We start from the raw sequence: 52,790 nt of genomic DNA on the forward strand, positions 1-52,790 counted from the left end.
CGGCGATACGCCGTTTGAGGTGTTGCAGGCTTATTTTTCTCAACCTGTGGTGTAAACAACGCGGTTATTTTCTACAGGGAAGGCTACCTGAAAATTATTTTTCAGGTAGCCTTGGTGTTGGTTTGCGGAAACGGCATTACTTGCCCGGCTCAGGCGGCAAACTGCGCCACCAGCGCCACAGCATCCGCCCGGCTTTGGGCAGCAGGGCGCGCTGTTTGGCCGGAGGCAGCACGGCGGCCTGCCACAGCAGCATGGCCAGCGGCAGGCGGTCGGCCAGCTTGAGCCAGCGTTGCCAGTCGGTGCCGCGGCCTTGCTGCTGCCGCTTGCGCTGTTTCAGCTGCTCGGCGCGGATTTTCAGGCGGGCGAGCTCGGCTTGTAGGGCGAGCAGTTCGCGCTGCTGCCGTTTGCTTATCGGGCTGCTCATTCGGCTTGCTCCGTGTTATCGGTTTGCGGCGCGGCGTTGGGATGATTGGGGGAACGGCCGCGCAGGGTGTCGATGTCGCGGCGCATATCGGCCAGGGTGGAGGCTACCTGAAAACCGGCCTGCCGCCAGCCGGATGCGGCGCGTGCCAAGGCAACCCAGGCAATCAGCAGCAGCAGCACGGGCAGGCCGAAAAACACCCAAGCCTTGGCCTGCGCCGGCAGCACAGCGTCCAGCCCGAACAGCAGGCTGATCAGCGCGGAGAGCAGCATCACGCCGCCCACAGCCACCGCCGCAAACATACGCACCAAGCCTGCAGCTTGGTCGGAAAGGTCGATGCCGAGGATTTGCAGGCGCAGCAGCAGCAAATCCACGCCCTGGTTCATCAGGAAGCGGAAGTGGTCGATATTCTGTTTCAGGCTCATGGCGGGCTCCTCGGCTCGTTGGCGGGCAAAACGCCCGCCTGCGTTCGGGTGGGCAGGGCGGGCGGCGTGTATCAATTCGGCTGTTTAGCGGCGGTTGAGCAGCACGCCCACCACCAAGCCGGCCAGCGCGGCGAAGCCCATGGCGTAATACGGTTTTTCCTGCACCAGCTCGTCGGCCTGGCGGGCGGTTTGTTTCACTTTGTCCACGGCCACTTCTTCAAATTCGCCCAGCTTGCGTTGGGCGGCCTGCAGCTTGCGTTGCAGCTTGCCGCGCAGCTCTTGGGCTTCTTCGCTGCCGTATTCGACGCCGGTGTTGTACAGCTCTTCCACATTGTCCAGTACGTCGCGCACTTCCTTCATCAGTTCTTCTTTCTGCTGCTCGAAATCTTTTCTCATGTCGGTCTCCTAGTCGGGAATGGGGACGGCGTCGGGGTGAGCCGTCTGCGCCAGTATATGGGGCGGCGGCGGATAGGGCAAGCGGGCGGGGGTTTGGGCGGCGCGGAAAGCCGGCTCCCTTATATAGCGGATTTTGTAACTTTCGCTACGGTGTCGGCTCGCCTTGCCGTACTGGTTATACTGCCTGCGGCTCGCCGCTTGGTATCGGAAGGCACAAAATCCGCTATAGAGGCTTCGGTTTGCTTTGCAATAACCTGTTTTGGGTATGGAAATGCCGTTTTCAGGTAGCCTTCCGATGCGGCAGCCCGGTTTGAGGCTACCTGAAAACGAGGTCTTGGCGCTGCCGATACCGGGTTGCTGCAAAGCCAAAGCGCAGCTTCAACGAGGTGAAAACCCATCGGCAAAGTCTGCTAAAATCCGCCCGTTCCCATTTCCCCGTTCAGGACTTCCCCATGACCGACCGCAACCAACAGCTCTTCACCCGCGCCAAAGCCGTGATTCCCGGCGGCGTGAATTCGCCCGTGCGCGCCTTCGGCAGCGTCGGCGGTGTGCCGCGCTTCATCAAAAAGGCCGAGGGCGCGTTTGTGTGGGACGAAAACGGCACGCGCTATATCGACTACGTCGGCTCGTGGGGCCCGGCCATCGTGGGGCATGCGCACCCGGAAGTGCTGGAAGCGGTGCGCGAGGCGGCGCTGGGCGGGCTCTCGTTTGGCGCGCCCACCGAGGCGGAAATCGTGATCGCCGAAGAGATCTGCCGGCTGGTGCCCAGCGTGGGGCGGTTGCGGCTGGTGAGTTCCGGCACGGAAGCCACCATGTCGGCCATCCGCCTGGCGCGCGGCTACACCGGGCGCGACCAAATCATCAAGTTTGAAGGCTGCTACCACGGCCATTCCGACAGCCTTTTGGTGAAAGCCGGCAGCGGCCTGCTCACCTTCGGCCACCCCTCCTCCGCCGGCGTACCCGCCGATTTCACCAAGCACACGCTGGTATTGGAATACAACAACGTGGCGCAGCTGGAAGAAGCCTTCGCCCAAGCAGGCGGCCAGATTGCCTGCGTGATTGTGGAGCCCTTTGCCGGTAATATGAACCTGGTGCGCCCCACGCCCGAATTCCTGCGCGCCCTGCGCGAGCTCACCGCCCAACACGGCGCGGTGCTGATTTACGACGAAGTGATGACCGGCTTCCGAGTGGCGCTGGGCGGCGCGCAGTCGCTGCACGGCATCACGCCGGATTTGACCACCATGGGCAAGGTGATCGGCGGCGGCATGCCGCTGGCGGCCTTCGGCGGACGGCGCGACATCATGGACTGCATTTCCCCTTTGGGCGCGGTGTATCAGGCCGGCACGCTTTCGGGCAACCCGGTGGCGGTGGCGGCGGGCTTAAAAACCTTGGAAATCATCCAGCGCCCGGGCTTCTACGAAAACCTCACCGCGCGCACCGAACAATTGGTGCGCGGGCTGAAACAGGCGGCGGCGAAGGCGGGCGTTGCGTTTAACGCCGACAGCGTGGGCGGCATGTTCGGCCTGTATTTTTCAGGTAGCCTGCCGCAGAACTATGCGGATATGGCGGCTTCCGATATCGGTGCGTTTAAAACTTTCTTCCACGGCATGCTGGATAAAGGCGTGGCCTTCGGACCTTCGGCCTATGAGGCGGCCTTTGTGTCGGCGGCGCACGGCGAAGAGCTGGTGGGCGAGACCGTGCGGATAGCCGGGGAAGTGTTCCGGCAGATGGCGGGCTAGGCCAGAGGCTACCTGAAAAATGTTTGGCACGTATTTCGGCTTCGTAGAAACGCGCGAAACACATTTTCAGGTAGCCTTCAGAACATCCGCAGCGAAGCCGTTATAATGCGGCATCTTTTTCTACCGATCCAATCCCATACGAGCCAAATCATGCAACACCCCGTTCCAATCAAAAAAGCCGTCTTCCCCGTGGCCGGGATGGGCACGCGCTTCTTGCCCGCCACCAAGGCCAGCCCCAAAGAAATGCTGCCGATTGTGGATAAGCCGCTGATTCAATATGCGGTGGAAGAAGCCGTGGCCGCCGGCTGCACCGAGCTGGTGTTTATCACCGGCCGCAACAAGCGCAGCATCGAAGACCATTTCGACAAGGCCTACGAGCTGGAAACCGAGCTGGAGCACCGCCACAAAAACGCGCTGCTTGCCCATGTGCGCGACATCCTGCCGCCCGAAGTCACCTGCCTGTATATCCGCCAAGCCGAGGCGCTGGGCCTGGGGCACGCCGTGCTGTGCGCCCGCGCGGCGGTGGGCAACGAGCCTTTCGCCGTGATCCTGGCCGATGATTTAATCGACGCGCCGCAGGGCGCCATCGCGCAGATGGTGGACGTGTATGCCCACACCGGCAACAGCGTGCTGGGCGTGGAAACGGTGGCGCCTGCGCAAACCGGCTCCTACGGCATTGTGGAAGTGTCGCCGTGGCAGCAGTATCAGCGCATCCGCAGCATTGTGGAGAAGCCGAAGCCGGAAGAAGCGCCGTCGAACCTGGCCGTGGTGGGGCGCTACATCCTCACGCCGCGCATTTTCCAGCTGCTGCAAACCATCGGCCGCGGCGCGGGCGGCGAAATCCAGCTCACCGACGGCATCGCCAAGCTGCTGGAGCACGAGCCGGTGTTGGCGCACGCCTTTGCCGGCAAGCGCTACGACTGCGGCAGCAAGCTGGGTTATCTGGAAGCCACCGTGGCTTACGGCCTGAAACACCCGGAAACGGCCGAAGCCTTCCGTGCGCTGCTGCAACAGTACGGCCGGCCGGAATAACGTGGAGAGGCCGCGCGGCCGTTAAAGGCTACCTGAAAATCAGGCTACCTGAAAACCTTTGCGGGTTTTTCAGGTAGCCTGATTTTGCGTGTGGCTTCAACGGATTTTGGTATAATCGCCCCGTTTGTTTGGCGCACCGCCCCCTTGTGCGGCTGCCTTGTTTGAATTTCTGTTTGCAAAGAACACCATAATGGCCGCTTCCCCTGCTTCGCTGCGTTTGAAGACTGTCAATTTCCTCGGCATAGCCGTGTTGCTCGGCATGTCCGGCTATTTCATCTATTGGGGGCTGGGCTACATCCAGCATCACCATACCGTGTTGTTTGTGTTGGCGGCGCTGTTCGGCATCTTCATGGCCTTCAATATCGGCGGCAACGATGTGGCCAATTCCTTCGGCACCTCGGTGGGCGCGGGCACGCTGAGCATCCCGCAGGCGCTGGCGGTGGCGGCGGTGTTTGAAGTGAGCGGGGCGATGCTGGCCGGCGGCGGTGTGACCGCCACTATCCGCAACGGCATCGTGGATTTGGGCGGCATGTCGCTGGAACCCTTGCAGTTTGTCTACATCATGATGGCGGCGCTGGCGGCGGCTTCGCTGTGGCTGCTGTTTGCTTCGCAGAAAGGCCTGCCGGTATCCACCACGCATTCCATCATCGGCGGTATCGTGGGCTCGGCATTGGTTTTGGGTTTCTACAACAGCGGTTTGGGCGGCTTGAATCTGGTGCGCTGGGACAAAATCGGCGAAATCGCCATTTCCTGGGTGCTTTCACCGTTGCTGGGCGGGGTCACTTCCTATCTGATTTTCAAAAACATCAAGACCTATATCCTGGGCTACAACGTGGCCTCCAGCCGCCATGTGCAGCGCCTGCGCAAAGAGAAGCTGGAATATAAGAAAGAACACAAAACACGCTTCGAGCAGATGAGCGAGCTGCAACAGATGGCCTACACCGCCACCATCGTGCGCGATGCCCAGCTTTACAACGAAGGCCATTACCAGCCCGAAGAGCTGGCATCCGACTATTACCGCGGCCTGCATGAAATCGACCGCCGCAAAGACGAAATCAACGCCTTCCGCGCCTTGCGCCTGTGGGTGCCGCTGGTGGGTGCGGTGGGCGGCATGGTGATGGCGGCCATGCTGTTGTTTAAAGGCCTGAAACATCTGAACTTGGGCTTGAGCACGCTGGATAACCTGCTGATCGTCGGCATGGTGGGCGCGGTGTTGTGGATGGGCACGTTTGCCTACGCCCGCACCCTGAAAACCGGCAACAACCTCGACCGTGCCACCTTCATCATGTTCAGCTGGCTGCAAGTGTTCACCGCCTGCTGCTTCGCCTTCAGCCACGGCTCCAACGATATCGCCAACGCCATCGGCCCCTTCGCCGCCATCATGGACGTGCTGCGCAGCGGCGGCATCGGCAACGAGGGAGAAATTCCGCCGATTACCATGCTCACCTTCGGCGTGGCGCTGGTGGTGGGGCTGTGGTTTATCGGGCGGGAGGTGATTGCCACGGTGGGCGAAAACCTGGCCAAGATGCATCCCTCCTCCGGCTTTGTGGCCGAGCTCTCCGCGGCCACCGTGGTGATGTTGGCTTCGGCGCTGGGCCTGCCCGTATCGAGCACGCACATCCTGGTGGGTGCGGTGTTGGGCATCGGGCTGGTAAACCGCAATGCCAACTGGCGCCTGATGAAGCCCATTGCACTGGCCTGGGTGATTACCGTGCCCGCGGCCGGGCTGCTGGCGGCGGTTTGCTTTACGGTGCTGAATGCGGTGTTTTGATTGGGCTACCTGAAAAATACGGTCGAGCAAACGCGGGTAACACCAAATTTTGGCGTAAGGAAAATAGGATTCCCATCTCGCTAAATTTGGTTGAGTCTTGGTGCTGCAGAACTCATCTGCAGGAGCCTTGTTTGATTGCACCCAGTAGCCGTTTTGCCCGCGCCGTTGCCGCAAAAAGAGTATTTTTGCAATAAGGGCTTGCGTTCGTCTCGCAAACTATCCTAAAATCCGCTGTTTTCTTATTGACCAAATTTCCCGAAGGAAGAAGGAATAATCATATGGTAGTGATCCGTTTTTCGCGCGGCGGCTCCAAGCATTCCCCGTTTTTCAACATCGTGGTAGCCGATTCGCGCAACCGCCGCGACGGCCGTTTCATTGAGCGCGTGGGCTTCTACAACCCTGTTGCCAATAAAAAACAGGAACGCGTTCGCCTGAACACCGAGCGTTTGAACTACTGGGTAAGCCAAGGCGCCCAAGTGAGCGATGCCGTTGCCCGCCTGGTGAAAGAACAGCAGAAAGCCGCCTAATCGCGGAATACCAGCCATGAGCCGCAGCCAAGAAAAGTGGATAGCCATGGGCTATGTGAAAGGCGCGTTTGGCGTGAAAGGCTGGGTGAAAGTGGCCGCTGGCACCGAATACGCCGACAGCCTGCTGGATTATCCGGTGTGGCGTTTGAGTAAAGACGGCGTTTCCCGCAGCTACACGTTGGAAAACGGCCAAGTGGCCGGCGATGAATTACAGGTAAAGTTTGCCGAAATCGGCAACCGTGATGCCGCACAGTTGTTGCGCGGATACACCATCGAAATCAAGCGTAGCGATTTCGAGCCTGCCGAAGAAGGCGAATATTACTGGGCCGACTTGGTCGGCTTGGCTGTGCACAACCGGCAAAACGAATTCATCGGTATCGTGAGCAACCTGATGGAAACCGGTGCGCACGATATCTTGGTGGTGGATGGCGAATATGGCCGCAAGCTGATTCCCTTTGTTGATCATTACATCGACAACGTGGATTTAGAACAAGGCGGCATCGTGGCCGACTGGGGCTTGGATTACTGATGTACATCCAAGCCGTTACCCTGTTTGGCGAGATGTTTCGCAGCATTACCGAGCATGGTGTAACCGGCCGGGCGCTGCAGCGTGGTTTGTGGCAGTTTGATGCGGTGAACCCGCGCCAGTTTGCCGACAACAAACTGGGCTATATCGACGACAGGCCTTTCGGCGGCGGCCCCGGTATGATTATGATGGCTGAACCTTTGCAGGCAGCCATCAACACCGCCAAAGCACGGCAAAACGGCAGGGTCATCTATTTGAGTCCGCAAGGCACGCCGCTCACACATGGCAAAGCAGCCGAGCTGGCCAAGCTGGACGGCCTGATCTTGGTGTGCGGCCGCTATGAAGGCATAGACGAACGGCTGCTAAGCAGCAGTATCGACGAAGAAATCAGTATCGGCGATTTTGTCGTGTCCGGCGGGGAACTGCCGGCCATGATGCTGATGGACGCGGTGTTGCGGCTGATACCCGGCGTGCTGGGTGATGCCGATTCGGCCGGGCAGGATTCCTTTGCCAACGGCCTGCTCGACTGCCCGCACTACACCCGCCCGATAGAATTTCAGGGCATGACCGTGCCCGCTGTGTTGCGCAGCGGCAACCATGCGCTGATTGCGGAATGGCGCCTCGAACAGGCGTTGCGCCGCACCCTCTTGCGCCGGCCCGACCTTTTGGCCGAGCGCGAATTAACCCCAGAGGAATCTAGGCTCCTGCGGAAAATCCGGCAGGAGGAACGAGATATCCCATCATAACAAGGACTTTGCAATGAACTTGATTCAACAGCTCGAACAGGAAGAAATCGCCCGTTTGAACAAATCCATCCCCGAATTCGCTCCCGGCGACACCGTGTCTGTTTCCGTGCGCGTAACCGAGGGCAACCGCACCCGTTTGCAGGCCTATGAAGGCGTGGTGATTTCCCGCCGCAACCGTGGCTTGAACAGCAACTTCATCGTGCGCAAAATCTCCAGCGGTGAAGGCGTGGAGCGTACTTTCCAGCTCTATTCCCCCAACGTTGAGAAAATCGAAGTGAAACGCCGCGGCCACGTTCGCCGCGCCAAGCTGTACTATCTGCGCGGCCTCACCGGCAAAGCTGCCCGCATCAAAGAAAAGCTGTCTTCCCGCAAACAGGAAGATTAATCAACTTGCCATACGAAAACCTGCCCATTGCGGCAGGTTTTTTGTTTGATGGGCAAGTGCACCGTTTTATTTTTATTTGTCGCTCTTCGCCCTGCCGCAGATATTTTCAGGTAGCCTCACTACTGACCATGAGGCTACCTGAAAACATTCGGCCCAACCCGCAGAGGTATGGCCGTGCCGGCCGAAGTTAAAAGCTTTTCTGCGAATCCAGCAGAATGGTTACCGGGCCGTCGTTGCACAGGCTCACCAGCATATGAGTGCGGAAGCGCCCTTCGGCCACGTTCACGCCGTGGCCGCGCAGAAGTTCGGCCACTTGCCGATACAGCGCTTCGGCCTGCTCGGGGCGGGCGGCTTGGGTGAAGGAGGGGCGGCGGCCATTGCGGGCGTCGCCGTAGAGGGTGAACTGCGACACCAGCAGCACTTCGCCGCCGGTGTCTTTCACCGACAGGTTGAGCTTGCCGGCTTCGTCTTCGAAAATGCGCAGGTGGGCGATTTTGTCGGCGATGTAGCGAGCATCGGTTGCGCTGTCTTCGCCGCCCACGCCGAGCAGCACGCACAGGCCGTGGGCGATTTGGCTGAACGGGGCCTCGGGCGATTCGGCGGGGGCGATGTGGGCATGGCTGACTTTTTGGATAACGGCACGCATGATTTCAGGTAGCCTCCTTGGGGGTGCGGGAATACGGTTGGGGATAACAAGTTGAACAAAAGGCTACCTGAAAACGGATGCCGCACTATTTTCAGGTAGCCTTTCTTGAGTTTGCGGGCGGGGTTAAGCTTGGCCTGCTTCTTCGCCCGAGCCGGCGGCTTCAGGGGAAACTGCGGTTGCCATGGTTTCTCCTTCGGCCTCGTCGGCTTCTTCTTCGGCCACGCGCTCAAGGCTGACCAAGGTCTCGCCTTCGTCTAAGTTAATCAGTTTCACGCCGGCGGCGGCGCGGCCGGTTTCGCGGATTTGTTCGACTTTGGTGCGGATGAGTACGCCGCCGCTGGTGATGAGCATCAAGTCGTCGCTTTCGCTCACCAGGGTGGCGGCCACCAGCTCGCCGTTGCGCTCGCCGGTGTTGATGGCGATATTGCCTTGGCCGCCTTTGTTTTTACGGCTGTAGTCGGCGATCGGGGTGCGTTTGCCGTAGCCGTTGGCGGTGGCGGTGAGTACTTGCAGCGCGCTTTGCTGCTCGCATTCGGGGGCGAAGGTGATGAGGCTGACGATACGGCCGTTTTCCGGCAGCCTCATGCCGCGCAGGCCGCCGCTGCCGCGCCCGCTGGGGCGCACGCCGTGTTTGCCGCTCACGGGGGCGTGCTCGCTGCCCTCGTCGTCTTCCTGGCTACCTGAAATTTCGGTTTCGGCATCGTCACCAAGCTCTTCTTCGTCGCCGCTGCGCTCCCAGTATTCGTTGAAGCGGATGGCTTTGCCCAGGTTGGAGAAGAGCATGATGTCGCTGCAGCCGGAGGTGCGCGCCACGCCCACCAGGCTGTCGCCTTCTTTGAGGGCGATGGCTTTGATGCCTTGGCTGCGCACGTTTTTGAAGGCGGAAAGCTGCACTTTTTTCACCACGCCTTGGGCGGTGGCGAAGAAGACGTATTCGTCTTCGGGGAAGTCGCGCACGGGCAGGATGGCGGAGACTTTTTCGCCTTCGTCGAGCTGGATGACGTTGTTAATCGGGCGGCCGCGCGAGTTGCGCCCGCCTTCGGGCAGTTTGTAGACCTTAATCCAGTGGCAGCGGCCGTGGTTGGTGAAGCACATCAGATAGTCGTGGGTGTTGGCCACAAACAGGGTTTCGATAAAGTCTTCGTCTTTGGTGGCGGCAGCCTGTTTGCCACGACCACCGCGCCGCTGGGCTTGGTAGTCGGTGGTGGGCTGGGTTTTGATGTAGCCGCCGTGGGTGAGGGTGACCACCATTTCGCGCGGGGGGATGAGGTCTTCGTCGGCAATGTCGCCGCCGAAGGGGTTGATTTCGCTGCGGCGGGGGTCGCCGAAATTGGTTTTGATTTCGATGAGCTCGTCGCGGATGATTTGGGTAATGCGTTCGGGTTTGGCCAAAATATCCAGGAAATCGATAATCTGCGCCATGATGGTTTTGTAGTCGTTGACGATGCTGTCTTGGTCGAGGCCGGTGAGGTTGCGCAGGCTCATGCGCAGGATGGCATCGGCCTGCAAATCGCTCAGGTAGTAGCCTTCGGCGCGCAAGCCGAGATTTTCAGGTAGCCCTTCGGGGCGCGCCATGCGCAAATCCAAATCGGTGCGGCTGAGCATGTCGCCCACCAGGCCAGACTGCCAGGGCTGCGCCAGCAGTTTGGCTTTGGCTTCGGCAGCGTCGGCGGATTCTTTGATGAGGCGGATCATCTCGTCGATGTTCGACAGCGCCACGGCCTTGCCTTCGGCGATGTGCCCTTCGTGCCGCGCTTTTTTCAGGCGGAACAGGGTGCGGCGGGTAACCACTTCGCGGCGGTGGCGCAGGAATTCGGCCAGAATCTGCTTGAGGTTGAGCAGGCGCGGCTGGCCGTCTACCAGTGCCACCATGTTGATGCCGAAGCTGTCTTGCAGCTGGGTGAGCTTGTAGAGCTGGTTGAGCACCACTTCGGCGTTTTCGTTGCGCTTGAGCTCGATCACTACGCGCATACCGGATTTGTCGGATTCGTCGCGCAGGTCGGAAATGCCTTCCAGCACTTTTTCGCGCACCAGCTCGCCAATTTTTTCCACCAGCTTGGCTTTGTTTACCTGATAGGGGATTTCGTCGATGACGATGGCTTCGCGCTCGCCGTGTTTGCCGATGGTTTCGATGTGGGTTTTGCCGCGCATCACCACGCGTCCCCGGCCGGTTTTGTAGCCTTCGCGCACGCCGGAGAGGCCGTAGATGGTGGCGCCGGTGGGGAAGTCGGGGGCCTGGATGGTTTGGATGAGCGCGTCGATACCGGTGTCGGGGTCGGCCAGCAATTGCAGGCAGGCGTCTACGGTATCGCCCAAATTGTGCGGCGGGATGTTGGTGGCCATGCCCACGGCGATACCGGCGGAACCGTTGGCCAGCAAAGCGGGGAAGCGGGTGGGCATCACCAGCGGCTCTTGCTCGCTGCCGTCGTAGTTGGGGCCGAAATCCACGGTGTCTTCTTCGATGTCGGCCAGCATTTCGTGGGCGATGCGCGCCATGCGGATTTCGGTATAACGCATGGCGGCGGCACCGTCGCCGTCTACCGAGCCGAAGTTGCCCTGGCCGTCCACCAGCATATAGCGCATGGAGAAGGGCTGCGCCATGCGCACGATGGTGTCGTATACGGCGGAATCGCCGTGCGGGTGGTATTTACCGATCACATCGCCCACGATACGAGCGGATTTCTTATAAGACGAGTTCCAGTTGTTTTTCAGCTCGTGCATGGCATACAGCACGCGGCGGTGCACAGGCTTCAGGCCGTCGCGCACGTCGGGCAGCGCGCGCCCGACGATCACGCTCATGGCGTAGTCGAGATAGCTTTTGCGCATTTCCTCTTCGAGGCTGACGGGGATGGTTTCTTTGGCAAACTGGTGGTCGTGGGTGCTGCTCATGGAGATTTAAGCCCAATCGTTTAAAAACGCGTTATTTTATCACACAACGGGCTTCGCGGCTGGCTGTGGTGGCGGGGCGCGAAAACGGCTGTTCAGCACCTTGGTTTTTATTTCGATGACAACGCGGCCTCAACAAGCACGGAAGGCTACCTGAAAATTTTCAGGTAGCCTTTGTGCCAGGCACACTTGTTTTACCGCACGCCCCTCCGTATCATTTTCCCATCTTCCTCCAATATTTCAGGTAGCCATGTATATCGGACGTTTCGCCCCCAGCCCCACCGGCCTCTTGCACATCGGCTCGTTGCTCACCGCCTTGGCCTCCTACGCCGACGCACGCGCCAGCGGCGGCCGCTGGCTGGTGCGCATGGAAGACCTCGACCCCCCGCGCGAAATGCCCGGCGCCGCCGCCCACATCCTGCACACCCTCGAAGCATTCGGCTTCGAATGGGACGGCAAAGTGGCCTACCAAAGCCGCCGCCACGCCCTCTACCGCGCCGCCCTCGAAAGCCTGCAACAGCGCCGCCTCGCCTACCCCTGCTATTGCAGCCGCAAACAATGGCACGCCCACGCCCGCCAAGGTGCCGACGGCTTCGTGTACAACGGCGCCTGCTCCCGCCTTACCGCCCCGCCGCCACAAGCTGCCGGCCGCATCCCCGCCTGGCGCCTGCGCGTGCCCGACGAAACCATCGCCTTCACCGACGGCATCGTCGGCCGTTATGCGCAAAACCTCGCCCGCGACATCGGCGACTTCGTCTTGCTGCGCGCCGACGGCCTCTGGGCCTACCAGCTCGCCGTGGTGGCCGACGACGCCGCGCAGAGCGTCACCCACATTGTGCGCGGGCAAGACCTGCTCGTGTCCACCCCGCGCCAAATCTGGCTGCAACGCTGCCTCGGCCACCCCACCCCGCACTACGCCCACCTGCCCCTGCTCACCAACGCCGCCGGGCAGAAATGGTCGAAGCAAACCCTCGCCCCCGCGCTGGATTTGCAGCGCAAAGAAGCCCTGCTGCGCCAAGTGATGGGCTACCTGAAACTGCCGCCCGCACCGGAAGTGGATAAACCGCAAGCGCTGCTGGATTGGGCGGTACAACATTGGCGGCTGGATAGGGTGCCGGCGCAGGCGATGGTGGCGGAATAGGGTTTGCCCTCAATTGAGGGCGCACATTTTTCAGGTAGCCTCCCGCGCAGGCAATAGGCTACCTGAAAAATAGTAAACCGTTCTATCCGGCGCAAATCTGCCGCACAAAAAAGCCGCCCCGATTCCCGAGGCGGCCTTGCTATTTGCTTGCTAGCCGAGACTTAGTGGTGATGGCAGCCGCAAGCCTTCATGTCGATCACCATGCGGCCTTGGATTTTGCCGTCGCGCATTTCTTGGAAAATGGCATTGGCTTCGTCGAGCTGGCGCAGCTGCACCACGGGCACCACGATACCTTCGGCGCCGAATTGGAAGGCTTCTTCCAAGTCTTTGCGCGTGCCCACCAGCGAGCCCACCACTTCGATGCCGTCCAGCACCAGGCGCGGAATCGACAAATCCATGGTTTCGGGCGGCAGGCCAACGGCTACTACGCGGCCGCAGGCGCGTACGCAATCCACAGCCGAATTGAAGGCCGCGCGGGACACGGCGGTGACCACGGCGGAGTGTGCGCCGCCGGTTTTCTCTTGGATGAACTTGGCGGCATCTTCCTTGGCCGGGTTCACAATCAGATCCGCGCCGGATTCTTTGGCCAGCGCCAATTTGTCGTCGTTGATGTCCACGGCAATCACATGGGCGCCGAACACCTTCTTGGCGTATTGCACGGCCAGGTTGCCCAAGCCGCCGGCGCCGTAGATGGCGATCCACTGGCCGGGCTGGGCGCCGGCCACTTTGATGGCCTTATAGGTGGTTACACCGGCGCAGGTGATGCTGGAAGCCTGGGCGGGATCGAGGCCTTCGGGCACTTTCACTGCATAATCGGCTTTTACCACGCAGTGGGTGGCCATGCCGCCGTCGGCGGTGTAGCCGGCGTTCAACACGCTGCGGCAGAAGGTTTCGCGGCCGGTGATGCAGTATTCGCAGTGGCCGCAGCTGGCAAACAGCCAGGCGATGCTCACGCGGTCGCCCACTTTCAGGGTGGTAACATCTGGGGCAACCTGTTTCACGATGCCGATGCCTTCGTGGCCGAGCACGCGGCCGGGTTTCTTGCCGTAGTCGCCAGCGGCCACGTGCAAGTCGGTGTGGCACACGCCGCAATATTCCACTTCCACCAGCGCTTCGCCTGCGCCCACGGCGGGGATTTCGCGCTCAACAATTTCCACGTTGCCGTCGCATTGGGGGGCAACCACTGCTGCTTTCATCTTCATGATCGTGATCCTCATATCGGTTGGAAAAATAGGGGAACTGCTCGGGCGCAGTATGCCTTTCCCGGCGGGCCGACGTCAAGGATTTGTATCAAATAAACCGTTGATTTTATAGTGTTATGGTATAACTCTTGCTGCTGCCGGGGAATGCCGGAAACGCCGCCGGCGAAGCCTGCTGCCAACATGCGGTTTTTGCAAAAACAAACAGCCGTTTCCATGCTATCCGAAATCGCGGCCGCGGTATTTCGGCTGCGCAGAAAAGCTGCTTTATCTTCGCTCAAGCTCCGTTTTTCAGGTAGCCTGCCCGCTGCCGCATTTGCTAGAATCCGCTTTCCTATCCACCCGCCGCGATTACCCGCCATGTCTGTTTACACCAGCGTCTCTGACCAAGAAATCCGCCAGTTTTTAGAAGATTACGATTTGGGCGGCTTCGTGTCGCTGCAAGGCATTGCGCAAGGCGTGACCAACAGCAACTATTTCCTCGACACCGACCGCGGCCGCTTCGTGCTTACCATCTTTGAAGTGCTCACCCGCGAAGAGCTGCCGTTTTTCATGGAGCTCAGCCAGCACCTCAGCCGCAACGGCGTGGCCTGCCCCGCCCCCATCCCGCGCCGCGACGGCCGTTTCGACAGCCTGCTCGCCGGCAAGCCCGCCTGCGTGGTGAGCTTCCTCAACGGCCGCGACACTGCCGTGCCCGAAGCCGCCCAATGTTTCCACACCGGCGCCATGCTTGCCAAAATGCACCTGGCCGGCCAAAGCTTCGGCCAGAGCATGCCCAACCCGCGCCACGCCGCCTGGTGGGAAGCCGAAAGCCGCCGCCTGCTGCCCTGCCTGAGCCGCGAAGACGCCGAGCTGCTGCAAAACGAAATCGCCTTTCTCGCTCAAAACCCCGACCAGCACCTGCCCGGCGGCATCATCCACGCCGACCTTTTCAAAGACAACGTCTTGCTCGACGGCATTCAGGTGGCCGGCTTCATCGATTTCTACTACGCCTGCAACGGCAGCTTCATGTACGACCTCGCCATTGCCGTAAACGACTGGGCGCGCCTCGCCGACAACCGCATCGACCCCGCATTGCAGCAGGCCTTCATGCGCGGCTACCAAAGCGTGCGCCCGCTCACTCCTGCCGAACAGGCCTACCTTCCCATTGCCCACCGCGCCGGCTGCATCCGCTTCTGGGTGTCCCGCCTGCTCGACTACCACTTCCCGCAGGGCGGTGAGATGACCTTTGTGAAAGACCCCGACGTCTTCCGCGACCTGCTGCTCTATTTCCGCCAGTGCCCGCCTGCCCCCGCCGACACCGCCGAAGAAGCCTTCAACCTGCACGGCAAAACCTTCCGCCCCCAAGGCAGCGGCGCACCCGCCTACCACTTCAGCCAAGACGGCAGCACCGTATGGGCGGAATACAGCGGCGGCCCCGTTTGCAAAGGCTTCCTGCTCGGCCGCTACACCGCCTCCAACCGCATCGCCCATACCCGCCAGCACCTCGGCAGCACAGCCGAAGCGCACAGCGCCAGCGGCCACCTGCGCCTCGAGCGCACCGCCGGCGGCCTGCGTTTGCACCTGCATGAAAACGGCGGGGAAACCGTGCTGGAAGAAGTGTTGCCCTAAGCGGGGTTGGATATAAAGAGGCTACCTGAAAATCCTACGGAACGGATTTTCAGGTAGCCTTTGTCATTGCAGCCAATCCGCAGGCCGGCATGGCCGCGTTGACAAGCCGGATGGCGGTTTTAACAAGCCTTGTCCAGGCAGATGAGGCAGTCAACCGTGGCTTGATCGGCGGCCGCTGTGTTTTCAGGTAGCCCTATGTTATCGAACGGCATCGCCGTTAATGCCACGCTTCCAGAAACTCCTGCCAATGCGTTTTGCCTTCTTGGTTTTTCAGGTAGCCTTTGAGCCGCTTGATTTCCATTTCGTATTCGTCGGCGTCGGCGGCGCCGTTCATCAGGCGGAAGCGTTGGTACATGAGGTAGGTGTTGGCGGCGTCGGTTTCGCAGTAGTTGCGGATTTCACGCAGGCGGCCTTCGTGGTAGGCCTGCCATACCTGGCTGCCGTCCATGCCGAGCTTGCCGGGGAAGCCGCAGAGTTTGGCCATGTCGTCGAGGGGGACGTAGGCGCGGGGCTGGTAGAGGGCGAGCAGGTCCATGAGGTCGCAGTGGCGGCTGTGGTAGCGGTTGATGTAGTTGTTCCATTTGAAGTCGCGGCTGTCGCCGAAGTCGCCTTCGCCGGTGTCCCAGTAGCGGGCGGCGGCGAGGCCGTGGATCAGGGCGCGGTAGTGCAGCACGGGCAGGTCGAAGCCGCCGCCGTTCCAGCTCACGAGCTGAGGAGTGTGGTTTTCGATGAGTTCGAAAAATTTGGCGATGATGGTTTCTTCGCTGTCGCTGGTTTCGCCGATGGTGCCGACGTGGATTTTGTCGCTGCCCCAGCGCATGCAGCAGGAGATGGCCACGACTTGCTGGAGGTGGTAGGGCATGAAGTCGCTGCCGTTGTGGGCGGCGCGGCGCTGCTGCTGGGCCCAGGCGACGATGTCGGCGTCGGGGGTGTCGGCGGGGAGCTGGTGGAGCAGGCGGATGCCGTTTACGTCGGGGATGGTTTCGATGTCGAAGGCGAGGATGGGGGTCATGATGGCTGGCGCTGGCGCGGCGGGATGGAAAACGGCGGGGATTGTGGCACGAAGTGTTTGTTTCGCCAAGCGGGAGGGCTACCTGAAAAAGGGGGATATTTTTCAGGTAGCCTTTTTATAGATGTGCAATGGTTAGGGCTGTATCGGCTGTGTTCGTGAATGAGGCTACCTGAAAATGGTTTTTCAGGCAGCCTCTTTGCTTTGCCAGCGGCTATTCGTCGGGCGGTAAGTCGGCGCTGCCCATGCGGCGCAGGATGATGCGGGTTTTGTTGCGCAGGCGGCGGTCGTGGCGGTGTTCTTGAAAATATTTTGGGTTGGGCAGCATGGCGATGAGGGAGGCGGCTTCGCCGGCGCGCAGGCGGGAGGCGGGCTTGCGGTAATAATGCTGGGCGGCGGCTTCGATGCCGTAGATGCCGTTGCCGAATTCGGCCACGTTGAGATACACGGTGAGGATGCGCTCTTTGCTCCACATGTTTTCCAGCATCACGGTAATCACGGCTTCTTCGGCTTTGCGCACGTAGGAGCGTTCGGCAAATAAAAACAGGTTTTTGGCGAGCTGCTGGCTGATGGTGGAGCCGCCGGCGCGGATGGTGCCGCTGCGCTGGTTGCGGCGCATGGCGTGCTCGATGCCGCTCCAGTCGAAGCCGTCGTGGTTGCTGAATTGGGCGTCTTCGCTGGCGATGGCGGCTTGTTTCACCACGCGGGCGATTTGGTCGTCGTCTACCCAGGTTTGCTGTACGCGGGAGAAGGTGCTGATGCTGTGCCGCAGCATGAAGGCGCTGGTGTGCACGGGCTGGCTTTTCCAGTAGGCGAGCAGCAGGAACACGAGCAGGTGGAAGCCGAGCAGCAACAGAAACACGCCCCACACGAGTCGCTTAAACCAGCGGCGCAGCAGGCCGGGGCGTTTTTTGGCGGGCTGGGGGCGGGGCGGAACGGGGGCGGCAACAGGCGCGGGAGTATGGGTATCCATCGGCAATATCAATCGAAGGGAAGCGGGGCGATTATAAAGGAATCTGGTTTGAACGGGAGCGAAGCCGGTTTTTCAGGTAGCCTCAGCCTGGCGCGACAGGGCGGTTCACAGGCGGGCTTTCTCAATCAGCTTGTCCAACGCCGCTTCCAGCGCGTCAAACTCGTGCACCACGCCCCACGGCGCCGCGCGTTCATCGGCGGCATACACCTGATATTTCCCCAAGGCCGAGCGCCGAATCGCCATTTCTCCCGGCCGAGGGCTGCCAAACCAGCTCACGGCCAAGTTTTCCCGGCAGATGATGGTGCGGGCTTCGGCTTCGGTCATTTCATCCTCTCTTCAAATCAGGCACTAATATTTTCAGGTAGCCTTCTGCCACGCCGCGCAGGCTACCTGAAAAATAAAGACGCCTTGCCAAGCCAAACGCAAACCGCCGCACATCAAATCGAGAAATCCTCGCGAATCGGCTCGTACAGCGCCTGCTCGATGCGCTCGCGGCTGAGGCCGGGCAGATAGAGCTGTATAAAATCATAAGCATAGTTGCGCAGATAGGCATCCTGCCGCACCACGATATAGGTAAACGACGGCTGAAACAGATGATCCGCCCGCAGGCAGGCCAAATCGTCGTCGCGCTCCGGGTCGTAGGCCGTGTCGGCCAGCAAACCCGCACCCAGCCCGGCGCGCACATAAGTTTTAATCACACCCGCGTCCACGCTGGCGAGCACCACCCGCGGCAAAGGAAGCCCGCTGCCGGCAAACGCCGCCTGCAAAGCCGCATCCTGCGCCGCATCGGTATAGGCAATCAGCGGCACGGCCGACAAATCCGCCAGCCCGATGCGCTCCCTGCCCGCCAGCCCGTGCCCCTTCGGCACCAGCACGCAGCGGTTCCAAGCGCGCGCGCTGATATAGCGCAGCTCGGAATGGCGCTCGTCTGCCTCCGAATTGATGGCGAAGTCCGCCAAGCCGTCGGCCACCATGCGATCCACCGCCGAAGGTTCCGCCGGCACCAGCGAAAGCTCCACCTTCGGATACTGCCGGAAAAACTCGGCCACCACCGGCGGTAATACATGCTGCGCCTGGGTGTGCGTGGTGGCGATCGTCAGCCGCCCGCTGTCCTGCTCGGCAAACTCCGTGCCGATATTGCGGATGCTCTGCACGTCGCGGAAAATGCGCTCGGCAATCTCCAGCACCGCCTGCCCCGGCGGCGTAACCGCCGCAATGCGTTTGCCGTGCCGCACAAACAGCTGCACGCCCAGTTCGTCTTCCAGTAGTTTGATTTGCTTGGAAATACCTGGCTGGGAAGTAAACAGGATCTCCGCTGCCTCCGAAATATTCAGATTGCAACGGTACACCTCCAGGAAATAACGCAGCTGTTGCAGCTTCATAAGGCTCCAAAGTTTGTTCTGTCAGATTGATCACAACTCGGCAATCCCGCCGGGCACCACCGAAGCGGCTCCTTTACCAACCGATCGCCAACCAAACCGGCCTGGCATGGTATCACAGCCCGCCCCCGCCATTTTGGCCTCGGTTGCCCGAACGCGGCAGAATTTGTTGCTTTTTAGCAACTTGATAAGAAATATCCCCCGCTTTTCCCAATATCATGCTGACAGCAAGAGCGATTTTGGGCATGATTGCCCCGTAGGAAACGGAGGCGTCCGTTATGCGGTCAGCCAATTCCTTATTGACAGTTCGGGCTTGGTTTTTTATAGTGGTACCCCGAATATATTTGGATAACCGCGGTTTTTAAGCGGTCCGTATATGGTGATTTTTGTGAAGGCCGGCATGCTGTAAAGCTTGCAAGTCTGCGCATAACAAACTTTTTGATGAGGGAATAACATGACCAAACAGCTTAAATTTGGCGCTTTGTTCTTGGCCTTGGTTGCTTCCGGCGCCGCCATGGCAGACAGCAGCTTCAGTAACGAAAAATATGGCTACACCATCAGCCAGCAGTCTCGCGAAGTAGTTCGTTCCAACTATGAACCCAAGGGCGCTCATGAGTGCTGGGAAAATAACTTCTTGAACAGCGAAGTTGATCGCTTGGGTTTGGTAGAGTGCGGCGACCGTCAGCCTGATGCTCCTGCCCAGCCGCAAGTAAACGAAGAGTTGGTATCTCTGTCTTCTAACTTCCTGTTTGGCTTTGACAAATTCAACCTGCGTCCTGAAGCCCGCACCACTCTGGACGAGTTGGCTCAGCGCCTGTCTAACAGCAATGTACAGTCTGTACGCGTTGAAGGCAACACCGACTTTATGGGTAGCGATGCCTACAACCAGCGCCTGTCTGAGCGCCGTGCGAATACTGTTAGTGAATACTTGGTGGGCCGCGGTGTTCCTGCCGAGAAAATCTCTGCCGTTGGCTTGGGTGAATCTCAGGCTAAGATGACCGAGCAGTGTCAGCAAGAAGTTCGTAACTTGGGTCGTCGTGCTTCTGCTGCTCGCAAACGCAGCGCTCTGATTGCATGTATCGAGCCGGATCGTCGCGTAGACGTTCGTATCCGCACCCTGGTGGAACAGCCTGCTCGCTAATTTAGCTAACTAGCTGATTAAGCATGAAGGAACTGAGCTTTGGATAAAAGTTCAGTTCCTTATTTTTTGCTTGCAGACAAATAGTTATGTAATCAGCCCGATTCACGGTTCTATACCACAAATCAAAACAGGCAAAACGTTCCGCTTGCCCAAGCCCTCAAAACAAACCGATGCCGGCAAAATTAAACCATCACCTCAAGCCATTCATTGGCCGTGTGCTAGCCATTATTCTCTTCTATTGCCATTTTCAGGTAGCCTTTGCCCTAGATTTCGGCCGTATCCAACCAGATGAAGCGGCTGTCTACGTGCAAGACCTCGACAGCGGTGAAATCTTGCTTGCCCACCGTGCCGACGTAGCCATGAACCCGGCTTCCACCATGAAACTGGTTACCACATTTGCCGCGTTGCGTGCGCTGGGCGCTAATTTCCGCTGGCAAACCGAATGGCGCAGCAATGCCCCTATTGCCAACGGCGCTTTGCAGGGCGATTTATACTGGGTGGGCAGCGGCGACCCTGGTTTCGACCAACCTGATTTACTGGCCATGCAGCAGCAGCTCACCGGCCAAGGCATCCTCTCGCTCAATGGCAAAGTGCTGCTCGACCGCCAAGTGTGGGGCAGCGCCGGCAGTGCAGACGGCTTTGAAAACGATGCCGAAGAAAGCTTTGTCGTCCCGCCCGACCCGCACATGATTGCCTACAAAGTGCTGTGGGCCACCGCCTCCCGCAATGAAGCCGGACAACCCGTTTTCCTGCTCAATCCACCGCTCTACGGCATTCCTGCCGATACCAGCCAAGTGCTGGAAACTTCAGGTCGCTGCGGTAAATTATCTAATCACGTTTCTGCCAAGCTTGAAAACAACACCCTTGTTTTCAGTGGCCGCCTGCCCACGTCCTGTATCGGCGAGAAAATGTTTCTCAACGTTTTCGACGCCCAACGCTTCGCCGAAGAAAGCTTCCGCGGACAATGGCTGGCTCAAGGCTTGGGCGGGCTATACGGCTTTGGCCGCGGCAAAACCCCGCCCAACAGCCGCATTCTGGCCGTGCACTATTCCAAGCCGCTCGGAGAAATCCTCACCGACATGAACAAACATTCCAACAACCTGATTGCCCGCAGTGTGTTCCTCACCCTCGGCCATCAGGAACGCGGCCCGCACAGCGTGCACAACGCCGAAGCGGCCGTGCGTCGGCAATTGGTGGCCGCCGGTTTGGACGACGAAGCCCTGGTGCTGGAAAACGGCTCCGGCCTGTCGCGCCGAGAACGGCTCACTGCCCGCTTCCTCGGCAACATGCTGCTCCAAGCCTACCGTTCCCCCTTCAGAGACAGCTTCATCCACACCCTGCCGATTGCCGGCACCGACGGCACCTTGCGCGGCCGTTTCCGCCAACTCGGCCGCTCGCTGCGCATGAAAACCGGCACCTTGCGCGACGTGCGCGCCCTGGCCGGCTACTGGCTGCCGCCTAGCGGGCGCAAACTGGCCGTGGTCGTCATCATCAACAGCCACCGCTCTGGCGGCTACCTGCCCGATATGGACAGCCTCGTGCGCCGGATTGTGCACGATGCCGCCGAGCTGAATACCGTCCAGCCCGCGCCCGCCCAATAAGGCCGGCCCATTCGCCAAACAGCCACCAGATGCCTTATCCGGCAAGGAAAAGCTGGCAAAGCCAAGCGTTTTCAGGTAGCCTAGCGCTGTTTTGATTTTTTCACCCTTTTTTAAAGGAAACCGTATGAGCGAACAACAGCAGCAACCCGTATTCAGCGTGGAAAAACTGTATGTAAACGATTTGTCTTTGGAAGTGCCGCACGCCCCCGAAATTTTCCTGAACCAGGAAACCCCCGAAGTGGAAATGCAGGTGCACACCGACAACAAAAAACTGGAAGACGATTTCTACAACGTTACCGTAACCGTTACCGTTACTGCCAAACTGGCCGACGGCAAAGTATTGTTCCTGAACGAAGTGGCGCAGAGCGGCATCTTCCGCTTGGCCAACATTCCCGAGCAGGACGTGAAGGTATTGCTCGGCATTGCCTGCCCGAACATCCTTTACCCCTATGCCCGCGAAGCCGTGTCTTCCACCATCACCCGCGCCGGTTTCCCGCCCGTGGTGCTGGCGCCGATCAACTTCGAAGCCATGTACGAACAGCAACAGGCCGCCGCCAATGCTCCGGCAGCCGGCAACGCCTAATCCGGCACGCCCGCAGGCAAACAGGCTATGGCAGAAATGCCATAGCCTGTTTTCATAGTTACAGTTAGGCCGCCGGCGTAACTTTAATGGCGGTTTGCGTTTTCAGGTAGCCCTTTCTCCGGCTGTAGTCATCTCCACCCACCGCGCGCCACCCCTTGATTTTCCCTGCCACGGCGCCATTTCCCAGCCATTCGATATTCCGCAACTTCATACCAAGGAACCGATTTGATGACTACTTCCGTGATGACCCCGCAAGAGATTGTGCACGAGCTCGACAAACACATCATCGGCCAGCAGCAGGCCAAGCGCGCCGTGGCCGTGGCGCTGCGCAACCGCTACCGCCGCAGCCAGGTGGCCGAGCCGCTGCAAAGCGAAATCGTGCCAAAAAACATCCTGATGATCGGCCCCACCGGCGTGGGCAAAACCGAAATCGCCCGCCGGTTGGCGCGGCTGGCCAACGCGCCCTTTATCAAAATCGAAGCCACCAAGTTTACCGAAGTGGGCTACGTGGGGCGCGACGTGGACAGCATCGTGCGCGACCTGATGGAAATCGCCCTGAAAAACCTGCGCGAACAGGCCGTGCGCAAAAACCGCGACCGCGCGCAGGACGCCGCCGAAAACCGCATCCTCGACGCGCTCCTGCCGCCCCCGCCGCGCACCGGTTTTGAAGGCGAACCTGCCGAGCCGCAGCCCGAAAGCCATACGCGCAAAAAATTCCGCGACATGCTGCGCCGCGGCGAGCTGGACGACAAAGAAATCAATATCGAGCTGAGCCAGGCCTCGCCCGCCGCCATGCAGGTGATGGGCCCGCCCGGCATGGAAGAATTCAGCAGCCAGTTGCAGGATATGTTTGCCAACCTGAGCAAAGGCCGCACCAAACCGCACAAGATTAAAGTGTCCGCCGCCATGAAGCTCCTGCTCGACGAAGAAGCCGCCAAGCTGATCAACGAAGAAGAGCTGCGCGAGCAGGCCGTGCACGCCGTGGAGCAGCACGGTATCGTGTTTCTCGACGAAATCGACAAAATTGCCGCCGACAGCAACAGGCACGGCGGCGACGTATCGCGCCAAGGCGTGCAGCGCGACCTCTTGCCGCTGGTGGAAGGCACCACCGTGCAAACCAAATATGGCATGATCAAAACCGACCACATCCTCTTCATCGCCTCCGGCGCCTTCCACCTGAGCAAGCCCAGCGACCTGATTCCCGAGCTGCAAGGCCGCTTCCCCATCCGCGTGGAATTGAGCAGCCTCACCGTAGAAGACTTCCAAGCCATCCTCACCAGCACCGACGCCAGCCTCACCAAGCAATACCAAGCCCTGCTGGCCACCGACGGCGTGGCGCTCGAATTCACCCCCGAAGGCATCACCCGCCTGGCCGAAATCGCCTTCCAGGTGAACGAGAAAACCGAAAACATCGGCGCGCGCCGCCTGCACACCGTGCTGGAAAAGCTGCTGGAAGACGTCTCCTTCCACGCCCCGCAGGGCAGCACGCAGATCACCGCCGCCTATGTGGACGAACGGTTGGCCGAAGTGGCCGAACAGGAAGATTTGGCGCGCTATGTGCTGTAATGATTGAAACGCGTTGAGCAAAAGAAAAGGCTACCTGAAAATATGCCGCGGCATTTTTCAGGTAGCCTTTTGCTATGTGGGGCATCGGCGGAAAGCTATTCCACCCACTGCACAATCTCTTCCATCGGCAGGCGGGTTTTGGCGCGGAGGTCTTCGCCGCGGTAGCCGAAGGCCGCCATGATGCTGACACGGTAGGCAGCGGGGTCGAACAAGCCTTTGCCGGCGAGCAGCGCGTTGGCTTCTTCCAGGCGGAAGCCCTCAATCGGCGTGGAATCGATGCCGATGAAGGCGGCGGCGCTCATCATATTGGCCAGGGCGATATAGCTTTGTTTGCACGACCAATCGTAGAAAGCGCGCGGACTTTCGGTGAGGGCAAAATCGCTTTCGGCAAACTGCTTGAAGAAGCCCTCGCGGACGGCCACGGCCTGCGGCGGGATGTGGTGCACCTCGCCCCACATTTTGCGCTGGTAATCCGGCTGCATCGCGGCCTGCGTGCGGGCGAGGATGACGACGAAGTGGCTGCAATCCATGATTTTGTCGGCCGCGCCCCAGGCCACCTGTTTGATTTCGGTGCGCAATTGCGGATTTTGGATGATGAGGAAACGCCACGGCTCCAGCCCGAAGGAGCTGGGCGAGAGGCGGCCGGTTTCGAGGATAAAGGCAAAATCTTCGCGGCTGATTTTGCGCGCGGGATCGTATTTCTTGCAGGCGTAGCGGCGGTGGAAGGCTTCGAGGACGGTTTTCTTGATATCGGGCATGGCGGGCTCCTGAATGGGGCGGTAGGAAAAGGCAGAGGATAGCGGGGCAGGGGGTGGAAGTCAAAAAGGCTACCTGAAAAAAGCAGTGGATTTTTCAGGTAGCCTTTTATTGTGGTTTGCATTAATTAGTTAATGTAAAATTTGTTGGAAATTCCAACCGTTAGTCAGTTGTCTGATTAATGACAACAAGCCCTGGTGTTTGGCCGTAACTCCTTGTCGGCGTATGGCGCAGGCTATGTTTGCAGCTGTGCGATGCACTCCTTGCATATTATTTAATTGGAATGAGCGGCCACTCTCGTCAGTAATTTGTTGAGTATGGCAATTTACAATATATATCTGATTTAATCCGTTTTTGTTATTTTCACTCATTTCCATCAATGTTGTAGCTTCAACTATATTAAATCCTGCTTCTTCAGTATCTAGAATTGTCGGGATGGAAATTGAAGCAATCTTTCCATCAGAGTTGCCAGCATGAACGAAGATAAAATTAGTGGTATAGATAGCACTGTCCTCATTGAATGGATACCAAGCTAAGTTTGAGTAAACTTGGTTTCCGAAGGTATCTGTACCGATGTACTTCGTACCGTTTTGTCCTGCCAAAGGGTCGGTAGTGCTTTGCGCTGCTGCTATGCTAGATAAGGCAAACAGAATAGTAAGAAGAAATTGTCTCATAAAAATTCCTTGTAATAGGTTTAATTAAAATGGGTTGTAGCGCTTATGGCCGCCTGATGTAATGCAATAGCGTCCTCCACGCGGCCCGATACAAATTCGGTGGTCTCGGCAGTCGCAGGAACTTCCATAGTATTTGGGTTCAGAACTATGGGAGCGATATCGTGTGGAATTGGTGGCGTAAGGCGCAGAAGATGCTTGAGAGCGGGACGAAGAATTTCTAGCTATGGAGTTATGCTGGCTCGGTAGCATTCTTGATGGATGTGAAGTTGTTTGGTGAGAAGGGGCATTATATGAAGTGGGGGAGGGGTTGTTTGTTATGGTTGCAGCATGATTGGGTACGGGATGGGTGCAGGCTTCATTTTTCTCATCAATATAATCCAACAAGTTTTGTGCTGATTCCTCGTCTGTTAAATTGCCCAGATACTCCATTGCATACATCCTTTTTTGCATGCAGCTCCATTGCATGTTGGCATAGATATCAGTAATGACATCTTGTGCTTTTGGATTGGCATTAGATTGTAAGGCAATAGCTAATCCCAAAATTATTGTTACAGCCTTGACTTTGTGATGCATAACTTCTCCTTAATGTTTGTTTGATTTTGTTAAGTATTATATTTTTAATCATATTTTTCTTCAAGTGTAGCAAGCGCAGGGTGCGTGCGATACGCACTCGGTTTGGGAAACTTGCCTACCGCGTGCGCGGCTGCGCACGCGCTGCCTTGCCATACATTGAAGCAAAAGCCGCAAACCATTTTCAGGTAGCCTGTGCCGGCTGTAGGCTACCTGAAAAATAACGGCAATCGTGCCTGTTGGATGAATCGGGCATCAGCGGGCGTAAAAAAGCTGCCGGAATTTCCGGCAGCTTCGCGTTTCGGCACACGGGCAAAATCAATACATCCCTTCGCGCTCTTCGCGGGTGCTGATGTAGATGTTTTTCACCTGGGTGTAGGCGGCGAGCATCATTTTGTGCGTTTCGCGGCCGATACCGGAGGTTTTGTAGCCGCCGAAGGGGGCGCCGGCGGGCAGGCGGTTGTAGCAGTTCACCCACACGCGGCCGGTTTCCAGGGCGCGGGATACGCGCAGGGCGCGGTTGATGTCGCGCGTCCACACGCCGCCGCCGAGGCCGTATTCGCTGTCGTTGGCCAGCTTGATCACTTCCTCTTCGGTTTTGAATTTGATCACGGTGGCCACCGGGCCGAAGATTTCTTCTTGGGCGATGCGGCTGCTGTTATCGGCGGCAATCAGAGTGGGCTCCACGAATTCGCCTTTGCCCAAATCGCCTTCGATTTTCTTACCGCCGGTGATGATGCGCGCGCCTTCTTGCTCGCCGATTTTCACGTATTTCAAAATTGTGTTGAGCTGGCCGGCGTTCACCTGCGCGCCCATCTGGGTGTCGTCTTCCCAGGGCAGGCCCACTTTCACTTTCTTAAATTCTTCGGCCAGCGCGGCCACGAATTTATCGTAAATGCCTTCCTGCACGAAAATGCGCGAGCCGGCGCAGCACACCTGGCCTTGGTTGAACAAAATGCCTTTCTGGGCGCCTTCGAGGGCTTTGTCGAACGGCATGTCGTCGAAGAAGATATTGGCGGATTTGCCGCCCAGCTCCAGGGTGGCGGGAATCAGCAGCTCGGCGGCGGCAATGCCCACGCGGCGACCCACTTCGGTGGAGCCGGTGAAGGCGAGCTTGTTGAAGCCTTTGTGGTGCAGCATGTATTCGCCGGATTTGCTGCCTTTGCCGGTGATTACGTTGAGCACGCCTTTGGGCAGCAGGTGGTTCACTTTCTGGGCGAAGGAAAGCAGGCTCAGGGAGGTGCTGGAAGAGGGGTGGATCACGATGGTGCAGCCGGCGGCCAGCGCGGGGGCGATTTTCCAGGCGGCCATCAGGAAGGGGAAGTTCCACGGGATGATCTGGCCGACCACGCCGATGGGCTCGCGCAACACGAGCGACAGGTCTTCGGCGTCCAGCTGGTTGGCGCTGCCTTCTTCGCCGCGGATCACGCTGGCGAAATAGCGGAAATGGTCGGCGGCCAGCGGGATGTCGGCGGCGCGGGTTTCGCGGATGGGTTTGCCGTTGTCCAGGGTTTCCTGCAAGGCAAACAATTCGGTATTTTCGTCGATCACGTCGGCAATCCGGTTCAGGATGGCGGCGCGTTCGGCGGCGGTGGTGTGGCGCCAGGTTTGGAAGGCTGCCTGCGCGGCGGCCACGGCGGCGTCCACGTCGGCATCGGTGGCATCGGTGAATTTGGCCAGGAGCTCGCCGTTGGAGGGGTTGTGCGATTCGAGCAGGGTGCCGGGGCGGGTCCATTCGCCGTTGATCAAGAGGCCGTATTCACGGTCGAAGACATCTAAGTTTTTAGCCATTTCTTTGGTTCTCCTAGGGATGGTCATATCGGTGTTATGAAGCCGTAAAATAAAACAGCACCTCTTTGATGCTGCGGCTTGAGCATAGTCTTTTTTATCTTTCCGTTCAAGAATGCAGATTATCAAACGGCTTTTTGCTGTCCCATTGAGGCTACCTGAAAAAAGGAAGGGCGCGGCGGGCAACTTGTGAACAAGGCGCGTTGGGGCGGCACGGATTTTGCGCTTGCATCGGCAGCGGATTGAGACGAAAATCGCCATATAACAAGCATAAGCAGCCCGCCGCCGGCAGCCGTTTCCCGCTTGGAAAAGCGATGGCGGGCAGGCGGCACGCATCGGAGGCCAACCGTTTTTTGTGAACGCAGAAGCGTGGAGGAAAAGCAATGCAAACGATAAAGAAAATTGATGCCGCCGCCCTGCGCGGCTTTACCGAGGCCGCGTTTAAGGCATACGGTTTCGCGCCGGAGGAGGCAGAGCAGATTACCGACGTGCTGATGGCCGCCGATTTGTGCGGTGTGGACACGCACGGCTCGCAGCGGCTGGATATGTACCGCAAAAACATCGCCGGCGGCTTCGTGCGCATCGGCGCCAAGCCGGAAACCGTGTTTGAAACGCCCGTGTCGGCGGTGGTAGACGGCCATGCCGCGATGGGGCAGCTGGTGTCGCGCTACGCCATGCAGCTGGCCATCGACAAGGCCAAGCAAAGCGGTATCGGCATGGTGTCGGTGCGCAATTCCAACCACTACGGCATCGCCGCCTACTACAGCAGCATGGCCGCCAGCCAAGGCCTGGTGGGCATTTCCATGACCAACTCCTTCCCCATCGTGGTGCCCACCTACGGCCGCAGCCCGATGATGGGCACCAACCCCATCGCCGTGGCCATCCCCGCCGATCCGCTCGATTTCAGCCTGGATGCCGCCACCTCCGTGGTGGCCTTCGGCAAGCCCGAGGTATACAACAAAAAAGGCATCCCCGTGCCGCTGGGCTGGGCGATTAACAGCCAGGGCGTAGACGAAACCGACCCGCAGATTATCGTGGAATGCGTGCGCCAAGGGCTGGGCGGCGGCATGTATCCCCTGGGCGGCAGCAGCGAGCTGTTCGGCAGCCACAAGGGCTACGGCTATGCCGTACTGGTGGAATTCTTTGCCGCCAGCCTCTCGCAGGGCGTTACGTCTAACCACACCATGAAAAACGGCAGCGCCGGCATCTGCCATTATTTCTCCGCCTTCAACCCCGAAATCTTCGGCGACGCCCAAGCCATCCGCCGCCATTTCAGCGCCTATCTGCAAGAGCTGCGCGAATCGGAAAAAGCCGCCGGCCAGGAGCGGATTTACATCCACGGCGAAAAAGAAGCCGAATGCAGCCGCGAACGCAAAACCGGCGGTATCCCCATCCTGCCCAAAACGCTCGACGAAATGCGCCGCCTGGCCGAAGAGCTGGGGCTGCCGTTTGAGTGGTAGGCGGCAAACGCAGGCGTGAGAAAGGCTACCTGAAAATATTGCCAATCGTTTTTCAGGTAGCCTTTTCTATCCGCACAGTTCATTTCTGCCCATCGGTTTTAGCTTCGCAGAAACTCAGCCTTGCTCTGCAAGACATCGTTTTAACTTCGTTGAAGCTCACGCTTTCAGGTAGCCCCCCGCCCAAACGTGTACAATACGCCGTTTTCATTCCAAGCACGCCCAGTACCCATGCGCCCATACCTCAGCCTCCTCCAACACATCCTCGACCACGGCACCGACAAATCCGACCGCACCGGCACCGGCACCCGCTCCGTGTTCGGCCATCAAATGCGCTTCGACCTCGCCCAAGGCTTCCCCCTGCTCACCACCAAAAAGCTCCACCTGCGCTCCATCATCCACGAGCTCCTCTGGTTTCTCAAAGGCGACACCAACATCCGCTACCTCAAAGAAAACAAGGTATCCATCTGGGACGAATGGGCCGACGAAAACGGCGACCTCGGCCCCGTGTACGGCTACCAATGGCGCTCCTGGCCCGCCCCTGACGGCCGCCACATCGACCAAATCGCCAATGTCGTCGAACAAATCCAGTGCAACCCCGACAGCCGCCGCCTCATCGTATCCGCCTGGAACCCAGCCCTGGTGGACGAAATGGCGCTGCCCCCCTGCCACGCCCTGTTTCAGTTTTACGTGGCCGAAGGCCGCCTCTCTTGCCAGCTCTACCAGCGCAGCGCCGACGTCTTCCTCGGCGTGCCCTTCAACATCGCCAGCTACGCCCTCTTAACCATGATGATGGCGCAAGTGTGCGGCTTGAAGCCTGGCGAATTCATCCACACCTTCGGCGACGCCCACCTCTACAGCAACCACTTCGAGCAGGCGCGCCTCCAGCTCACCCGCGAGCCGCGAGCCCTGCCGCAAATGCAGCTCAACCCCGAAGTGCGAAACCTCTTCGACTTCCGCTTCGAAGACTTCGAGCTGCAAAACTACGACCCGCACCCGCACATCAAAGCCCCCGTGGCCGTGTAGCGCCGGCCGGGCAAGATAAAGGCTACCTGAAAATTTTCAGGTAGCCTTTTTAGTTTAGTTGGCTAAAACGCGCTCATGCTCACTTTTCGCCCTGCGGATGCGCCTTCACGCTGAGGAAGCCGCCGCTCTGGTGCGCCCACAGGCTGGCGTAGAGGCCGCCTTTGGCCAGCAGCTCGGCGTGGCTGCCTTCTTCCACGATGCGGCCTTGGTCGAGCACGATGAGGCGGTCCATGGCGGCGATGGTGGAGAGGCGGTGGGCGATGGCGATCACGGTTTTGCCGTCCATCATTTTATCCAGGCTTTCCTGAATGGCGGCTTCCACTTCGGAATCGAGCGCGCTGGTGGCCTCGTCCAAAAGCAGAATCGGCGCGTCTTTCAGCATCACGCGGGCGATGGCGATGCGCTGGCGCTGGCCGCCGGAAAGTTTCACGCCGCGTTCGCCCACGTGGGCATCGTAGCCGCGGCGGCCTTTGGCGTCGGAAAGGTTGGGGATAAAGCCGGCGGCTTCGGCGCGCTCGGCGGCCTGCAGCATGTCGGCTTCGGTGGCGTCGGGGCGGCCGTAGATGATGTTGTCGCGCACGGAGCGGTGCAGCAGGCTGGTGTCTTGCGTAACCAGGCCGATTTGGGCGCGCAGGCTCTCTTGGGTAACGTCTTCGATGTTTTGGCCGTCGATGCAGATTTTGCCGCTTTGCGGCTCGTAGAAACGCAACAGCAGGTTGACGATGGTGGATTTGCCGGCGCCGCTGCGGCCGATGAGGCCGACCTTTTCGCCGGGCCGGATGCGCAGGCTGAAGCCGTTTAAGAGGGGTTTGCCCGGCTCGTAGGAAAAATCGATGTGGTCGAAGCAGATTTCGCCTTTGCTCACCAGAAGCGGCTTGGCTTCGGGCTTGTCGAGGATGGTTTGCGGTTTGGAGAGGGTGCCCATGCCGTCGGTTACAACGCCGATGTTTTCAAACAGGCGGGCGGATTCCCACATGATGTATTGCGAGAGGCCGTTCACGCGCAGGGCCATGGCGGTGGCGGTGGCCACGGCGCCCACGCCCACTTGCCCCTGGTGCCACAGCCAGATGCCGAGCACGGCGGTGGAGAGGGTGAGCGCAGTGTTCACGGCGGCGCTGGCGCTGTAGAGCAGGGTGGCCAGCCGCATTTGCGCGTGCACGGTTACCATGAATTCTTCCATCGAGCGGCGGGCGTAATCGGCTTCGCGCGCACCGTGGGAAAAGAGCTTCACGGTGGCGATGTTGGCGTAGGCGTCGGTTACGCGGCCGGTCATCAGCGAGCGGGCGTCGGCTTGGCGGGCGGCGGTTTGGCCGAGCTTGGGGATCAACAAGCGCATCACCAGGCTGAAGGCCACCAGCCAGCCGATGAAGGGCAGCAGCAGCCAGCTGTCGAGCGCCACCAAAATCACGCCGGAGGTGATGAAATACACCAGCACATACACCACCATATCGGCGATGGTCATCACCGTGTCGCGTACGGCCAGCGCGGTCTGCATCACCTTGGCCGACACGCGGCCGGCAAATTCGTCTTGGTAAAAGCTGAGTGATTGGCCGAGCATCAGGCGGTGGAAGTTCCAGCGCAGGCGCATGGGGAACACGCCCTGCAACACCTGCAGGCGGATGGAGGAAGTGAAGAAGGTCCACACCACAAACACCACCATCAGCACACCCATGCCGATGAGCGCCCAGCCTTTTTCGGCAAACAGGGTGGCGGGCGTGTAGCGGCCGAGCCAATCGACGATTTTGCCCATAAACTGGAACAGCAGCGCTTCGGCGATGCCGATGCCGGCGGTGAGCAGCGCCAAGAGCGCCAGCCAGCCGCGCACGCCGTCGAGGTTGCTCCAGATAAAGCCGGAAAGGCCGTTGCGCGGGGTTTGCGGCGCGCCGTCGGGGTAGGGGTTGATGCGGTTTTCGAACCAGGAAAAGAAACGGTTGAGCATGGTGTGGCAGTGTGTCGTTCAAATAGGAATTTAAGGGTTTCGGGCAGCCTGTTTGCTCAGGCTACCTGAAAAGCGCGGCTTCAACGAAGCGGGCCGATGTTTGGCGGAGCTAAGGCACGGGCTGATGTGCAAAACCGTGGCCGGATTGGCGTAAAAGCGTGGCTGAAAAGGCCGCTATCATAACAGAAACAGGGGGCTGGGCACAGAGCGGCTGCCGGGCGGGGAAAACCGGCCGGCGGGCTGCGGGGCACCGATTGGCTATATAATGCGCGGCATCGGGGCGAATCGCTGCCCGCAACAGGAAGGCTTCAGGCTACCTGAAAAACACAGCCGCCCCAAATGGCGGGTGATGCGGCCTTGCCTCATTCTCAAAAATCTGAAGCGGCCACGGTTTCATCGCGCGGGAATTTGCCCCGCTCGTTTTAACTTCGTTGAAGCTTGCGCTTTAGCTTCGCAGAAACTCAGCCTTGGCTGCGCCAAGACATCGTTTTCAGGTAGCCTCACTCAAGGGAAAACAATCATGTGGAACACATTGCAAACCTGGCTGCACGGCAGCCCGACGGCCTATCAGTGGCTGGGCACGCTGTTGCTGGTGCCCGGGGTGTTGGCGGCGCGGCTGGTGCTGCTGCGCCTGTATTTCCGCCGCCATCCGCGTTTGGAAATCGATGAAATGCGCCGCGCGCTGGTAATGAGCCGCAATATGGCGCTGATTGTGTGCGGGCTGGGGCTGTTTGGCGTGTGGTTTGCGCAGATTCAGACTTTCGCGCTTTCCATGGTGGCGCTGGCGGCGGCCACGGTGCTGGCCACCAAGGAGCTCATCATGTGCCTTTCCGGCAGCCTGATGCGCATGGTTACCAAACAGTATTCGGTGGGCGATTTCATCGAAATCGGACACATCCGTGGGCGGGTGGTGGACATCAATATGTTCAACACGCTGGTGATGGAAGTCGGGCCCAACGCGCTGGTGGAGCATATGTCGGGGCAGACGGTGTCGTTTCCCAACAGCCTGGTGCTGGCGCAGCCCTTGTGGCGGGACAATGTGTTCGGCAGTTATGTGGTGCACACTTTCGAGCTTCCCGTGCCGATTGCGCTGAATCCGGCCGCGGTGCTGCCGCCGCTGCGCATGGTGCTGGAGCAGCGGTGTGCGCCGGATATGGCGGCCATCGCGGCCTATCTGGAACAGGTGCAGGCGCAGCGCTTGTTTATCACGCCGCCGGCCGAACCGCACATCGCCTGCGTGCCCTTCGACGACAAGCTGTATAAGCTGGTGATCCGCTTTGCCGCGCCCCTGCCGCGGCGGCTGGAAATCCAGCAGGCGGTGTTGGATGAATTTATGCGGGTGCAGCACGGTTTGCTGGCGTGGGCGGCTACCTGAAAACGGGATGCTTTGCGTTTTAACTTTGCTAAATGGAGAACGGGATGGTGAATAAGCCTTTATTGATGAAAATATTGTTGATTTCTGGGTTGGTTGCGGTAACGGGGGTAGTACTGAAGCCGAACTGTGCATCAGCAGGCAATAGGGAAACCGAAATATCGCAAAATACATCGGCATTGACACCAGATGTTTTGATGGATCAGGCGGTTGCTGCATATGATCGGCAAGACTATGCCCGAGCCTTTGAATTATTCCAATTTCTGGCCAAACAAGGGAATGCCGTGGCGCAAAGCCAGCTTGCCCTGATGTATTCCTCCGGTGCAGGCGGGATACAGGATAAGGCTTTGGCTCGGGAATGGTGGGAAAGGGCAGCGGTACAGGGCAATGCGGCGGCACAGGGTAACTTAGGTATTATGTATAAAACCGGCGATGGGGTGGTTCGGGATTATGCACGGGCTAGAGATTGGTTGGAAAAGGCTGCTGCTCAACAAAATGCTACTGCCCAATATGCTTTGGGCGATTTATACGAACTCGGCCAAGGGGTAAAGCAGGATTATGTGCAAGCCCGTAATTGGTATGAGAAAGCTGCCGAACAGGGAGAAGTTGGTGCACAAGTCAATTTGGCCTTGCTGTATGCTCAAGGGTTGGGTGTGCCGCAAAACGATCAACAGGCGCGGTTTTGGCTCGAAAAGGCGGCCGGGCAGGGTGATCCTGTGGCACAGGCCAATCTCGGCTTACTTTATGCGGAAGGCCGCGGAGTGGAGCAAAACTATGCAACCGCCAAGGCATGGTATGAAAAGGCGGCAGCACAGCAGTATGCCGGTGCACAATTTAACCTTGGCCGGCTATACGAGCAAGGAACTGGAGTAAAGCAGGATTATGCCCAAGCTAGAAACTGGTATGAACAGGCAGCAGCACAAGGGCATCCTACGGCACAGCTTAATCTCGGTGGATTGTATTTTTACGGAAGAGGCGCACCGCAGGATTTTGCCAAGGCAAGGGAATGGTATGAAAAGGCGGCAGCTCAGGGGAGTTAGGAAGCGCAATTCAATCTTGGCATGATGTATGCGAAAGGTGTGGGAGTGTCCGTGAACGTTGCCCAGGCCAGATTATGGTTTGAACGGGCGGCGGCGCAGGGCGATCAAGATGCGCAAGAGGCGTTAAGACAGCTTCAATAGAAGAGGCAATAAAACAATTAAAGCAAAAATAGGCAGCGTGGCAAAAAAGGGCGTTCTGCCGTACAATCCGCGCGATTTGTTTAACGGGGCAAAGGCTTGGCTGCGTTATACGGGCAGGCTACCTGAAAATTCGGAGGCTGCCTGAAACCTGATCCCCAAACCCTCCTGCAATAGAGGGAGGTAAGCCGCAAAATTGCCTCCCCACCGCCACACCGGCCGGCTGCAAACCGGCCTTGCTATGGAACGATATGGTTTATCAGAGAAAATTCATTAAAGAAGTGTCGCAAACCGCCATGGGCGTATTCGTGCTGCTCCTGGCCACGCTGGTGGCGGTGCAGGCGGTGAAGCTCTTGGGCGGCGCGGCCGGCGGCAAGGTGGCGGCCGATGCGGTGGCCACGCTGGTGGCATTTTGGACGGTGGCGCTGATGCCCGTGGTGCTCATCCTCACCGCCTACATCAGCGCACTCACGGTGCTGTCCCGCTATTGGCGCGACAGCGAAATGGCGGTGTGGCTCTCTTCCGGCCTGTCGCTTTATGGCTGGATTAAGCCGCTGATGGCCTTTGCCGTGCCCTTCGCTCTGCTCACGGCGCTGGTGTCGATGCTGGTGATGCCGTGGGCAGATGCGCGCAGCCGCGAGTTTGCCGAAGTGCTCAAGCGCCGGCAAGATACATCCATGGTGCGGCCGGGCGTGTTTCAGGAATTCGGCGGCAGCACGCCGCGCGTGTATTTTGTGGAGAAATTTGACGCGGGCAGCGGCGAGGCGGCCAATCTGTTTATCCGTGAGCAAAACGCGCAGGGGCGCGACACGCTGATTACCGCCGAGCGCGGCCGTTTCGCCGAGGCCGATAACCAGCGCACGCTGGAGCTCTTCAACGGCCGGCGCTACAGCGGTACACCCGGCATGGCGGATTACGATGAAGTTTCCTTCGAGCGGCTGCACCTGATTGTGGGCACTGCGCCCAAGCTGGTGCAACGCGACATCCACCGCCGCACAGTACCCACCGCCGAATTATGGGGGGCTTCGAGGTTGGATTTACAAGGAGAGCTGATGTGGCGTATTAGTATGCCGGTAAGTGTCGTGATTTTGGCATTATTGACACTACCTTTGTCTTACACAAACAACCGGGGTGGCCGAAGCTACGGCTTATTGGCAGCCATCGTGGCGTTTCTGTTTTATCAGAACGGATTAACATTTATGCGCAATAGTATTATCAGCGGTAAGATTCCATTTTGGCTGGGATTAATGTTGCTGCATGTGTTGATGTTGTTGTTTGCATTGTTGTTGTTGCGCATACGAAGCCGTCCGGCGCGGCCGTTTTGGCAAGCATTACGTTTGGCTTTGGGAGGCAAACCGGCATGAAACTGCTTACCCGCTACCTGATTTTCCGATTAAGTGCAGCCACCTTTTATGCTTTATTGGCGATGGTGGCAGTATTTTCTTTTTTTGAAATAGCCAATGCCGTCGATAAAGTGGGTACGGGCGATTATACGGTTGGCATTATGTTGTTGTATGTGGGGATGCGCTTGTTCGGGCATGCCTACACTTTGCTGCCTCTGGCAGTTCTGGTTGGATGCTTGGTGGCACTGAGTCAGCTGGTGGCATCCAGTGAAATGGCTGTTATCCGCACCAGTGGGGCTTCGCTTATGGGCATCATTGCCAGCATAGCGACAGTGGGCTTGATTTCCGGGCTACTTGGAGGAGCCTTGGGTGAGTGGGTGGCGCCACAGATGATGCAACGAGCCGAACGTTTGTGGCTGCATTCGTTGCAAAGAACCGTGAGCCTCGGCGGCAGCGGCCTGTGGTTTAGGCAGGGGCGCGACAACATCAATGTGCACGAAATGCTGCCCGACGGCCGCCTGCGCGGCATCCGCATCTACCGCTACAACGAACACGCCGCCCTCGCCGCCGCCTGGCAGGCCGAAGAAGGCCGTGTAAACGGCAACGGCACCTGGACGCTCAAGCAGGTGGCGCGCACCGACCTGCTGGCCGAGCGCACACACACCGAGCGTCTGCCCGAAACGCAGTGGAAGAGCGAAGTGGGCCTGGATTTGCTCGGCGTGCTGCTGGTGGACACCGACCAAATGTCGGCGCGCAGCCTGAAGGTGTACATCGACCACCTGCAAAGCAACGGCCAGCAAACCGCCGCCTATGCCACCGCCTGGTGGCGCAAGCTGCTCTACCCGCTGGTGTGCACGATTATGGCGCTGGTGGCGCTGGCCTTTACGCCGCAGAGCGCGCGCCACGGCAACATCGGCGTGCGCCTGTTTCTCGGCGTGTGCCTCGGGCTGGCCTTCCATTTCGCCGGCCTGCTCTCCGGCTATGTGGCACAACTCTCCGGCTTGCCGCCCTTGGGCGCCGCCACGCTGCCCGGCGCGGTGTTTGCCCTTGCCGCCGCTTGGTTGATCCGGCGGCAGGAAGTGCGCTGAGAAGGGGCTGGCTGAATTTTCAGGTAGCCTGTTTGAATCTTCCTCAGGCTACCTGAAAATAAGATGGCGGCATTTTTCAGGTTTCAGGTAGCCGCAAAAGATGGCTTATCCAATGAAGGGAAGAGAAATGGCAGGTGCTTTCAGCTGCTGGCTGAATTTTTGGGATATTACCCATGATTTGGACAAGTTCTATCGGGAATTGCCCCAATACAAAGACAAAATCCACGAGCTAGACCGCATTCAGATTAGCGGTTGGCGGGATGACGATGCGGAAGCCGTGATTAAGGCCATCCTGCCCGTGTTGTGGGAGGAGGTGTTGCAACATTATCCTGCCACCCACCTTCGCTTTTTCGGGTATCGCGATTTCGATGTGGATTGGATTGCCGATTTCCCCGGGCTGCAAAGCCTGGCGATTGAAATCAGCGTGGGCAGCATCCGTAATCTGGAAAAACTGGCCAAGTTTGAACGCCTGCAAACTTTGGCTTTGGAGGCGAACCAGGGCTTCGGCAGCTTGGATTTCCTCAGCGGCGTGAATCCGAACCTGCAAAAGCTATATTTGAATTCCGAAACCAAATCCGCCAAATCCGATTTGAGTGTGCTCGCCCGCTTCCGGCAGCTGAAAACGCTGTATGTGAAAAAACTAGAGAAAAATCTAGACACCACCGTGGCCGGGCTCCCCGAGCTGGAAAGGCTGGTATTGCGCAGTATTTCCAAGCCCAAAAACCTCGATTTCGTATCCGGCCTGAAGGGTTTGCAATACCTCACGTTGCAACTGTGCGGCTTTGAAAACGTGGATGCCGCCGCGCGGCTGCCTGAGCTGAAATATTTGCAGCTGTGGCGGCTGCCCAAGTTGGAAAATCTGGATTTCGTGTCGCAAATGCACAGCTTGCAGTTTTTGTTTGTGGAAACCTTGAGCGGCATCACGCGCTTTCCCAAGGTAGCTGATTTGCAGAAGCTGCGCCGGGTGAAGATTATTTCCTGCAAAAACCTGGCCGATTTCAGCGAAGTGGCGCACAGCCGTTCCATACGCGAGTTTGCCATCCAAAACGCCACGCAGCCGGATTTGGCTATCTATATTCCGATTATTGAAAACCGGCACATTGAACAACTCGGCATCGGTCACGAAAAGGTAGCCACGCAAAACGAAATGCGGGCGCTGGCGCAGCAGCACGGACGTGAGCGGATTGCCGTGTATATGTATCCCGATTTCGAGCATTTCGTATTTGAATAGGATATGTGCAGGCAGTCTTTGCCCATATTCGTCAAGGCTACCTGAAAAATAGGCTTGGCAATTTTCAGGTAGCCTGTATATAGCAGTCATCACAGTATAATCAAGGAGAAACCATGTTTACAGGAATCGTGCAAGGCCTGGGCGAAGTGCTGGCGGTGGAGCAGCGCGCGCCCGATTTCCGCAGTCACACCGTGCGCCTGCCCGAAGGTGCGGCAGCCGACTTGCAGGTGGGTGCATCGGTGGCGCACAACGGCTGCTGCCTCACCATCACCCGCGTGCGCGAAAACGGTGCGGCCGATTTCGACCTGATGGGCGAAACCTTGGCCAAAACCAACCTCGGCGCGCTGCGGCCGGGAGACCGGGTAAACATCGAGCGCGCCGCCCGCTTCGGCGACGAAATCGGCGGCCACAGCATGAGCGGCCACATCAGCAGCACCGCCGAAATCAGCCGCATTGAAGCAAACGGGCTGAACCGCACCGTGTGGTTCCGGCTACCTGAAAACCTGAAAGGCTATGTGTTCCCAAAAGGATTCATCGGCTTGGATGGTTGCAGCCTCACCGTCGGCACGGTAACGGAAGATGAATTTAACGTGCACCTGATTCCCGAAACCCTGAACCGCACGCTGTTTGGCCGCCGCCAGGCCGGCGAGCGCGTGAACGTGGAAATCGACCCGCAAACACAGGTAATCGTGGATACCGTGGCGCGGATTCTGGCCCAGCGGCAAGGGGAATGATGGAGCTGCCGACGCAAGTGCCGCGCCGGGGCGGCAGGCTGAGCCGCCGCGTGGCGGCTGTTTTGCTGCGGTTCTTGGGCTGGCGCGTGGCCGGCAGCGTGCCGGATGTGGCCAAATGCGTGGTCGTTGCCGCGCCGCACACGTCTAATTTCGACGGGCTGTATGTGTTGCCCGCCATGCTGGCTGTGGATTTGAAAATCAGCATCTTCGGCAAGCAAAGCCTGTTTGCCGTACCCGGCCTGGCGGCGTTTTTGCGCTGGGCGGGCGTGATGCCGCTGGATAGGGCGCACGCCGGCGGCGTGGTGGACGAAGCCGTGGCCAGCTTCCGCCACAGCAATCGCCTGTTTCTCGGCATTTCGCCGGAAGGCACGCGCCACGCCGCGCTGAAATGGAAAAGCGGCTATTGGCGGATTGCGCGCGGCGCGGGCGTGCCCGTATTGCCGGTGGCGATTGATTATGCGCGGCGCGAAGTGCGCTTCCTGCCGCTGTTTGCCCCCACTGCCGATATGGCCGCCGACCACGCCGCCTTGGCCGCGCTGTTCCGCGGCATCCGGCCGCGCCATCCGCAGCGCCTATCCTTGCCGCTGCGCGAAAACGGATAGCAAACCCCGCGCGAAACCAAGCACAGGACATTGGGTGCGGGCAGGGAAGGCTACCTGAAAACGTCTGCTCCAACGCAGTTAAATGTGCAGTTAAACGCAGCGCAGCGAAAATTGGCAAGCCGCCAAACTGCCCTGCATAAACCAGCGCGTCATGCGTGCCCAGTTTTACAAAAAAGCAAATAAAAGCTGATGGATACAACAAACATTCCTGCCCCTCCCGACTACCTGCGCCACATCCGCGTGGTGCTCGCGCGCACCAGCCACCCCGGCAACATCGGCGCCGCCGCCCGCGCCATGAAAACCATGGGCTTGAGCCGCCTCACCCTGGTGGCGCCCAATCTGATGGCCACGCCGATGACGCCCGAGCCGCCCGCCTTCGATGCCGGGCGCGCCGCCGAATTCCGGCTGCCGGAAGAAAGCTTCATCCTCGCTTCCGGCGCGCGCGACGTGCTGGAGCAGGCGGAAACCGTGGCCACGCTGGATGAGGCGCTGGCCGGCACCGTGCTCAGCTGCGCGCTCACCAGCCGCCGCCGCGAGCTCTCCGCCCCGCTCTTCACGCCGCGCGAGCTGGTGCCCGATTTGCTGCAGGCCGCGCGGCAGGGTTTTCAGGTAGCCCTCGTGTTCGGCAACGAAACCTTCGGCCTGAATATCGACGAAGTGCAGCGCTGCAACCGCCTGCTCACCATCAGCGGCAATCCCGCCTATTTCTCGCTCAACCTGGCGCAGGCCGTGCAGGTGGTGTGCTACGAGATTTTCAGCCAAACCGGCGTGGGCGTGAACCGGCTGGCACACGAGCACACCCCCGCCACCCACGAGCAGATCCACGGCATGGTGGACCACCTGGAGCAAATCATCGAGCAAACCGGCTTTGCCCACCGCCGCAACCAAGAGCGCATGATGCGCCGCCTGCACAGCCTGTTCGACCGCGCTTCACCCAGCCGCGAAGACATCGATTTGCTGCGCGGGCTGTGGAACAGGATCGGGCAGCGCCTGAAGGGGTGAGCTTGCCTGAATGATGGATGGGGCAAAGAAAGGCTACCTGAAAACCATGCTTCGGTTTTCAGGTAGCCCTTTGTTGAGGTGAAGCGGTGGTTTTAACGCTTCAATTTCGCCAGCGCATCCGCCATCGCCGAATTGGCAGGCTGCTTTTCGCGCGGCGGTTTGCCGTTTTTCAGGCTGCCTGAACGGTTTGCGCCGCGTTCGTTTTTGCCGCGCGGAAACTCGCTCCGCTCGTTTTCAGGTAGCCTTCTGCTACGTTTTTCCGCGCCCGCTTCATCATCCAGCCGCATGGTCAGCGCAATCCGTTTTCTCGCGGCATCGACTTCCAATACTTTCACTTTTACCACGTCGCCCGCTTTGACCACTTCGCGCGGGTCTTGGACGAACTTGTTCGCCAGTGCGGAAATGTGCACCAAGCCGTCCTGATGGACGCCGATGTCCACGAAGGCGCCGAAGTTGGCGACGTTGGAAACGACGCCTTCCAAAATCATGCCGACCTGCAAGTCGCTGATTTCGTGGATGCCTTCGGCGAAGGAGGCCGTCTGAAACTCGCCGCGCGGGTCGCGGCCGGGTTTTTCCAGCTCGGACAGGATGTCCAAAATGGTGGGCAGACCGAAGCGTTCGTCGGTAAAGTCGGACGCTTTGATTTGCTTGACGCGCTCGCGGTTGCCGATGAGTTCGGCGGCGGTAATGCCTTGTTGCACCAGCATTTTGGCGACGACGGGATAGGCTTCGGGGTGAACGGCACTCGCGTCCAGCGGCTCTTTGCCGCCGTTAATCCGCAAGAATCCTGCCGCCTGCTCGAAGGTTTTTTCGCCCAAACGCGGCACTTTCAGCAATTTTTTGCGGCTGTCGAACGCGCCGTTTTCGTCGCGGTAGGCAACGATGTTTTGGGCAAGGGTTTGATTCAAACCGGAAATTCGCGCCAAGAGCGGGGCGGAGGCGGTGTTTACATCGACGCCGACGGCGTTCACGCAGTCTTCGACCACTGCGTCCAGCGATTTGGCAAGCTGCGATTGGTTCACGTCGTGCTGATACTGCCCCACGCCGATGGATTTGGGGTCGATTTTGACCAGTTCCGCCAGCGGGTCTTGCAATCGGCGGGCGATGGACACTGCGCCGCGCAGGGAAACGTCCAAATCGGGGAACTCGCGCGCCGCCAGTTCGGACGCGGAATAGATGGACGCGCCCGCTTCGGACACGACGATTTTGTGCAGCCCCATTTCAGGTAGCCCTTTCACCAGTTCGCCCGCGATTTTGTCGGTTTCGCGGCTGGCGGTGCCGTTGCCGATGGCGATGAGCTTCACGCCGTGCTGTTTAATCAGGCGCGACAGCGTTGCCAACATATTGTTTTCTTGGTGCAAATAGACGATGACGGTATCCAAGAGCTTGCCCGTATCATCGACCACAGCGCATTTCACGCCGTTGCGGTAGCCGGGGTCGAGGCCCAGTGTGGTCAGCCGTCCGGCGGGCGCGGCGAGCAGCAGGTCTTTGAGATTGCGGGCGAACACGGTAATCGCGTCGGTATCGGCGGCTTCTTTCAGACGACCTAGGGCTTCGAGTTCCAGCGACAAAAAGATTTTCGCGCGCCAAGTCAGGCGCACGGTGTCGCGCAGCCATTTGTGGTCGTCTGAAACTTTGAAGCGGCGGGCAATGATTTGCTCGTATTCGCTTTGCTGCGTAATCGGTGTGTCGTCCGGCTGATATTTGAGTGCGATGTTCAACACGCCTTCGTTGCGGCCGCGCAAAACCGCCAGCGCGCGGTGGCTGGGCATGGTGCGCACGGGTTCGCGGTGGTCGAAATAATCGCTGAATTTTTCGCCTTCGTTTTCTTTGCCTTCAACGACTTGCGCGTGGATTTCGGCTTCGTTCCACAATTTTTCGCGCAGCGTGCCGATGAGTTCCGCGTCTTCGGCAAACTGCTCCATCAGAATCGCGCGTGCGCCGTCCAATGCGGCTTTGGCATCGGGGATGTTTTCGTTGAGATAATCCTGCGCGGCGGCTTCCACGTCCTGCGGCTGCGTTTCCAACAACAAATCCGCCAGCGGCTGCAAACCGTGTTCACGCGCGATTTGCGCTTTGGTGCGGCGTTTGGGTTTGTAGGGCAGATACAGGTCTTCCAGCGCGGTTTTGTTGTCGGCGGCTTCGATTTGTGCCTTAAGGTCGTCTGAAAGTTTGCCTTGTTCTTCAATGCTTTTTAAAACAACGGCTTTGCGCTCTTCCAATTCGCGCAGGTATTGCAGCCGCTCGGCAAGCTGTCGCAACTGCGTGTCATCCAGCCCGCCCGTGGCTTCCTTGCGGTAGCGGGCGATAAACGGCACGGTCGCGCCGTCGTCCAAAAGCTCGATGGCGGCGGTGATTTGTACGGCGGTAGCGGAGAGTTCTTGAGAGAGGATTTGGGTGATGTTCATGGGTGTGCTTTCTAAAAATATCAGGCTGTTTCGGTAAAAGGCTACCTGAAAAAACGCTGTCTTGGCGAAGCCAAGGCTGGGTTTTTGTGTTAGCTAAAGCGCAGTTTCTGCGAAGTTGAAAATATTGGCGGTTTACTCTTCATCGTCATAGGAAGTGTAGAGCCAGTTATCCCAGCCGAACAGTTCGAGTAGAGCATCGAAGCGTTCTTGCTCGGCGGTGCCGATAAACACGCCGCCGGCGTTTCCGTTTTTGGCGAAGCAGAGCAGGATGATTTCGTGGAAGCCGTCGGTGTAGAAGCGTTGGTTTTCTTGGCGCAGTTCGACGATTTCGGCGCGGTTTTGTTGGATAAACTGCATGGCTTGGGTGCTTACCGATTCTTCGTCCATGATATTGGCGCAGTAGGGCAGACCGCCCATAGCGGCGTTGGTGCAGGCCAGTTCCAGCAGCAGGGCGCGGGTATCGGGCAGGTGCGGCTGCCATTCGTAGCCGCCTGTTTCGCCCACGTAAAAGCCGATGTGGACGGGCGGGTTGTCCTGCGGCAAGTCGGCTTTAGCGATGCCGCACAGGAACACGCCTTGGTTTTCTTCTGCCAGCACCAGATAATCCTGGCCAAAATCCATTTCCGCCAAAGGCAGCAGTCGGTTGAACGACTGATTGACCGCGTTGCTGCCGCCCAAGGCGAGCAGATATTCGCGCAGCACGGCGGGAAAGCGGATGCCCAGGCGTTGCTCGGCGGCGTAGACTTCGGTTTCGGGCAGGCCGCAGGGGGGCTTGAACTGATAGAGGGTGGCGATGTGTTTGAGATAATCCATAAATTTAGGTGTGAGGCTACCTGAAAAATCCGTTCGGAAGCAAAACGCGGATTATGCCACATATCGGTTTTCAGGTAGCCCGAAAGCCGCCGCACGCAAACTTTGCTAAAATGCCGCCATCTTTTTTACGGAAACCGCCATGCACAAGCAGCCAAGCAGCCAGCAGGAACAAGAACAAGAATGGGTGAGCAAAACCCGCCGCAAGCAGGAAATGCACGATTTGCAGGACTTGGGCATGCAGCTCGCCCGCCTCTCCGCCGACACGCTGAAGAAAATCGAACTGCCCGAAGAATTGCGCGAAGCCATTGCCATGTATAGGAAAATCCACAGCAACGGCGCGCTCAAGCGGCAAACCCAATACATCGGCCGCCTCATGCGCGACCTCGATCCCGCCCCCATCCGCGAATTCCTCGACAAGCTGCAAGGCAGCCACGCCGCCTACAACGCCTTCTTGCAGCGCGTGGAGCAGATGCGCGAAACCCTGCTGGAACACGACGACGCGCTCACCGGTTTCCTGCGCGACTACCCCGCCGCCGAAGCCGGCCAGCTGCGCACCCTCATCCGCAACACGCGCAAAGAGCGCGAGCAGGCCAAACCGCCCAAACACTTCCGCGCTCTCTACCGCTACCTGAAAGAAATAATGGAGGCGGATCATCCCGCCGCAGAACTGCCTGCCGCAGAAGGGGAAGAAGAGCAGGGCGGGGAATAAGTAGGAGCTGCCGAAGCGGTTCGTGCCCCTGCTTGCAGATGATTGATAAAGGCTACCTGAAAAACGGTTTTCCGGTTTTAACTTGGTTGAAACCGGCGTTTTCAGGTAGCCTTTGCCCAATCTTGCCACCGAAGCAAACGCGCTATAATGCCGCGTTTTCCCGTTTTGCCCGCGTGCGGAATATTGCCATGACGTCATCCAGCCAACACCCAGCCGATTCCCCAGCCACAGCCGACAGCCAAACGCCCAAACGGCGCGCCTGGGCGGGCTATGCCGACCGCCGTGCAGCGGCCATGCTGCTGCTGGGCTTTGCGGCGGGGATTCCGATTTTGCTGATTTTTTCCAGCCTTTCCCTGTGGCTCACCGAAGCGGGGGTGGACCGTGCCACGGTTACCATGTTCAGCTGGGCGGCGCTGGGCTATTCCTTCAAATTCATCTGGGCGCCGTTGGTGGACGCGCTGCCGCTGCCGTGGCTCACGCGCCGTTTGGGGCAGCGCCGCGGCTGGCTGCTACTCTCACAGGGGCTGATTGTTGCGGCGATTTTGGCGATGGCTGCGCTCGATCCGGCACAGGCGGCGGCCCTGCCTTGGATGGCGGCTGCGGCGGTGCTGCTCGGCTTTTCTTCGGCCACACAGGACGTGGTGATCGATGCCTACCGCATCGAAATCGCGCCGGGCGATGCGGGCATGCAGTCGGTGATGTCGGCCACTTACACGGCGGGCTACCGTGTGGGCATGATTGTGGCGGGTGCAGGCGCGCTGTGGCTGGCCAGCGGTTTCGGCTCGGAGAAGGGGCATTATCTGTATGCGGCCTGGCGCAACACTTATTGGCTGATGGCGGCCACCATGGGTGCGGGTGTGCTCACCACGCTGTGGGTGCGCGAGCCGGCGGTGCGGCGCGAGCGGCCGGCGGGCGCGGCGTTGGGCGACAATGCGCGGCTGGTGGGCTTGTTTGCCTGCGCGGTGCTGGCTTTTGTGCTGGTGTTCCGCCTGGCGGGCGGGTGGCTACCTGAAAATTCGGGGCCGCTGGCCTCGCTGCTGCTGGAGGGCTTGCGGCTTTCTGCGGCGCTGGCGGCGGCGGCTTTGGCGGCGCGGCTGCTGGTGGCGTTGCGGCTGGTGCGCGGCGAGGCGGTGCGCCAAACTTGGGTGTCGCCGCTGGCGGATTTTTTCCGGCGCTACGGGCGGCATGCGGCCTTGCTGTTGGCTTTGATCGGGCTGTATCGGATTTCGGATATCGTGGCCGGGGTGATTGCCAATGTGTTTTATGCCGATATGGGCTTTAGCAAGGATGAGATTGCGGGCGCGGTGAAAACGTTTGGCGTGCTGATGTCGATTGCGGGCGGCTTTTTCGGCGGGGTGTTGGCGCAGCGTTTTGCTGTGATGCGCATGATGATGCTGGGCGCGGTGTTGGCTTCGGCCACCAATCTGCTGTTTATCCTGCTGTTTTGGCAGGGGCACAATCTGCCCTTCCTCTATCTGGCGGTGGCCTTCGACAATTTGGCGGGCGGGCTGGCCAGCGCGGTGTTTGTGGCCTTCCTCTCTTCGCTCACCAGCATCCGGTTTACCGCGGTGCAATACGCGCTGTTCAGCTCGCTGATGACGCTGCTGCCCAAAACGCTGGGCGGCTATTCGGGCAGCATCGTGAACCAAATCGGTTATGACGGCTTTTTCTTGTTCACCGCGCTGCTGGGCGTGCCGGTGCTCGGGCTGGTGTGGCTGGTGCGGCGCAAGCTGCCTGTGCAGGGCGGGGGATGAGTTTGAGTTGCCCGGCAACCCGCTTTGCTTGTTTTAGCTTCGCAGAAACTCGCTGCGTTGGTTTTAACTTCGTTGAAGCTCACGTTTTCAGGTAGCCTCATCAGCAAAGAGGCTACCTGAAAAACAGTTATCTCATGGCCAATCATTCTTCAGGTAGCCTTTTATGCCGGAGGAAGGCTACCTGAAAACGTGAGCTTCAACGAAGTTAAAACCATCCCGCCAAAATATTCAATAAAAATAGCCTGCTGCATCCGCATTAAACACAGCGCCCGCCTTTTGGTGTAGACTGCGCGCCACTCAGCTATTTTCCCCTAGGAGAACATTGCACCATGTTGAAAAACATCCTCACCGCCGCCGTATTGTCCGCCCTGCTCGGCGCCTGCGCCGCCACCGGCAGCGGCGACGCCATCCCCGCCCAGGCCGACCAGCTCGCCGCGCGCACCAACCAGGCTGCCGCAGCCGTGCGCCAGCGCGAAGCCCAAGAAAACATCATCGCCTACTACGACGCCGACGGCGACCCCGCCGAGCGCGCCATGCCCGGCGGCTACTACCGCATCCTGCTCGGCCGCACTGCCGAAGGCCGCGCCGTGGTGCAGGATTTCTATCAAGACAGCCGCACCAAGCAAATCAGCCCCGTGATCATCGGCAAAGACAGCGAGCTGAAAAACTTCAGCTCCGAAGTGATCGAAGGCCTGGTGGTGTGGTACACCCCCGAAGGGCGGCTCACCAACTTCTCCGAAATCCGCGATGGCAAACAGCTGCGCGCCGGCATGTATAACGAAAACGGCCGCCTCGCCCTCAGCATCGTGGGCGAGCCCGACGAAAAAGAAGGCGTTTTCGAGCTGAACGGCTTCTACGACGACGGCAAGCCCCTGTTTGCCATGCGCGACGACAAAACCGAAAACGGCCTCGTCCGCACTTATTATTACCCCAACGGCAACAAGCTGATGCAAACCACCGGCAAAGACAGCAACGCCAAAACCGAATTCTGGAAAGAAGACGGCAGCAGCGCCACCGCCGCCGACGTGCAAACCCCGATTCGCGACAACCTCCAGCGCGTGAACTATTTGATGAACAAACACCTGCGCTAAAGCCGCCGGTACGGCATAGAGGCTACCTGAAAAATATCCTGCCCCAGGCGGGAACATTTTCAGGTAGCCTCTTTTGCAACCGCTTGCCAGAACGGGACAGTTAGACAAATCGGCCAAGTGCCCACTATGGATTTTTGAAGGGCAAGGCTTTAGAATGCAACCACTAATGGCGGCCGAGCAGGCAGCCGCAAATATTTCCAACCAGATAGGCGGAACACCTATGAATAAACTGTTTTCCATTGCAGCCGCAGCCGTGTTGCTGGCGGCGTGCACCCCTTCAGAAACCAAGCAGCCGGCCGCCGCGGCCGCGGCGGCTTCCGCGGCGGCCAACCATGCCGCCGAGGCGTCGGCACAAGTGCCGGCGCTGGCTCTGCCCGCCGATGTTAAAGAGCTGGAAGCGCTGGCGCAGAAAGCCGTGGCCGGCTACGAGCCTGCCGCCGAAAAACAGATAGTGTATTTCGGCACCGATTCCCAACCCGCCGACAAACCCGTGGCCGGCGGCTTCTACCGCGAAGTGTTGGGCAAAATGCCAGATGGCCGCCTGGTGGTGCAGGATTTCTATCAAGATAACGGCAAACCGCAGATTCTGCCGGCTATTTTGAAGCAGGGCGCCGATGTGAGGAATTTCTCCGCCGAGGTGAACGACGGCCTGGTGGTGTGGGTGGCGGAAGACGGTTCGGTTGTTTCCGCCAGCGATATGTCGGGCGGGCAAACCCGCTCGTGGACGGTGATTTACCGCGACGGCAAGGCTGTCGCCCAAGCGCGCGGTGCCGAGCAAGATGAGCAGGGCGGCGACGCCGTTTTCCTGTATGACGACGGCAAACCGATGATGTGGGGACGGGCGGCAGCCGACGGCAAGAGCCTGCTGCTCGATACCTACTATCCCAACGGCGTTCGGATGAGCAGCACGATTATGCCGAGCAGCGGCGGTGGCGAGCCCATCATTTCGGCTTGGAACCGCGAAGGCAAACCTGTGCCGCTGTCGGAAATCAAAGAGGATTGGGAAACGATGCAGCAAGCCGTTACCCGCATCCAATCATATGTTCAGCAGAGCGAGTCGGTGTTCAGCCCCAGCCAGGCGAATGCCGATGCCTCCGCCGCCCGGCAGGCGCAGTGATTGATCCGGCTGTTTCCCTTCAACACGTATTTTCGTTTTCACCCTAAATAAGGAGTAAGCAAATGTCTCAGTTTGACGTAGTGGTAATCGGTGCAGGCCCCGGCGGATACATTGCCGCCATCCGCGCCGCCCAACTGGGTTTCAAAACCGCCTGTATCGACGCGGGCGTGAACAAGGCCGGCGACGCCCCCGCTTTGGGCGGCACCTGCCTGAACGTGGGCTGCATTCCTTCTAAGGCGCTGTTGCAGTCTTCCGAACATTTCCACGCCGCGCAGCACGATTTTGCCGCGCACGGCATCACCGTGGGCGAGGTGAAGTTCGACGCCGCCAAGATGATCGAGCGCAAAGACGGCATCGTCACCAAGCTCACCGGTGGTATCAAATTCCTGTTTCAAAAGAATAAGGTAACCAGCCTGTTCGGCACTGCCTCCTTCGTGGGCAAAAACGGCGATTTCTGGCAGCTGGAAGTGGACGACCGCGGCGAAAAAACCACCGTGGAAGGCAAGCACATCATTGTGGCCACTGGCTCCACCCCGCGCCCGCTGCCGTTGGTGGACATCGACAATGTAAACGTGTTGGACAACGAAGGCGCGCTGAACCTGACCGAAGTGCCGGCCAAGCTGGGCGTGATCGGCGCCGGCGTGATCGGCCTAGAAATGGGCTCCGTGTGGAACCGCGTGGGCTCGGAAGTAACCATCCTGGAAGCTTCGCCGGTGTTCCTGGCTGCTGCCGACCAGCAGATTGCCAAAGAAGCGTTTAAATACTTCACCCGCGAACAGGGCTTGAAGATCGAGCTGGGTGTGAAGCTGAATAAGATTACCAGCGGTGAAAAAGTGACCGTTGAATTCACCACCGCCAAGGGCGAGGCGCAAACCGCCGAGTTCGACAAGCTCATCGTAGCCATCGGCCGCGTGCCGAACACGCACGGCCTGAACGCCGAAGCCGTGGGCCTACAAAAAGACGACCGCGGCTTCATCGTGGTGGACGGCGAATGCCGCACCAACCTGCCCAATGTGTGGGCCATCGGCGATGTGGTGCGCGGCCCGATGCTGGCGCACAAAGCCAGCGACGAAGGCGTGGCCGTGGCCGAACGCATTGCCGGCCAGAAACCGCATTTGGATTTCAACACCATCCCGTGGGTGATCTACACCGATCCGGAAATCGCCTGGGTGGGCAAAACCGAAGAGCAGCTCAAAGCCGAGGGCGTGGAATACAAAAAAGGCACCTCCGGCTTTGCCGCCAACGGCCGTGCCATGGGCTTGGGCAAGGCCAAAGGCACGGTGAAAATCCTGGCCGACGCCAAAACCGACCGCATCTTGGGTGTGCACATGATCGGCCCGATGGTGAGCGAACTGATCACCGAAGGCGTGGTGGGCATGGAATTTTCCGCCAGCAGCGAAGACATCGCCCGCATCGTGCACGCGCACCCGACCCTGTCGGAAGTGGTGCACGAAGCCGCACTGGCCGTGGACAAACGTGCCCTGCACGGCTAAATCCGTCCGGCCTGCTTTGCCTGAAATAGCGTGCACGGTAGGCTTGGCAGAGTAAAGCAAAGGCTACCTGAAAAATGGTTCAACCGTTTCAGGTAGCCTTTTTGCGTACCCGCCGTTTGCTGCACGGAAAAGGCAGTGGCTACCTGAAACGGAAACGGCCCATATGAAACTGCCTTTGCGCCTTTAGCTTTGCAGAAACCGCACCTTCCTGCGCGAAGACCCCATTTTTCAGGTAGCCTAATCTGTTACAATACGCGCCCTGCAATCCGCGCATTCGATTAAGCAAAAGACAAAAATCATGGAAGCCGAACGCATCAACCTGCTCAACCACACCCTAGCCGACTTGGAAAAACGCAGCGGCGAAATCCGCGTTTATCTCGACTACGACGGCAAAAAAGACCGCCTCGAAGAAGTGGTCGGCCTCTCCGAAGATCCTGAGCTTTGGAACGACCCCAAACGCGCCCAAGAAATCGGCAAAGAGCGCAAAGTGCTCGAAGGCATCGTGCTCACGCTCGACAACATTGCCGGCGGCATCGAAGACAACCGCCTGCTCATTGAGATGGCGCTCGAAGAAAACGACGAAGGCGGTTTTGCCGCCATCGAAGCCGACGTGGCCGCGCTGGAAACGCAAATGGCCGAGCTCGAATTCAAGCGCATGTTCAACCAGCCCGCCGACGTAAACAACTGTTTCATCGACATCACCGCCGGCGCCGGCGGCACCGAAGCCGAAGACTGGGCCGGCATGCTTTTACGCATGTATGTGCGCTACGGCGAGCGCAAAGGCTTCAAAGTGGAAATCATGGAGCAGGACGACGGCGAAATCGCCGGCATCAACCGCGCCACCATCCGCCTTGAAGGCGAATACGCCTACGGCCTCCTGCGCACCGAAACTGGCGTGCACCGCCTCGTGCGCCACTCCCCCTTCGACTCCAACAACAAACGCCACACCTCCTTCGCCTCCGTGTTTGTTTACCCCGAAGTGGACGACAGCTTCGAAATCGAAATCAACCCCGCCGACGTGCGCACCGACACCTACCGCGCCTCCGGCGCCGGCGGCCAGCACATCAACAAAACCGACTCCGCCGTACGCATGACGCACATCCCCACCGGCATCGTCGTGCAATCGCAAAACAGCCGCTCGCAGCACGACAACCGCCGCGTGTGCGAAGAAATGCTGCGCGCCAAACTGTTTGAGCTGGAAATGCGCAAGCGCAACGAAGAAAAACAGGCGCTGGAAGAAGGCAAGGCCGACGTGGGCTGGGGCAGCCAAATCCGCTCCTACGTGCTCGATTCCTCGCGCATCAAAGACCTGCGCACCGGCCACGAAACCGGCAACACCAAAGCCGTGCTCGACGGCGATTTGGACGACTTCATCGAAGCGAGCCTGAAGCAGGGCGTGTGATGGCCGCCGCGTTTGGCGGTGCGGGCATACAAAAGGCTACCTGAAATTTTTAGCTTCGCAGAAACTCCGCTGCGCTGCGTTTTCAGGTAGCCTTTGAGCATAATTGGGCTGCCGCGGCACGGTTGGCAATGTTTGCTTCGGTTTGCTTAGGGAGGATCCGAGGTTTTCAGGTAGCCTGCGGGGAGGTTGAGGCTACCTGAAAACGGTTTACCGGGGATCAATCGCTTGATGGGGCGTGTGTAGACCAAGCATAGAAAAGGCTACCTGAAAATCCGTTTCCGATTTTCAGGTAGCCTTTTGTTGTGCCGCTGCTTAGCGCTGCTGCTTCAGTTGTTTGGCGGCTTCGATGGCGTAGTAGGTGAGGATGCCGTCGGCGCCGGCGCGTTTGAAGGCGAGCAGGCTTTCGAGGATAACCTTGCTGCCGTCGAGCCAGCCGTTTTGGATGGCGGCCTGAAGCATGGCGTATTCGCCGGACACTTGGTAGGCATAGGTGGGCACGCCGAATTGCTCTTTCACGCGGCGCACGATGTCGAGATAGGGCAGGCCGGGTTTCACCATCACCATGTCGGCGCCTTCTTGCAGGTCGAGCGCGATTTCTTGCAGGGCTTCGTTGCTGTTGGCAGGATCCATCTGGTAGGTGCGTTTGTCGGCTTTGCCCAGGTTGGCGGAACTGCCCACGGCATCGCGGAACGGGCCGTAGAAGGCGGAGGCGTATTTGGCGGAGTAGGCCATCAGGCGGGTGTGGATGTGGCCGGCGTCTTCCAGGGCTTCGCGGATGGCGCCGATGCGGCCGTCCATCATGTCGGAGGGGGCGATGACCTGTGCGCCGGCTTCGGCGTGGCACAGGGCTTGTTTGATCAGCACTTCCACGGTTTCGTCGTTCAGCACATAGCCGTGTTCGTCAATCAGGCCGTCTTGGCCGTGGCTGGTATAGGGATCGAGTGCCACGTCGGTCATCACGCCCAATTCGGGGAAACGCCCGCGCAGGGCGCGCACGGTGCGCGGCACGATGCCTTCGGGGTTATAGGCTTCGCTGGCAGTCAAATCTTTGTGCGGCACGGCGGCGGGAAACAGGGCCAGCATGGGAATGCCCAATTCGCAGGCCTGCTCGGCCTGGTGCAATAAGTTATCTAAAGTTTGGCGCTCAATGCCGGGCATGGAGGGGATGGGCTCGTTGACAGAACCTTGCTCCAGCACGAATACGGGGTAGATCAAATCGTCGGTGCTGAGGGCGTGCTCGCGCATCAGGCGGCGGGAAAAATCGTCTCTACGCATGCGGCGCGGGCGGGAAAAGGGTACTTGGCGGTGTGGGAAATTCATGGTTTGCAACCTTAAAAATAGAGTAAGGCGTATTTTACGCCGCTTGCGCGGGAAAGGGCAGCCGGCAGTATGCAAGCTAGGAGAAGGCAGGGGTTGAAATTAAATTTCCTGATAATTTTGATATTTAGGTGGGGTTGGGTGATTTTTTATTTTTTAGTATTTGACAGTTGTAGTTTGGGTAGCGTATAGTTCGCGTCTTCGCTGCTTCCGGGCGCTGAAT

At 59.1% G+C, this 52,790-nt stretch carries 49 protein-coding genes and 2 pseudogenes; 31 read left to right on the top strand and 20 right to left on the bottom strand.

What is annotated here, in order from left to right:
• Positions 1–136: 136 nt before the first annotated feature.
• The 4 genes from H9Q10_RS11380 to H9Q10_RS11395 all read right to left on the bottom strand — a co-directional run bounded on the left by H9Q10_RS11380 (position 137) and on the right by H9Q10_RS11395 (position 1,611).
• Positions 137–424, bottom strand: a complete 288-nt coding sequence (locus H9Q10_RS11380) for a hypothetical protein (RefSeq protein WP_197904102.1) — start codon at positions 422–424, stop codon at positions 137–139.
• Entirely contained in the window at positions 421–846 is a 426-nt protein-coding gene (locus H9Q10_RS11385; protein ID WP_197904103.1) for a phage holin family protein, read from the bottom strand. The genes H9Q10_RS11380 and H9Q10_RS11385 overlap by 4 nt, the downstream gene beginning before the upstream one ends.
• An 84-nt stretch (positions 847–930) precedes the next feature.
• Positions 931–1,242 carry an ElaB/YgaM/YqjD family protein gene (locus H9Q10_RS11390; protein ID WP_197904104.1) on the bottom strand — a complete coding sequence of 104 codons (312 nt, stop codon included), beginning with the start codon at positions 1,240–1,242 and terminating at the stop codon, positions 931–933.
• A gap of 9 nt (positions 1,243–1,251) precedes the next feature.
• Positions 1,252–1,611: a hypothetical protein gene (locus tag H9Q10_RS11395; RefSeq protein ID WP_197904105.1), complete on the bottom strand. Its 360-nt coding sequence runs from the start codon at positions 1,609–1,611 to the stop codon at positions 1,252–1,254.
• A gap of 83 nt (positions 1,612–1,694) precedes the next feature.
• On the opposite strand from H9Q10_RS11395, the gene hemL reads away from it, so the two are divergent.
• From hemL to rplS, 7 genes are all read left to right on the top strand, one after another.
• On the top strand, positions 1,695–2,981 hold the full coding sequence (hemL, locus tag H9Q10_RS11400; protein WP_197904106.1) for a glutamate-1-semialdehyde 2,1-aminomutase: 1,287 nt from the start codon (positions 1,695–1,697) through the stop codon (positions 2,979–2,981).
• A gap of 150 nt (positions 2,982–3,131) precedes the next feature.
• Positions 3,132–4,013 carry a UTP--glucose-1-phosphate uridylyltransferase GalU gene (gene galU, locus H9Q10_RS11405; RefSeq protein WP_197904107.1) on the top strand — a complete coding sequence of 294 codons (882 nt, stop codon included), beginning with the start codon at positions 3,132–3,134 and terminating at the stop codon, positions 4,011–4,013.
• Positions 4,014–4,203: 190 nt separating this feature from the next.
• Positions 4,204–5,784: an inorganic phosphate transporter gene (locus tag H9Q10_RS11410; protein ID WP_197904108.1), complete on the top strand. Its 1,581-nt coding sequence runs from the start codon at positions 4,204–4,206 to the stop codon at positions 5,782–5,784.
• A 278-nt stretch (positions 5,785–6,062) separates the two neighbouring features.
• On the top strand, positions 6,063–6,311 hold the full coding sequence (rpsP, locus tag H9Q10_RS11415; protein ID WP_197904109.1) for a 30S ribosomal protein S16: 249 nt from the start codon (positions 6,063–6,065) through the stop codon (positions 6,309–6,311).
• A gap of 16 nt (positions 6,312–6,327) precedes the next feature.
• Entirely contained in the window at positions 6,328–6,840 is a 513-nt protein-coding gene (rimM, locus tag H9Q10_RS11420) for a ribosome maturation factor RimM (RefSeq protein ID WP_197904110.1), read from the top strand.
• The gene (gene trmD / locus H9Q10_RS11425; protein WP_197904111.1) at positions 6,840–7,583 is read left to right on the top strand and encodes a tRNA (guanosine(37)-N1)-methyltransferase TrmD; all 744 of its coding nucleotides are present in this window, start codon (positions 6,840–6,842) and stop codon (positions 7,581–7,583) included. The genes rimM and trmD overlap by 1 nt, the downstream gene beginning before the upstream one ends.
• Before the next feature lie 13 nt (positions 7,584–7,596).
• Positions 7,597–7,968, top strand: a complete 372-nt coding sequence (rplS, locus tag H9Q10_RS11430) for a 50S ribosomal protein L19 (protein ID WP_197904112.1) — start codon at positions 7,597–7,599, stop codon at positions 7,966–7,968.
• A 187-nt stretch (positions 7,969–8,155) separates the two neighbouring features.
• Here the strand turns inward: rplS and dtd are convergent, their stop codons facing one another.
• Both dtd and gyrA read right to left on the bottom strand, forming a co-directional pair.
• Complete coding sequence (gene dtd, locus H9Q10_RS11435) at positions 8,156–8,614, bottom strand: D-aminoacyl-tRNA deacylase (protein WP_197904113.1); 459 nt, start codon at positions 8,612–8,614, stop codon at positions 8,156–8,158.
• 123 nt (positions 8,615–8,737) lie between these two features.
• Positions 8,738–11,503, bottom strand: coding sequence for a DNA gyrase subunit A (gene gyrA, locus H9Q10_RS11440; protein ID WP_238480200.1), 2,766 nt, complete (start codon positions 11,501–11,503; stop codon positions 8,738–8,740).
• 247 nt (positions 11,504–11,750) lie between these two features.
• On the opposite strand from gyrA, the gene gluQRS reads away from it, so the two are divergent.
• Positions 11,751–12,641, top strand: a complete 891-nt coding sequence (gene gluQRS, locus H9Q10_RS11445) for a tRNA glutamyl-Q(34) synthetase GluQRS (protein ID WP_197904114.1) — start codon at positions 11,751–11,753, stop codon at positions 12,639–12,641.
• A gap of 161 nt (positions 12,642–12,802) precedes the next feature.
• Here the strand turns inward: gluQRS and adhP are convergent, their stop codons facing one another.
• On the bottom strand, positions 12,803–13,843 hold the full coding sequence (adhP, locus tag H9Q10_RS11450) for an alcohol dehydrogenase AdhP (RefSeq protein WP_197904115.1): 1,041 nt from the start codon (positions 13,841–13,843) through the stop codon (positions 12,803–12,805).
• Between the two features lie 357 nt (positions 13,844–14,200).
• On the opposite strand from adhP, the pseudogene thrB reads away from it, so the two are divergent.
• Together thrB and H9Q10_RS12390 are read left to right on the top strand one after the other, a co-directional pair.
• Positions 14,201–15,106, top strand: a pseudogene (gene thrB, locus H9Q10_RS11455) (homoserine kinase); the annotation flags it as partial.
• Positions 15,107–15,160: 54 nt separating this feature from the next.
• On the top strand, positions 15,161–15,451 hold the full coding sequence (locus H9Q10_RS12390; RefSeq protein WP_476728680.1) for an avidin-fold protein: 291 nt from the start codon (positions 15,161–15,163) through the stop codon (positions 15,449–15,451).
• Between the two features lie 217 nt (positions 15,452–15,668).
• Here the strand turns inward: H9Q10_RS12390 and H9Q10_RS11460 are convergent, their stop codons facing one another.
• The 5 genes from H9Q10_RS11460 to H9Q10_RS12275 form a co-directional block, all read right to left on the bottom strand.
• The gene (locus H9Q10_RS11460; RefSeq protein WP_197904117.1) at positions 15,669–16,463 is read right to left on the bottom strand and encodes a 3'-5' exonuclease; all 795 of its coding nucleotides are present in this window, start codon (positions 16,461–16,463) and stop codon (positions 15,669–15,671) included.
• A gap of 211 nt (positions 16,464–16,674) precedes the next feature.
• Positions 16,675–17,433 (bottom strand): monofunctional biosynthetic peptidoglycan transglycosylase, encoded by a 759-nt coding sequence (mtgA, locus tag H9Q10_RS11465; RefSeq protein WP_197904118.1) that lies wholly within the window; start codon positions 17,431–17,433, stop codon positions 16,675–16,677.
• Positions 17,434–17,538: 105 nt separating this feature from the next.
• Positions 17,539–17,757, bottom strand: coding sequence for a hypothetical protein (locus H9Q10_RS11470; RefSeq protein ID WP_197904119.1), 219 nt, complete (start codon positions 17,755–17,757; stop codon positions 17,539–17,541).
• Between the two features lie 113 nt (positions 17,758–17,870).
• Positions 17,871–18,815, bottom strand: a complete 945-nt coding sequence (locus H9Q10_RS11475; RefSeq protein ID WP_197904120.1) for a LysR substrate-binding domain-containing protein — start codon at positions 18,813–18,815, stop codon at positions 17,871–17,873.
• Between the two features lie 112 nt (positions 18,816–18,927).
• Entirely contained in the window at positions 18,928–19,059 is a 132-nt protein-coding gene (locus H9Q10_RS12275; RefSeq protein WP_274381505.1) for a hypothetical protein, read from the bottom strand.
• A 207-nt stretch (positions 19,060–19,266) separates the two neighbouring features.
• Between H9Q10_RS12275 and H9Q10_RS11480 the strand changes: the two genes are divergently transcribed.
• The 4 genes from H9Q10_RS11480 (at position 19,267) to hslU (ending at position 23,703) form a co-directional block, all read left to right on the top strand.
• Entirely contained in the window at positions 19,267–19,953 is a 687-nt protein-coding gene (locus H9Q10_RS11480) for an OmpA family protein (protein ID WP_197904121.1), read from the top strand.
• Positions 19,954–20,168: 215 nt separating this feature from the next.
• Positions 20,169–21,554: a D-alanyl-D-alanine carboxypeptidase/D-alanyl-D-alanine endopeptidase gene (dacB, locus tag H9Q10_RS11485; RefSeq protein WP_338082327.1), complete on the top strand. Its 1,386-nt coding sequence runs from the start codon at positions 20,169–20,171 to the stop codon at positions 21,552–21,554.
• Positions 21,555–21,678: 124 nt separating this feature from the next.
• Positions 21,679–22,137 (top strand): protein-export chaperone SecB, encoded by a 459-nt coding sequence (secB, locus tag H9Q10_RS11490; RefSeq protein WP_197904123.1) that lies wholly within the window; start codon positions 21,679–21,681, stop codon positions 22,135–22,137.
• A gap of 228 nt (positions 22,138–22,365) precedes the next feature.
• Positions 22,366–23,703: an ATP-dependent protease ATPase subunit HslU gene (gene hslU / locus H9Q10_RS11495; RefSeq protein WP_197904124.1), complete on the top strand. Its 1,338-nt coding sequence runs from the start codon at positions 22,366–22,368 to the stop codon at positions 23,701–23,703.
• A 95-nt stretch (positions 23,704–23,798) separates the two neighbouring features.
• On the opposite strand, the gene H9Q10_RS11500 is transcribed toward hslU, so the two are convergent.
• From H9Q10_RS11500 to H9Q10_RS11515, 4 genes are all read right to left on the bottom strand, one after another.
• Positions 23,799–24,461: an NAD(P)H-dependent oxidoreductase gene (locus tag H9Q10_RS11500; RefSeq protein WP_197904125.1), complete on the bottom strand. Its 663-nt coding sequence runs from the start codon at positions 24,459–24,461 to the stop codon at positions 23,799–23,801.
• A gap of 129 nt (positions 24,462–24,590) precedes the next feature.
• Positions 24,591–25,133, bottom strand: a complete 543-nt coding sequence (locus tag H9Q10_RS11505; RefSeq protein ID WP_197904126.1) for a hypothetical protein — start codon at positions 25,131–25,133, stop codon at positions 24,591–24,593.
• Positions 25,134–25,157: 24 nt separating this feature from the next.
• Positions 25,158–25,706 carry a hypothetical protein gene (locus tag H9Q10_RS11510; protein ID WP_197904127.1) on the bottom strand — a complete coding sequence of 183 codons (549 nt, stop codon included), beginning with the start codon at positions 25,704–25,706 and terminating at the stop codon, positions 25,158–25,160.
• Positions 25,707–26,021: 315 nt separating this feature from the next.
• On the bottom strand, positions 26,022–27,494 hold the full coding sequence (locus H9Q10_RS11515) for an aldehyde dehydrogenase family protein (RefSeq protein WP_197904128.1): 1,473 nt from the start codon (positions 27,492–27,494) through the stop codon (positions 26,022–26,024).
• 380 nt (positions 27,495–27,874) lie between these two features.
• Between H9Q10_RS11515 and H9Q10_RS11520 the strand changes: the two genes are divergently transcribed.
• The gene (locus tag H9Q10_RS11520; protein WP_197904129.1) at positions 27,875–28,951 is read left to right on the top strand and encodes an Ldh family oxidoreductase; all 1,077 of its coding nucleotides are present in this window, start codon (positions 27,875–27,877) and stop codon (positions 28,949–28,951) included.
• Positions 28,952–29,179: 228 nt separating this feature from the next.
• Positions 29,180–29,974 carry a thymidylate synthase gene (locus H9Q10_RS11525; RefSeq protein WP_197904130.1) on the top strand — a complete coding sequence of 265 codons (795 nt, stop codon included), beginning with the start codon at positions 29,180–29,182 and terminating at the stop codon, positions 29,972–29,974.
• 79 nt (positions 29,975–30,053) lie between these two features.
• On the opposite strand, the gene H9Q10_RS11530 is transcribed toward H9Q10_RS11525, so the two are convergent.
• Positions 30,054–31,913: an ABC transporter ATP-binding protein gene (locus H9Q10_RS11530; RefSeq protein ID WP_197904131.1), complete on the bottom strand. Its 1,860-nt coding sequence runs from the start codon at positions 31,911–31,913 to the stop codon at positions 30,054–30,056.
• A 520-nt stretch (positions 31,914–32,433) separates the two neighbouring features.
• Here H9Q10_RS11530 and H9Q10_RS11535 point away from each other — a divergent pair.
• From H9Q10_RS11535 to H9Q10_RS11575, 9 genes and pseudogenes are all read left to right on the top strand, one after another.
• Complete coding sequence (locus H9Q10_RS11535; protein ID WP_197904132.1) at positions 32,434–33,288, top strand: mechanosensitive ion channel family protein; 855 nt, start codon at positions 32,434–32,436, stop codon at positions 33,286–33,288.
• A 44-nt stretch (positions 33,289–33,332) separates the two neighbouring features.
• Entirely contained in the window at positions 33,333–34,325 is a 993-nt protein-coding gene (locus H9Q10_RS11540; RefSeq protein ID WP_197904133.1) for a sel1 repeat family protein, read from the top strand.
• A 12-nt stretch (positions 34,326–34,337) separates the two neighbouring features.
• Positions 34,338–34,466, top strand: a pseudogene (locus H9Q10_RS12360) (SEL1-like repeat protein); the annotation flags it as partial.
• 248 nt (positions 34,467–34,714) lie between these two features.
• Positions 34,715–35,827: an LPS export ABC transporter permease LptF gene (lptF, locus tag H9Q10_RS11550; protein WP_197904135.1), complete on the top strand. Its 1,113-nt coding sequence runs from the start codon at positions 34,715–34,717 to the stop codon at positions 35,825–35,827.
• Entirely contained in the window at positions 35,824–36,894 is a 1,071-nt protein-coding gene (gene lptG, locus H9Q10_RS11555; protein ID WP_197904136.1) for an LPS export ABC transporter permease LptG, read from the top strand. Before lptF ends, lptG begins: the two co-directional genes overlap by 4 nt.
• A 127-nt stretch (positions 36,895–37,021) precedes the next feature.
• Entirely contained in the window at positions 37,022–38,125 is a 1,104-nt protein-coding gene (locus tag H9Q10_RS11560; RefSeq protein ID WP_197904137.1) for a leucine-rich repeat domain-containing protein, read from the top strand.
• 113 nt (positions 38,126–38,238) lie between these two features.
• Positions 38,239–38,859: a riboflavin synthase subunit alpha gene (locus H9Q10_RS11565; RefSeq protein WP_197904138.1), complete on the top strand. Its 621-nt coding sequence runs from the start codon at positions 38,239–38,241 to the stop codon at positions 38,857–38,859.
• A complete protein-coding gene (locus tag H9Q10_RS11570; RefSeq protein ID WP_197904139.1) occupies positions 38,856–39,461 on the top strand; it encodes a 1-acyl-sn-glycerol-3-phosphate acyltransferase in 606 nt (201 codons plus the stop codon). The genes H9Q10_RS11565 and H9Q10_RS11570 overlap by 4 nt, the downstream gene beginning before the upstream one ends.
• A 189-nt stretch (positions 39,462–39,650) precedes the next feature.
• Complete coding sequence (locus H9Q10_RS11575) at positions 39,651–40,463, top strand: RNA methyltransferase (protein ID WP_197904140.1); 813 nt, start codon at positions 39,651–39,653, stop codon at positions 40,461–40,463.
• A 92-nt stretch (positions 40,464–40,555) separates the two neighbouring features.
• On the opposite strand, the gene H9Q10_RS11580 is transcribed toward H9Q10_RS11575, so the two are convergent.
• Both H9Q10_RS11580 and H9Q10_RS11585 read right to left on the bottom strand, forming a co-directional pair.
• On the bottom strand, positions 40,556–42,871 hold the full coding sequence (locus H9Q10_RS11580; protein WP_197904141.1) for a Tex family protein: 2,316 nt from the start codon (positions 42,869–42,871) through the stop codon (positions 40,556–40,558).
• 132 nt (positions 42,872–43,003) lie between these two features.
• The gene (locus H9Q10_RS11585) at positions 43,004–43,684 is read right to left on the bottom strand and encodes an SMI1/KNR4 family protein (protein ID WP_197904142.1); all 681 of its coding nucleotides are present in this window, start codon (positions 43,682–43,684) and stop codon (positions 43,004–43,006) included.
• 139 nt (positions 43,685–43,823) lie between these two features.
• On the opposite strand from H9Q10_RS11585, the gene yjgA reads away from it, so the two are divergent.
• The 6 genes from yjgA to prfB all read left to right on the top strand — a co-directional run bounded on the left by yjgA (position 43,824) and on the right by prfB (position 51,250).
• Complete coding sequence (yjgA, locus tag H9Q10_RS11590) at positions 43,824–44,393, top strand: ribosome biogenesis factor YjgA (protein ID WP_197904143.1); 570 nt, start codon at positions 43,824–43,826, stop codon at positions 44,391–44,393.
• Between the two features lie 188 nt (positions 44,394–44,581).
• A complete protein-coding gene (locus H9Q10_RS11595) occupies positions 44,582–46,147 on the top strand; it encodes an AmpG family muropeptide MFS transporter (RefSeq protein WP_197904144.1) in 1,566 nt (521 codons plus the stop codon).
• Between the two features lie 329 nt (positions 46,148–46,476).
• Positions 46,477–47,238, top strand: coding sequence for a hypothetical protein (locus H9Q10_RS11600; RefSeq protein ID WP_197904145.1), 762 nt, complete (start codon positions 46,477–46,479; stop codon positions 47,236–47,238).
• Between the two features lie 220 nt (positions 47,239–47,458).
• Positions 47,459–48,355: a hypothetical protein gene (locus tag H9Q10_RS11605; RefSeq protein ID WP_197904146.1), complete on the top strand. Its 897-nt coding sequence runs from the start codon at positions 47,459–47,461 to the stop codon at positions 48,353–48,355.
• Positions 48,356–48,417: 62 nt separating this feature from the next.
• The gene (gene lpdA / locus H9Q10_RS11610; protein WP_197904147.1) at positions 48,418–49,848 is read left to right on the top strand and encodes a dihydrolipoyl dehydrogenase; all 1,431 of its coding nucleotides are present in this window, start codon (positions 48,418–48,420) and stop codon (positions 49,846–49,848) included.
• A 298-nt stretch (positions 49,849–50,146) separates the two neighbouring features.
• On the top strand, positions 50,147–51,250 hold the full coding sequence (gene prfB / locus H9Q10_RS11615) for a peptide chain release factor 2 (protein ID WP_197904148.1): 1,104 nt from the start codon (positions 50,147–50,149) through the stop codon (positions 51,248–51,250).
• A 312-nt stretch (positions 51,251–51,562) separates the two neighbouring features.
• Here prfB and hemB read toward each other — a convergent pair whose 3' ends face one another.
• Positions 51,563–52,570: a porphobilinogen synthase gene (gene hemB, locus H9Q10_RS11620; RefSeq protein WP_197904149.1), complete on the bottom strand. Its 1,008-nt coding sequence runs from the start codon at positions 52,568–52,570 to the stop codon at positions 51,563–51,565.
• Between the last annotated feature and the right edge of the window lie 220 nt (positions 52,571–52,790).

It is taken from the genome of Eikenella glucosivorans, from assembly GCF_016025525.2.
Lineage (GTDB): Bacteria > Pseudomonadota > Gammaproteobacteria > Burkholderiales > Neisseriaceae > Eikenella > Eikenella glucosivorans.

Coding starts and splice junctions, on each gene's coding strand:
- gluQRS (WP_197904114.1), top strand. CDS start 11,751: ATGTATATCGGACGTTTCGCCCCCAGCCCCACCGGCCTCTTGCACATC.
- H9Q10_RS11410 (WP_197904108.1), top strand. CDS start 4,204: ATGGCCGCTTCCCCTGCTTCGCTGCGTTTGAAGACTGTCAATTTCCTC.
- H9Q10_RS11460 (WP_197904117.1), bottom strand. CDS start 16,463: ATGACCCCCATCCTCGCCTTCGACATCGAAACCATCCCCGACGTAAAC.
- H9Q10_RS11475 (WP_197904120.1), bottom strand. CDS start 18,815: ATGAAGCTGCAACAGCTGCGTTATTTCCTGGAGGTGTACCGTTGCAAT.
- H9Q10_RS11480 (WP_197904121.1), top strand. CDS start 19,267: ATGACCAAACAGCTTAAATTTGGCGCTTTGTTCTTGGCCTTGGTTGCT.
- dtd (WP_197904113.1), bottom strand. CDS start 8,614: ATGCGTGCCGTTATCCAAAAAGTCAGCCATGCCCACATCGCCCCCGCC.
- H9Q10_RS11600 (WP_197904145.1), top strand. CDS start 46,477: ATGTTGAAAAACATCCTCACCGCCGCCGTATTGTCCGCCCTGCTCGGC.
- H9Q10_RS12275 (WP_274381505.1), bottom strand. CDS start 19,059: ATGCCCAAAATCGCTCTTGCTGTCAGCATGATATTGGGAAAAGCGGGG.
- H9Q10_RS11500 (WP_197904125.1), bottom strand. CDS start 24,461: ATGCCCGATATCAAGAAAACCGTCCTCGAAGCCTTCCACCGCCGCTAC.
- H9Q10_RS11605 (WP_197904146.1), top strand. CDS start 47,459: ATGAATAAACTGTTTTCCATTGCAGCCGCAGCCGTGTTGCTGGCGGCG.
- H9Q10_RS11560 (WP_197904137.1), top strand. CDS start 37,022: ATGGCAGGTGCTTTCAGCTGCTGGCTGAATTTTTGGGATATTACCCAT.
- H9Q10_RS11565 (WP_197904138.1), top strand. CDS start 38,239: ATGTTTACAGGAATCGTGCAAGGCCTGGGCGAAGTGCTGGCGGTGGAG.
- H9Q10_RS11575 (WP_197904140.1), top strand. CDS start 39,651: ATGGATACAACAAACATTCCTGCCCCTCCCGACTACCTGCGCCACATC.
- H9Q10_RS11570 (WP_197904139.1), top strand. CDS start 38,856: ATGATGGAGCTGCCGACGCAAGTGCCGCGCCGGGGCGGCAGGCTGAGC.
- H9Q10_RS11595 (WP_197904144.1), top strand. CDS start 44,582: ATGACGTCATCCAGCCAACACCCAGCCGATTCCCCAGCCACAGCCGAC.
- mtgA (WP_197904118.1), bottom strand. CDS start 17,433: ATGGATACCCATACTCCCGCGCCTGTTGCCGCCCCCGTTCCGCCCCGC.
- hemL (WP_197904106.1), top strand. CDS start 1,695: ATGACCGACCGCAACCAACAGCTCTTCACCCGCGCCAAAGCCGTGATT.
- H9Q10_RS11530 (WP_197904131.1), bottom strand. CDS start 31,913: ATGCTCAACCGTTTCTTTTCCTGGTTCGAAAACCGCATCAACCCCTAC.
- hemB (WP_197904149.1), bottom strand. CDS start 52,570: ATGAATTTCCCACACCGCCAAGTACCCTTTTCCCGCCCGCGCCGCATG.
- lptG (WP_197904136.1), top strand. CDS start 35,824: ATGAAACTGCTTACCCGCTACCTGATTTTCCGATTAAGTGCAGCCACC.
- rpsP (WP_197904109.1), top strand. CDS start 6,063: ATGGTAGTGATCCGTTTTTCGCGCGGCGGCTCCAAGCATTCCCCGTTT.
- lptF (WP_197904135.1), top strand. CDS start 34,715: ATGGTTTATCAGAGAAAATTCATTAAAGAAGTGTCGCAAACCGCCATG.
- H9Q10_RS11515 (WP_197904128.1), bottom strand. CDS start 27,494: ATGGCTAAAAACTTAGATGTCTTCGACCGTGAATACGGCCTCTTGATC.
- rimM (WP_197904110.1), top strand. CDS start 6,328: ATGAGCCGCAGCCAAGAAAAGTGGATAGCCATGGGCTATGTGAAAGGC.
- H9Q10_RS11585 (WP_197904142.1), bottom strand. CDS start 43,684: ATGGATTATCTCAAACACATCGCCACCCTCTATCAGTTCAAGCCCCCC.
- gyrA (WP_238480200.1), bottom strand. CDS start 11,503: ATGAGCAGCACCCACGACCACCAGTTTGCCAAAGAAACCATCCCCGTC.
- H9Q10_RS11380 (WP_197904102.1), bottom strand. CDS start 424: ATGAGCAGCCCGATAAGCAAACGGCAGCAGCGCGAACTGCTCGCCCTA.
- H9Q10_RS11390 (WP_197904104.1), bottom strand. CDS start 1,242: ATGAGAAAAGATTTCGAGCAGCAGAAAGAAGAACTGATGAAGGAAGTG.
- lpdA (WP_197904147.1), top strand. CDS start 48,418: ATGTCTCAGTTTGACGTAGTGGTAATCGGTGCAGGCCCCGGCGGATAC.
- yjgA (WP_197904143.1), top strand. CDS start 43,824: ATGCACAAGCAGCCAAGCAGCCAGCAGGAACAAGAACAAGAATGGGTG.
- H9Q10_RS11505 (WP_197904126.1), bottom strand. CDS start 25,133: ATGAGACAATTTCTTCTTACTATTCTGTTTGCCTTATCTAGCATAGCA.
- adhP (WP_197904115.1), bottom strand. CDS start 13,843: ATGAAGATGAAAGCAGCAGTGGTTGCCCCCCAATGCGACGGCAACGTG.
- H9Q10_RS11385 (WP_197904103.1), bottom strand. CDS start 846: ATGAGCCTGAAACAGAATATCGACCACTTCCGCTTCCTGATGAACCAG.
- prfB (WP_197904148.1), top strand. CDS start 50,147: ATGGAAGCCGAACGCATCAACCTGCTCAACCACACCCTAGCCGACTTG.
- trmD (WP_197904111.1), top strand. CDS start 6,840: ATGTACATCCAAGCCGTTACCCTGTTTGGCGAGATGTTTCGCAGCATT.
- H9Q10_RS11520 (WP_197904129.1), top strand. CDS start 27,875: ATGCAAACGATAAAGAAAATTGATGCCGCCGCCCTGCGCGGCTTTACC.
- rplS (WP_197904112.1), top strand. CDS start 7,597: ATGAACTTGATTCAACAGCTCGAACAGGAAGAAATCGCCCGTTTGAAC.
- H9Q10_RS11470 (WP_197904119.1), bottom strand. CDS start 17,757: ATGACCGAAGCCGAAGCCCGCACCATCATCTGCCGGGAAAACTTGGCC.
- H9Q10_RS11580 (WP_197904141.1), bottom strand. CDS start 42,871: ATGAACATCACCCAAATCCTCTCTCAAGAACTCTCCGCTACCGCCGTA.
- galU (WP_197904107.1), top strand. CDS start 3,132: ATGCAACACCCCGTTCCAATCAAAAAAGCCGTCTTCCCCGTGGCCGGG.
- hslU (WP_197904124.1), top strand. CDS start 22,366: ATGACTACTTCCGTGATGACCCCGCAAGAGATTGTGCACGAGCTCGAC.
- secB (WP_197904123.1), top strand. CDS start 21,679: ATGAGCGAACAACAGCAGCAACCCGTATTCAGCGTGGAAAAACTGTAT.
- H9Q10_RS11540 (WP_197904133.1), top strand. CDS start 33,333: ATGGTGAATAAGCCTTTATTGATGAAAATATTGTTGATTTCTGGGTTG.
- H9Q10_RS11510 (WP_197904127.1), bottom strand. CDS start 25,706: ATGCATCACAAAGTCAAGGCTGTAACAATAATTTTGGGATTAGCTATT.
- H9Q10_RS11535 (WP_197904132.1), top strand. CDS start 32,434: ATGTGGAACACATTGCAAACCTGGCTGCACGGCAGCCCGACGGCCTAT.
- H9Q10_RS11525 (WP_197904130.1), top strand. CDS start 29,180: ATGCGCCCATACCTCAGCCTCCTCCAACACATCCTCGACCACGGCACC.